Source organism: Enterobacter sp. P82, assembly GCF_037053385.1.
In the GTDB taxonomy this organism is placed as follows: Bacteria; Pseudomonadota; Gammaproteobacteria; order Enterobacterales; family Enterobacteriaceae; genus Enterobacter.
On the sequence record NZ_JBALHX010000006.1, the window covers coordinates 113,475 to 168,304 of the forward strand.

Annotated in this window: 49 protein-coding genes and 5 tRNA genes (1 of these 54 only partly in view); 29 read left to right on the forward strand and 25 right to left on the reverse strand. The window is 53.9% G+C overall.

The window, feature by feature from the left end:
* On the forward strand, positions 1-643 hold the 3' portion of the coding sequence (locus WB237_RS20455; RefSeq protein WP_128348595.1) for an AraC family transcriptional regulator. It extends 167 nt beyond the left edge of the window; the window shows 643 of its 810 coding nt (coding positions 168-810); its start codon lies beyond the left edge, outside the window; its stop codon occupies positions 641-643.
* Here the strand turns inward: WB237_RS20455 and araD are convergent, their stop codons facing one another.
* From araD to yiaK, 8 genes are read right to left on the reverse strand one after another with little or no spacing between them, the layout of a single operon-like run.
* The gene (gene araD, locus WB237_RS20460; RefSeq protein WP_336215910.1) at positions 644-1,339 is read right to left on the reverse strand and encodes an L-ribulose-5-phosphate 4-epimerase; all 696 of its coding nucleotides are present in this window, start codon (positions 1,337-1,339) and stop codon (positions 644-646) included.
* Positions 1,333-2,193 carry an L-ribulose-5-phosphate 3-epimerase gene (locus WB237_RS20465; RefSeq protein WP_108089344.1) on the reverse strand — a complete coding sequence of 287 codons (861 nt, stop codon included), beginning with the start codon at positions 2,191-2,193 and terminating at the stop codon, positions 1,333-1,335. The genes araD and WB237_RS20465 overlap by 7 nt, the downstream gene beginning before the upstream one ends.
* A gap of 2 nt (positions 2,194-2,195) precedes the next feature.
* Positions 2,196-2,849 (reverse strand): 3-keto-L-gulonate-6-phosphate decarboxylase UlaD, encoded by a 654-nt coding sequence (ulaD, locus tag WB237_RS20470; protein WP_336215913.1) that lies wholly within the window; start codon positions 2,847-2,849, stop codon positions 2,196-2,198.
* On the reverse strand, positions 2,846-4,351 hold the full coding sequence (locus tag WB237_RS20475) for an FGGY-family carbohydrate kinase (protein WP_336215915.1): 1,506 nt from the start codon (positions 4,349-4,351) through the stop codon (positions 2,846-2,848). Before WB237_RS20475 ends, ulaD begins: the two co-directional genes overlap by 4 nt.
* 56 nt (positions 4,352-4,407) lie before the next feature.
* Positions 4,408-5,727 (reverse strand): MFS transporter, encoded by a 1,320-nt coding sequence (locus tag WB237_RS20480; protein ID WP_336215918.1) that lies wholly within the window; start codon positions 5,725-5,727, stop codon positions 4,408-4,410.
* A 43-nt stretch (positions 5,728-5,770) separates the two neighbouring features.
* A complete protein-coding gene (locus WB237_RS20485) occupies positions 5,771-6,697 on the reverse strand; it encodes a DUF4862 family protein (protein ID WP_336215921.1) in 927 nt (308 codons plus the stop codon).
* Positions 6,698-6,723: 26 nt separating this feature from the next.
* Entirely contained in the window at positions 6,724-7,191 is a 468-nt protein-coding gene (locus tag WB237_RS20490) for a YhcH/YjgK/YiaL family protein (RefSeq protein WP_028018242.1), read from the reverse strand.
* A gap of 10 nt (positions 7,192-7,201) precedes the next feature.
* The gene (yiaK, locus tag WB237_RS20495) at positions 7,202-8,200 is read right to left on the reverse strand and encodes a 3-dehydro-L-gulonate 2-dehydrogenase (RefSeq protein ID WP_336215924.1); all 999 of its coding nucleotides are present in this window, start codon (positions 8,198-8,200) and stop codon (positions 7,202-7,204) included.
* A 226-nt stretch (positions 8,201-8,426) separates the two neighbouring features.
* Between yiaK and yiaJ the strand changes: the two genes are divergently transcribed.
* Both yiaJ and WB237_RS20505 read left to right on the forward strand, forming a co-directional pair.
* Positions 8,427-9,245 carry an IclR family transcriptional regulator YiaJ gene (gene yiaJ, locus WB237_RS20500; protein ID WP_021242452.1) on the forward strand — a complete coding sequence of 273 codons (819 nt, stop codon included), beginning with the start codon at positions 8,427-8,429 and terminating at the stop codon, positions 9,243-9,245.
* Positions 9,246-9,248: 3 nt separating this feature from the next.
* Positions 9,249-9,704, forward strand: a complete 456-nt coding sequence (locus WB237_RS20505; RefSeq protein WP_336215928.1) for a 4Fe-4S dicluster domain-containing protein — start codon at positions 9,249-9,251, stop codon at positions 9,702-9,704.
* A gap of 4 nt (positions 9,705-9,708) precedes the next feature.
* On the opposite strand, the gene avtA is transcribed toward WB237_RS20505, so the two are convergent.
* Together avtA and WB237_RS20515 are read right to left on the reverse strand one after the other, a co-directional pair.
* Positions 9,709-10,962, reverse strand: coding sequence for a valine--pyruvate transaminase (avtA, locus tag WB237_RS20510; protein ID WP_256068157.1), 1,254 nt, complete (start codon positions 10,960-10,962; stop codon positions 9,709-9,711).
* Positions 10,963-11,155: 193 nt separating this feature from the next.
* Positions 11,156-13,183, reverse strand: coding sequence for an alpha-amylase (locus tag WB237_RS20515; protein WP_336215933.1), 2,028 nt, complete (start codon positions 13,181-13,183; stop codon positions 11,156-11,158).
* A 314-nt stretch (positions 13,184-13,497) separates the two neighbouring features.
* Here WB237_RS20515 and WB237_RS20520 point away from each other — a divergent pair, with 314 nt between their 5' ends.
* Positions 13,498-14,322, forward strand: a complete 825-nt coding sequence (locus WB237_RS20520) for a protein bax (RefSeq protein WP_032666887.1) — start codon at positions 13,498-13,500, stop codon at positions 14,320-14,322.
* Between the two features lie 39 nt (positions 14,323-14,361).
* Here the strand turns inward: WB237_RS20520 and xylR are convergent, their stop codons facing one another.
* The 4 genes from xylR to xylF form a co-directional block, all read right to left on the reverse strand.
* Complete coding sequence (gene xylR / locus WB237_RS20525) at positions 14,362-15,540, reverse strand: D-xylose utilization transcriptional activator XylR (protein ID WP_256068154.1); 1,179 nt, start codon at positions 15,538-15,540, stop codon at positions 14,362-14,364.
* A gap of 33 nt (positions 15,541-15,573) precedes the next feature.
* Positions 15,574-16,755 carry a xylose ABC transporter permease XylH gene (xylH, locus tag WB237_RS20530; protein WP_336215938.1) on the reverse strand — a complete coding sequence of 394 codons (1,182 nt, stop codon included), beginning with the start codon at positions 16,753-16,755 and terminating at the stop codon, positions 15,574-15,576.
* Positions 16,733-18,274: a xylose ABC transporter ATP-binding protein gene (locus WB237_RS20535; protein WP_336215940.1), complete on the reverse strand. Its 1,542-nt coding sequence runs from the start codon at positions 18,272-18,274 to the stop codon at positions 16,733-16,735. The genes xylH and WB237_RS20535 overlap by 23 nt, the downstream gene beginning before the upstream one ends.
* Positions 18,275-18,346: 72 nt before the next feature.
* The gene (gene xylF, locus WB237_RS20540) at positions 18,347-19,339 is read right to left on the reverse strand and encodes a D-xylose ABC transporter substrate-binding protein (protein ID WP_336215942.1); all 993 of its coding nucleotides are present in this window, start codon (positions 19,337-19,339) and stop codon (positions 18,347-18,349) included.
* Positions 19,340-19,711: 372 nt separating this feature from the next.
* Here xylF and xylA point away from each other — a divergent pair, with 372 nt between their 5' ends.
* The 4 genes from xylA (at position 19,712) to WB237_RS20560 (ending at position 24,111) form a co-directional block, all read left to right on the forward strand.
* The gene (gene xylA, locus WB237_RS20545; RefSeq protein WP_014830210.1) at positions 19,712-21,034 is read left to right on the forward strand and encodes a xylose isomerase; all 1,323 of its coding nucleotides are present in this window, start codon (positions 19,712-19,714) and stop codon (positions 21,032-21,034) included.
* A 59-nt stretch (positions 21,035-21,093) separates the two neighbouring features.
* A complete protein-coding gene (gene xylB / locus WB237_RS20550) occupies positions 21,094-22,548 on the forward strand; it encodes a xylulokinase (RefSeq protein WP_336215946.1) in 1,455 nt (484 codons plus the stop codon).
* Between the two features lie 103 nt (positions 22,549-22,651).
* Complete coding sequence (locus WB237_RS20555; RefSeq protein ID WP_336215948.1) at positions 22,652-23,191, forward strand: isochorismatase family protein; 540 nt, start codon at positions 22,652-22,654, stop codon at positions 23,189-23,191.
* The gene (locus WB237_RS20560) at positions 23,191-24,111 is read left to right on the forward strand and encodes a GlxA family transcriptional regulator (RefSeq protein ID WP_336215950.1); all 921 of its coding nucleotides are present in this window, start codon (positions 23,191-23,193) and stop codon (positions 24,109-24,111) included. Before WB237_RS20555 ends, WB237_RS20560 begins: the two co-directional genes overlap by 1 nt.
* On the opposite strand, the gene WB237_RS20565 is transcribed toward WB237_RS20560, so the two are convergent.
* Positions 24,104-25,099 carry an acyltransferase gene (locus tag WB237_RS20565; RefSeq protein WP_336215952.1) on the reverse strand — a complete coding sequence of 332 codons (996 nt, stop codon included), beginning with the start codon at positions 25,097-25,099 and terminating at the stop codon, positions 24,104-24,106. The genes WB237_RS20560 and WB237_RS20565 overlap by 8 nt on opposite strands.
* Before the next feature lie 183 nt (positions 25,100-25,282).
* Between WB237_RS20565 and WB237_RS20570 the strand changes: the two genes are divergently transcribed.
* The 4 genes from WB237_RS20570 (at position 25,283) to WB237_RS20585 (ending at position 30,587) form a co-directional block, all read left to right on the forward strand.
* The gene (locus WB237_RS20570; protein WP_028018256.1) at positions 25,283-25,588 is read left to right on the forward strand and encodes a YsaB family lipoprotein; all 306 of its coding nucleotides are present in this window, start codon (positions 25,283-25,285) and stop codon (positions 25,586-25,588) included.
* A 160-nt stretch (positions 25,589-25,748) separates the two neighbouring features.
* Positions 25,749-26,660, forward strand: a complete 912-nt coding sequence (gene glyQ, locus WB237_RS20575; protein ID WP_003860141.1) for a glycine--tRNA ligase subunit alpha — start codon at positions 25,749-25,751, stop codon at positions 26,658-26,660.
* Positions 26,661-26,669: 9 nt separating this feature from the next.
* Entirely contained in the window at positions 26,670-28,739 is a 2,070-nt protein-coding gene (glyS, locus tag WB237_RS20580; protein ID WP_336215954.1) for a glycine--tRNA ligase subunit beta, read from the forward strand.
* Positions 28,740-28,967: 228 nt separating this feature from the next.
* On the forward strand, positions 28,968-30,587 hold the full coding sequence (locus WB237_RS20585; RefSeq protein WP_336215957.1) for an ABC-F family ATP-binding cassette domain-containing protein: 1,620 nt from the start codon (positions 28,968-28,970) through the stop codon (positions 30,585-30,587).
* Positions 30,588-30,625: 38 nt separating this feature from the next.
* Here the strand turns inward: WB237_RS20585 and WB237_RS20590 are convergent, their stop codons facing one another.
* Complete coding sequence (locus WB237_RS20590; RefSeq protein WP_028018260.1) at positions 30,626-30,913, reverse strand: HTH-type transcriptional regulator; 288 nt, start codon at positions 30,911-30,913, stop codon at positions 30,626-30,628.
* A 330-nt stretch (positions 30,914-31,243) separates the two neighbouring features.
* Between WB237_RS20590 and WB237_RS20595 the strand changes: the two genes are divergently transcribed.
* Positions 31,244-31,954, forward strand: coding sequence for a DUF3053 domain-containing protein (locus tag WB237_RS20595; RefSeq protein ID WP_114978921.1), 711 nt, complete (start codon positions 31,244-31,246; stop codon positions 31,952-31,954).
* A 247-nt stretch (positions 31,955-32,201) separates the two neighbouring features.
* Positions 32,202-32,414, forward strand: a complete 213-nt coding sequence (cspE, locus tag WB237_RS20600) for a transcription antiterminator/RNA stability regulator CspE (protein ID WP_003860775.1) — start codon at positions 32,202-32,204, stop codon at positions 32,412-32,414.
* A gap of 59 nt (positions 32,415-32,473) precedes the next feature.
* Here the strand turns inward: cspE and ghrB are convergent, their stop codons facing one another.
* The 6 genes from ghrB to WB237_RS20630 all read right to left on the reverse strand — a co-directional run bounded on the left by ghrB (position 32,474) and on the right by WB237_RS20630 (position 38,420).
* Positions 32,474-33,448: a glyoxylate/hydroxypyruvate reductase GhrB gene (gene ghrB, locus WB237_RS20605; protein ID WP_336215962.1), complete on the reverse strand. Its 975-nt coding sequence runs from the start codon at positions 33,446-33,448 to the stop codon at positions 32,474-32,476.
* Between the two features lie 26 nt (positions 33,449-33,474).
* A complete protein-coding gene (locus tag WB237_RS20610) occupies positions 33,475-34,755 on the reverse strand; it encodes an MFS transporter (RefSeq protein WP_336215964.1) in 1,281 nt (426 codons plus the stop codon).
* A gap of 81 nt (positions 34,756-34,836) precedes the next feature.
* Positions 34,837-35,775: a sugar kinase gene (locus tag WB237_RS20615; RefSeq protein WP_128348611.1), complete on the reverse strand. Its 939-nt coding sequence runs from the start codon at positions 35,773-35,775 to the stop codon at positions 34,837-34,839.
* Positions 35,776-35,778: 3 nt separating this feature from the next.
* Positions 35,779-36,528, reverse strand: a complete 750-nt coding sequence (locus WB237_RS20620) for a sugar phosphate isomerase/epimerase family protein (protein ID WP_236921393.1) — start codon at positions 36,526-36,528, stop codon at positions 35,779-35,781.
* Between the two features lie 103 nt (positions 36,529-36,631).
* On the reverse strand, positions 36,632-37,648 hold the full coding sequence (locus tag WB237_RS20625; protein WP_208595182.1) for a LacI family DNA-binding transcriptional regulator: 1,017 nt from the start codon (positions 37,646-37,648) through the stop codon (positions 36,632-36,634).
* A 109-nt stretch (positions 37,649-37,757) separates the two neighbouring features.
* Positions 37,758-38,420 carry an OmpA family lipoprotein gene (locus WB237_RS20630; RefSeq protein WP_028018267.1) on the reverse strand — a complete coding sequence of 221 codons (663 nt, stop codon included), beginning with the start codon at positions 38,418-38,420 and terminating at the stop codon, positions 37,758-37,760.
* A 211-nt stretch (positions 38,421-38,631) separates the two neighbouring features.
* On the opposite strand from WB237_RS20630, the gene WB237_RS20635 reads away from it, so the two are divergent.
* Entirely contained in the window at positions 38,632-40,911 is a 2,280-nt protein-coding gene (locus WB237_RS20635; RefSeq protein ID WP_336215993.1) for a molybdopterin guanine dinucleotide-containing S/N-oxide reductase, read from the forward strand.
* On the opposite strand, the gene WB237_RS20640 is transcribed toward WB237_RS20635, so the two are convergent.
* Together WB237_RS20640 and tag are read right to left on the reverse strand one after the other, a co-directional pair.
* Positions 40,874-41,320 carry an N-acetyltransferase gene (locus WB237_RS20640; protein ID WP_336215972.1) on the reverse strand — a complete coding sequence of 149 codons (447 nt, stop codon included), beginning with the start codon at positions 41,318-41,320 and terminating at the stop codon, positions 40,874-40,876. The genes WB237_RS20635 and WB237_RS20640 overlap by 38 nt on opposite strands.
* On the reverse strand, positions 41,298-41,879 hold the full coding sequence (gene tag, locus WB237_RS20645) for a DNA-3-methyladenine glycosylase I (protein WP_049006069.1): 582 nt from the start codon (positions 41,877-41,879) through the stop codon (positions 41,298-41,300). The genes WB237_RS20640 and tag overlap by 23 nt, the downstream gene beginning before the upstream one ends.
* 162 nt (positions 41,880-42,041) lie before the next feature.
* Between tag and WB237_RS20650 the strand changes: the two genes are divergently transcribed.
* The 9 genes from WB237_RS20650 to dppF all read left to right on the forward strand — a co-directional run bounded on the left by WB237_RS20650 (position 42,042) and on the right by dppF (position 52,624).
* Complete coding sequence (locus WB237_RS20650; protein WP_336215975.1) at positions 42,042-42,740, forward strand: autotransporter domain-containing protein; 699 nt, start codon at positions 42,042-42,044, stop codon at positions 42,738-42,740.
* 238 nt (positions 42,741-42,978) lie between these two features.
* Positions 42,979-44,181, forward strand: coding sequence for an L-lactate MFS transporter (locus tag WB237_RS20655; RefSeq protein WP_114978908.1), 1,203 nt, complete (start codon positions 42,979-42,981; stop codon positions 44,179-44,181).
* A gap of 258 nt (positions 44,182-44,439) precedes the next feature.
* Positions 44,440-46,131 (forward strand): kdo(2)-lipid A phosphoethanolamine 7''-transferase, encoded by a 1,692-nt coding sequence (gene eptB / locus WB237_RS20660; protein ID WP_336215977.1) that lies wholly within the window; start codon positions 44,440-44,442, stop codon positions 46,129-46,131.
* A 91-nt stretch (positions 46,132-46,222) separates the two neighbouring features.
* Positions 46,223-46,299: transfer RNA gene (locus WB237_RS20665), tRNA-Pro, on the forward strand.
* 620 nt (positions 46,300-46,919) lie between these two features.
* Entirely contained in the window at positions 46,920-48,527 is a 1,608-nt protein-coding gene (gene dppA / locus WB237_RS20670; protein ID WP_336215979.1) for a dipeptide ABC transporter periplasmic-binding protein DppA, read from the forward strand.
* A 161-nt stretch (positions 48,528-48,688) separates the two neighbouring features.
* Positions 48,689-49,708 (forward strand): dipeptide ABC transporter permease DppB, encoded by a 1,020-nt coding sequence (dppB, locus tag WB237_RS20675; RefSeq protein ID WP_028018275.1) that lies wholly within the window; start codon positions 48,689-48,691, stop codon positions 49,706-49,708.
* Positions 49,709-49,717: 9 nt separating this feature from the next.
* The gene (gene dppC / locus WB237_RS20680) at positions 49,718-50,620 is read left to right on the forward strand and encodes a dipeptide ABC transporter permease DppC (protein ID WP_336215982.1); all 903 of its coding nucleotides are present in this window, start codon (positions 49,718-49,720) and stop codon (positions 50,618-50,620) included.
* Positions 50,621-50,630: 10 nt separating this feature from the next.
* The gene (gene dppD / locus WB237_RS20685; RefSeq protein WP_013094994.1) at positions 50,631-51,614 is read left to right on the forward strand and encodes a dipeptide ABC transporter ATP-binding protein; all 984 of its coding nucleotides are present in this window, start codon (positions 50,631-50,633) and stop codon (positions 51,612-51,614) included.
* Positions 51,611-52,624 carry a dipeptide ABC transporter ATP-binding subunit DppF gene (dppF, locus tag WB237_RS20690; protein ID WP_114978901.1) on the forward strand — a complete coding sequence of 338 codons (1,014 nt, stop codon included), beginning with the start codon at positions 51,611-51,613 and terminating at the stop codon, positions 52,622-52,624. The genes dppD and dppF overlap by 4 nt, the downstream gene beginning before the upstream one ends.
* A gap of 43 nt (positions 52,625-52,667) precedes the next feature.
* Here dppF and coaA read toward each other — a convergent pair whose 3' ends face one another.
* The gene (gene coaA, locus WB237_RS20695) at positions 52,668-53,618 is read right to left on the reverse strand and encodes a type I pantothenate kinase (protein WP_028018278.1); all 951 of its coding nucleotides are present in this window, start codon (positions 53,616-53,618) and stop codon (positions 52,668-52,670) included.
* 317 nt (positions 53,619-53,935) lie between these two features.
* Between coaA and WB237_RS20700 the strand changes: the two genes are divergently transcribed.
* The 5 genes from WB237_RS20700 to WB237_RS20720 all read left to right on the forward strand — a co-directional run.
* A tRNA-Thr gene (locus tag WB237_RS20700) sits at positions 53,936-54,011 on the forward strand.
* 8 nt (positions 54,012-54,019) lie between these two features.
* Positions 54,020-54,104: transfer RNA gene (locus WB237_RS20705), tRNA-Tyr, on the forward strand.
* Positions 54,105-54,221: 117 nt separating this feature from the next.
* Positions 54,222-54,296 (forward strand) — tRNA-Gly (locus tag WB237_RS20710).
* Between the two features lie 6 nt (positions 54,297-54,302).
* Positions 54,303-54,378: transfer RNA gene (locus tag WB237_RS20715), tRNA-Thr, on the forward strand.
* Positions 54,379-54,496: 118 nt separating this feature from the next.
* On the forward strand, positions 54,497-54,830 hold a 334-nt coding region (locus WB237_RS20720), incomplete at its 3' end, for a GTP-binding protein (protein ID WP_227647127.1).

Sequence of the window (54,830 nt, forward strand, 5' to 3'; positions counted from 1 at the left end):
GGCTGGAGAGAGTTTATTGCTTTGGCCGGATCGGCGGCACGTTGGTGTGGAGGATTTCCCGGCAGATCTCAAATTCTACTGGCTGCACTTCGAAGTGGAAAACACAGGGCAGGGCTCCCCCTCTCTGGCAATAGAACAGCATTGCAGCGTCAGGGATGCGCAATATGTCATTTCTCTGTTCCGTCAGTTTCTGAGTGAGCAGGAAAAATTACAGCGTAGTATGGCGCTGGAGCTCCTTTTACTCCTGATTTTGCAGCAAGTTTCGCTCTCTTCGGGGTATGAAGACAAAATGGATGAGGCTGGAGCCGCAATGGCGTGGAAGGCGAAACAGCTTATTCGCACACAATTTCATTTACCCCTCTCTACTTCGAAGCTCGCCAGAGAGTTGCACTGTAATGCCGATTATCTGGGGCGCGTGTTTCGTCGCACTTTTCATTTAACCCTGACGGAGGCGATACATCGCCAGCGCGTCAGGGCGGCGGAAAAGCTGTTGCTGGATGGCTCTGCATCGCTCACCGAAGTGGCAACCCGCTGCGGGTTTAATGACGTGGGCTATTTCCGGCAGATATTTACCAAACACACGGGCTTAACACCCGCCGTCTGGAAACGGCGGTACTGTAAGGAGCACATCAATTCCGGGTGATTACTGCCCGTAATAGGCATTCGCCCCGTGCTTGCGCAGATAGTGCTTATCCAGTAACTCCTGTTGCATCACCGGTAGCTGCGGTGCCAGCTGACGTGAAAACAGGCCCATACAGGCGCACTCTTCCAGCACCACCGCGTTGTGTACTGCATCGGCCGCATTTTTTCCCCAGGCAAACGGACCGTGAGAATGGACCAGCACTGCCGGAATTTGCATCGGGTTTAAGTCGCGCTCCTCGAAGGTTTTGATGATCACTTCACCCGTCTGATATTCGTATTCCCCGGCTATTTCAGCCGTGGTCATCAGCCGTGTGCAGGGGATCGCACCATAAAAGTAGTCGGCATGCGTGGTGCCCCAGGCAGGTAAATCCAAACCCGCCTGCGACCAGATAGTGGCGTGGCGGGAATGCGTATGGACGATGCCGCCAATCTCAGGGTAACGGCGATACAATGCAAGATGCGTTGGCGTGTCGGATGACGGTTTTTTGCTGCCTTCGACTACCGCACCCGTGGCAATATCAACCACCACCATATCGTTTGCGGTCATCACGTCATACTCTACGCCGGAAGGTTTGATCACCATTAGCCCGCTTTCGCGATCGACCGCGCTGACGTTGCCCCAGGTAAATGTCACCAGCTGGTGGGCGGGAAGCGCCAGGTTTGCTGCCAGCACTTCAGCTTTGAGTTGTTCTAACATGTCATGCCTCCTTCCTGCATACGGGCTTCAATCCAGCGACGTGCCTGGATGATTTCCAGTACGGGCTCTTTTGCTTTTTCAGTCCACATTTCAATCAGAAACGCGCCGCGATAGTTCAGTTGGTTCAGCGTGTTAAACACACCGACAAAATCAACACAGCCTTCGCCAAACGGCACATCGCGGAACTGTCCCGGGCTGTTTTCAGTGACGGGCTGGGTATCTTTCAGGTGGATTGCGGCAATACGGTCAATGCCCAACGTCAGCTCGGCGGTGACATCGTTGCCCCACGCGCTCAGGTTGCCGACATCCGGGTAAACGCTAAACCACGGTGAAGCGAGCATGTCGTCCCACTTTTTCCATTTGCTGATCGAGTTCATAAAAGCGGTGTCCATGATCTCCACTGCCAGCATCACCTGTGCCGCAGCGGCTTGTTCCACCGCCCACGCCAGCCCTTCTGCGAAGCGTTGTTGAGTACCTTCATCATGTTCTTCGTAATAGACGTCATAACCTGCAAGCTGAATGGTGCGGATACCTAAATCACGCGCCAGCCTGATGGCTTTGGTCATGATCTCTCGGGCACGCTCACGCACGGCTTCATCGCGGCTGCCAAACGGGAAACGACGGTGGGCAGATAAGCACATGGATGGAATCGACACGCCGGTTTCCAGCATGGCTTCAACCAGCGATGCACGCTGCGTTGTGCTCCACTCAAGACGTGACAGACGTTCGTCAGTTTCATCAACCGACATTTCGACAAAATCAAACCCGCAGCTTTTCGCCAGCACCAGACGTTCCGGCCAGGTGAGATCTTTCGACAGCGCTTTTTCGTAAATACCTAACGGATGCTGACGCATGGTTACTCTCCCCAGATGTCGCGGATTTGTGAATGGAATGCCTGTGCCACCTGCGGTGGCTTTTCAGCACCAGCCAGCGCGCGGCCAGCAATAAAGGCTTTGACGTTGATCTGCTTAAACAGCGGCAGGTCGGCAGGAGTGATCCCACCGGTAATCGAAAGCTGCAACCCGATGTCAGAGAGCGCTTTCATTTTCGCGAGATCCGCTTCGCCCCACTGCTGACCACTCGCCTGCGCGTCGCGCCCGCGGTGATAGATGGCCTGCTTCACGCCAACGCGATGCCACGCGCGCGCGTCGTCCAGCGTCCAGTTGCCAAACAGCTCCATCTGGATTTCTCCCCCGCAGCGCAGTGCGACCTCGTGGCCTCGCTCAACGGTTGCCAGCGGGGCGGCGCATATGATGGTCATCCAGTTCGCGCCCGCGCCAAACGCCTGCTCAGCCAGCGTTTCTCCGGCATCGGCGACTTTCCAGTCCGCCACGATGATTTTGTCCGGGCACTGCTCGCGCAGGGCGCGAACGGCGCTCAGCCCTTCGGTCAGACACAAAATGGTGCCCGCTTCGACGATATCGACGTGATCTGAAAGCGTCGCGACGTCGCGCTGGGCGGCCTGAAGTGAGGTATGGTCGAGCGCCAGCTGCAGTAATGGTCGGCTCATAGGTCGTACTCCTTAATACGGGCGTGATAGTCCTGAAGTGCTGAAATCAGTAACTGGTAGCGGTGATATTTGCGCTGGTAGGCAGCATGGGCACGCATGTCGGGTTCAATGACCCTGGTGTCGTGTCGCAGGGCACGCTGAGCGGCGTGGAAATCGGTATAGATGCCCGTACCGACAAGTGCTGCCAGCGCCGCACCGGAGCAACCGGTCTCTTCCACCTGCGGTAGTTCTATTGCCAGACCGCTGACATCTGCCAGCATTTGCATCCACACGTCTGAATGAGTGGGGCCACCCGTGACGCGCAGCGACGTCACGTGTGTAAAGCGTTCCAGCATGCGGTTCAGGTGGGTCATGTGGCTGAACACCACGCCCTCGTAAACGGCCTGTAGGAGATGCGCGCGGGTATGTAGCGCCTGCATGCCGTAAAAACCACTGGTCATCTCCAGCCCGGCGTTGCTGCCGTAGAGGAACGGCAAGAAGAACAGATCGCTTTCCGCTTTCGGCAGGCTGGCGACGGCATGGTTGATTTCATCGAATGACATATCGCCCCATTGGGCAGTGAGCCACTCAAGATTGCCGGATGAAGTCGGGCTGGCTTCATGAACGATGTACTGCTGCGGGTGGACGTAACGGCCATACACATAGGGGAACGGCTCGTTGTCGCGAAGCGCATTGGCAATCCCGCTGGTCACGGCCCAGGTACCCATGACGGCATTCAGCGTATGTTCGTCGTGCAGCCCGGCGCAGATCGCGGTGGAAACCACATCAAACAGTCCACCAACGACGGGCGTGCCCGCCGCGAGACCGGTAAGCGAGGCTGTCTGAGCGGTGATTTCCCCGCAAATTTCTGCGGAGCCGACAATCGGCGGTAGTGCACAGTCAATTTCGCTGATATCAAGCCAGCGTGTGAGCCGTGGATCGTACTGAGCAGTGCTCATGTTGTAGAGATTGGACTCCGAGATATTGCTCTCTTCGCAGCCTTTTTCCCCCGTCAGACACCAGCGCAGGTAGTCGTGTGCCATCATCACGCAGCCAATCTGCTGATACCGCTGTGGTTCGTTCTCTTTGACCCAGCGCAGGAGAGAAGTCGGATGCCCGGTCCATAGCGTCTGGCGAGTATGCGGGTAGAGTTTCTCGGGAATGCCGTCCTGCTGCCAGCGCTGCACAATCTCCAGTGCCCGACGGTCAGAAGAGAGCATGGCGTTTCCCAGCGGTTGATCCTGTTTATCAAGCAGAAACAGCCCTTTGCCCTGAGCCGAAATACCGACACCTTTGATCTGCTCGCCATCGACCCTGGCATTTTTGAGCAGCAGTGCGACGGTCGTGTGGCAGTGCTGCCAGAGCTGGTGCATATCCCGCTCAGCATAGCCAGGACGTGGGCTGAGAGTGGCAACCGAACGGCGCTCAATACAGACCTCTTTTCCCTGACGGGTGTATAAACCGGCTTTCAGATAAGTACCGCCACAATCGATACCCAGCCAGAAGGGCTCTTTTTCACTCATCTTTGATTCTCTTGTGTTGCTCCCTCTCCCGGTGGGAGAGGGTTGGGGTGAGGACATCAGGCCGCACGTTTATGTGGATTCACCGTGGGATTCGGCTCAGAGCCGGCATCGCATTTCGCCGGTAACAGCAGGGCCAACAGCGATGCCAGCGCCAGAGAGACCGCCAGGCAGTAAACCCCTGCGTCTTTGCTGTACAGCGTGATAAGCACGCCAACCGCATAAGGGCCGCAGAAGCCACCGAGGTTACCCAGGGCGTTAATCACGCCGCGCGCACCGCCCGCCATTTCGGCGCTAAACAGACGCGCCGGAATAGTCCAGAACACACCCGCAGCGGATTGCAGGAAGAAGCCGCAGCCCACCAGCGCGGCATAGGCCAGCCAGGTGTTCTCTTTTAGCGCCACAGAAAGGAACATGCAGAGCGCGAAACCTATCAAGGGCAGGGAGACAAACAACTTGCGCTTGCCGGTACGGTCAGAAAGAGACGAGAACAGGAACATGCCCGCAATCGCGCCGATGTAAGGCAGAATGGCGAGCATCCCTACCTGGCCAATACTGGTATGCGTCAGCTCTTTCAGGATGGTTGGCAGCCAGAGGGTGTAACCGTAAATTCCGGTCTGGTAGAAGAAGTTCAGGGCGATCAGCTGCCACATGGTTTTGTCGGACAGCACTGCGCTGAGCGAGGCATTTTTCACCTCTTTACCGGCAATCGCCAGCTGTTCCGCCGCCAGCGTTTTCACCAGGTAGTTTTTTTCGGCTTCCGATATCCAGCGGGCTTCTTGTGGACGGTCATACACGGTGAATGCCCAGAGCACCAGCACCACAACGGACATCAGCCCTTCAATAATGAACAGCCAGCGCCAGTCGAGCGCGGTGATGATCCAACCCGACAACGGTGCTGTGATGATCCCGGCAATGGGCACGAACATAATCACAATCGCGTTGGCACGGCCACGTTCGGCATCCGGGAACCAGTTACTGATCATCGTCAGCACAACGGGTAGCATCCCGCCTTCCGCCACACCCAGTAAGAAGCGCAACACCAACAGCTGATACTGATGGGTAACAAGGCCGGTCAGGACTGAAATCACCGCCCAGGCGACCAAAGACCAGCCGATAAACTTCTTACCACTGCCATGAACAGCAATCTTGCCGCCGGGAACTTGCAGGAACAGATAGCCGATAAAGAAGATACCGCCCGCCAGACCAGCCATTGTGGCGGATATACCTAATTCTTCATCCATACCACCTGGCATAGCAAACGCAATATTCACTCGGTCCATATAAGAAATAATGCAGGCGATAAGAATAGGGGGAATGATTCTTAACCAGCGCTGGCGCGGAATATCCGCATGTAGAGCATGAGAGGTCGTGTTCATATTTAATGTCTCAGTAAATGTAACCGGAATAAGATTTTTATTTTTATTGTGTCGCTTTATTCATGGCGCTAATGCCGTCGCGCAAAATGGCAATGCGATGGCTGACGTCAGCATTAACATTTATTTCCAGTAATTTAATACCGGAGAATTTCAATGTTGCGGCGCTCGCCGCAGTAAAGAGTGTTTTTGCGTGTTCAGTGGTCATTAAACTGTCGGCGCAGAATGAAGAAAATGGTGCATGGAGATCCTGCCAGTCACCGTATTCACCGGTTGCTGTTGTCCCGGAGAACATCAGCGCGCCAAGCTTTCCGGCGTTGAGTGCGGTCTGAACATGCTCAAGCGGAAGGGCGGTGTTACGACCTTCGATGGCCGAGCGCGCCCAGTTAATGCACACGCTGATATCCGTTTCTTTCACCACCTCCAGTACCTGTTCCAGGGGTAAAAAACCCTTACGCGGTGCGGGTCCGGTCATGGCATCGCAGTGCTCAAGAACCAGATCGCATGACCAGTTCCAACCTGCTATTTCACGAATGGAGCGAGAGAATGCCTCCGTGGCTTGTTCGACAGAGGCATTACCCGCCTGCGGTGCTGCCTGCATCTCCAGGGCGATCACTTTCCCGGGATAACGGGCATTCACGGCGTCAATTTTCTGGTGCAGATGGCGATAGAATTCGACGCAGGCCTTACGCTGTTGCTCGTCGGCGGAGGCCAGACCGAACGCGCCGTTGGTACCACGGCGGCGCATGGTTTCCATCACTGCCGTCGCCACGATTTGCCAGTCCCCTGGCGTATGACGGAACAGCCATTCATCACCAAACGGATGCAGGTTTTCAAGGCAAGGCTGTTCCAGCCCGCGGATGTTGGGTGTGTCGGAAAGTTCCCGCCAGAAGGTTTGTTCTTCCTGTTCACCTTTCTGGTGAAACGAAGGTGCGCAGGGGTACGCACCAATAATAAAACCGGTGTTGGTCATTTCGCATTCCTGTATTTATCAGAAAATTAATTCAATTCACTGATTGCCACTTTCACCACAATTTTACGAATTGTGGATTCTTTGCTCTTAATACAGGCAGGACGATGAACGTCCTGCGGGAAAAATATGGCATAACTGCCAGGTATCATTTCAATAAATGATTCATTTTCGCTGGCGTGATAAAAAATAATATCCCGCTGTTCCAGTAATGATTCGCTTATTTTGTTGGTGCCGGTGTCTATAGCGATACCAATTTTCTCTTCACCCCATGCCAGAAACTGTATATCCAGATAACGTCGGTGTACTTCCGGGCGATTCTCATGCCACGCTTTGGTGGTGAGATCGAGTACCTGGGCAAAGATGTTGCGCCCCTCAATTTCAACAACGCCCGGCTCCAGTGCCGTGAAGTCAGTAGTGCGCAGAAAATCGAGCGCCTTTTCAATCGCCTGTGGGAGACGGCACGGATTTGGCTGTGAAATATGTCCGAATATCATCGTCCACTCCTTACAGGGCCTGGATTTTCGCCCACACGCTGTCATCGACCGTGATGCCATTACGGCGGTTCTCTTCCTGCAGGCGGGTGAATTCATGCCCCGGCAGACGGATGGCGACGTTTTCGTCTGAGCGCTCAGCGTTGGTGATGAAATCCATAATGCGCTGAAGTTTGGCATCGCGGGTTGGGCCGTCGATCAGTTTATCGACCTCAATGGCGATAAAGATCTGCGATACACCGTACTCGTCGCTGTTGTCCTGAGTGACTTCCGCCACGGATGAACCGTTGGAAAGCAGTGTCGCGATCATATCCAGTACGATAGACAGGCCGGACCCTTTCCAGTAGCCCATTGGCAAAATGCGACGGTTTTTCTCAATGACGCCGGGTTCACGGGTGAGATTACCCTCGTCGTCAAACCCGCCATCAACCGGCAACTCGCGCCCGGCCAGGCGATTTACTTCCAGCATGCCGTAGGAGAACATCGACATCGACATGTCGACCATAGTGATTGGGTTGGATGGAATCGCAACGATTAGCGGGTTGGTGCCGATGCAGCATTCTTTTGATCCCCACGCGGGCATCACGGCAATGGAGTTGGTCCAGCAAATTCCAATATAACCCTTCTCTGCCGCCTGCCAGCCGTAGCTGCCGCCGCGCATCCAATGATTCGCGTTACGTAGTGCCACCAGTCCGATCCCATGATCGGATGCCAGCTCCGTGGCGCGATCCATCATTTTCTTCGCTGTCAGGTTGCCGATGGAGCGCTGAGCATCCCACTGCTCAATGGCGCCTAATGATGTTACCCGTTTTGGCAGAGCGTCAGGAATGATGTCACCAGCTTCAAGTTGCTGAATAAAACGCGGGAAACGGTTCACGCCGTGTGAATAGACGCCGGATTCTGTGGTGCGGGCAAACATCTCCGCACAGGCATCTGCGGCGTCAGCTTTTACACCGCGGTCGATCAGGACCCGATTAAACGCCGCTTTCAACTCTTCAAAGGTCACTTTCATCCCTGTTCTCCTGTTTATTTTAGTGGGCGGTGCGAGTGCTTTTTTATCGCTAAATTTCACTATGCGAAATCTGATTTCAAATATAGCGATCAAAATTTGTCAGATCAACGACATTTATGTTTTTCAAAAATCATTAAAATCAATTGGTTGTGTTTTTTCTGTTGAGATCGTGAACTAAACCACACTTTGCGCTACCATCAGGAGCGCGATAAAAAGGAGCCATTTAATGAGCATGAAAGAGAGCGAAATGACGCAAGAAAAAGAGAGGCCAGCAGGTAGCCAGAGCTTATTTCGCGGCCTGATGCTGATTGAGATCCTCAGCAACTATCCGAACGGGTGTCCGCTTGCGCATTTATCGGAACTGGCTGGTTTGAATAAGAGCACTGTGCACCGGTTACTCCAGGGATTACAGTCGTGCGGGTACGTTACCCCAGCGCCTGCGGCGGGCAGTTACCGTCTTACCACCAAATTTATCGCCGTCGGGCAAAAGGCGCTGTCGTCGCTCAATATCATCCACGTGGCGGCGCCACACCTTGAAGCGTTGAATATTGCTACCGGTGAAACGGTGAACTTTTCCAGCCGGGAAGACGACCATGCGATCCTGATTTATAAACTCGAGCCGACAACCGGTATGCTGCGCACGCGTGCTTATATCGGTCAGCATATGCCGCTTTACTGCTCAGCGATGGGCAAGATCTACATGGCGTTTGGTCACCAGGACTATGTGGCGAGCTACTGGGAAAGCCATCAGGAACAGATCCAACCTTTGACCCGCAACACCATCACAGAATTGAGTGCCATGTATGATGAGCTGGCGGAAATTCGCGATCGCAGCATGGCGATGGACAAAGAAGAGAACGAACTGGGTGTCTCCTGTATCGCCGTGCCGGTGTTTGATATTCATGGTCGCGTGCCGTATGCGATCTCCATATCGCTATCGACATCACGCATGAAGCAGGTGGGCGAGAAAAACTTGCTTAAACCACTGCGTGAAACGGCAGAGGCTATTTCAAAAGAACTGGGTTTTAACGTACGCGAGGCGTAACAGATGAACCAATTTATCATGGCGGATGCGGAAAAATGCATCGGGTGCCGCACCTGCGAAGCGGCCTGCGCGGTGTCGCATCAGGATTCCGTATCCGCACATGCCTTTACGCCACGCATTCGTGTGGTTAAAGGGGGGTCATATACCACGGCGGTTGGCTGTCACCAGTGCGAAGACGCCCCCTGCGCCAATGTCTGCCCAACCCATGCCATTCGCCGCACGGCGGGAGCCTGGCTCGTTGAGCAGACGCGCTGCATTGGTTGCAAAAGCTGTATGCTGGCGTGCCCGTTTGGGGCGATGCAGGTTCGGCTGGAGGGAAATAAGGCGCACGCGCTGAAGTGTGATTTGTGCATGCACCGCGAAGGCGGACCGGCCTGTGTGGAGGCCTGTCCTACCCACGCGTTGCGCTGTGTTGATACCGCCAGATTACGTACGGAACGACAGCATCATCTGGCGTAAAACCTTAACCCTCTTCGCGCCAGGCTTTTTCGATTTCTTCGGCCAGAATTTTGACACCCGCTTCGATTTTTTCCGGATCGGGCACGTAGTTCATGCGCATGCACTGGTGCGTATGCGGCCACGGTTTATCCAGGCCTGGGAAGAAGTAATCGCCCGGTACCATCAACACGCCGCGCTTCTTCAGGCGTTGATAGAGCAGTTCGGTGGTGATGGGTAGATCCTTAAACCACAGCCACAGGAAAATCGCCCCTTCAGGTTTGTGGATCAGGCAGCGTTCTTCCGGTAAATAGCGGCGAAGTGTCGCAATTGTCTCCTGAACACGCTGGTAATAGAACGGCTTAATCACCTCATTGGACAGACGCAGCAGGTCGTTGCGCTTAATCATTTCGCACATCATCGCCGGGCCGATACCGCCCGGCGAAAGGCTGATAATGCCGTTCATGTTGGTAATGGCGGTGATGATTTTTTCATTCGCGATGATAATGCCGCAGCGGCTACCCGGCAGGCCCAGCTTAGAGAGGCTCATGCACAGGACAATGTTCGGGTTCCACAGCGGACGTGCTTCGCTGAAGATAATGCCCGGGAACGGTACGCCATAGGCGTTATCGATCACCAGCGGAATGCCGTGCTGATTCGCCAGCGCATCCAGCTTCATCAGTTCGTCATCGGTGATCACGTTGCCCGTTGGGTTCGTCGGACGTGATACGCAGATCATGCCCGTCTCTTCACCAATATGCAGGTGTTCAAAATCGACGTGATATTTGAACTGGCCTTCCGGCAACAGCTCGATATTCGGGCGCGCGGAGACGAACAGATCCTCTTCCAGGCCGGAATCGGCGTAGCCGATATACTCCGGTGCCAGCGGGAACAACACCTTTTTGGTGGTGCCGTCGGCGCGACGCCCTGCGAACAGGTTAAACAAGTAGAAAAACGCGCTCTGGCTGCCGTTTGTCAGTGCAATATTCTGTGGTTCGATATCCCAGCCCAGCTCGTCACGCAGCATTTCGGCGAGGAGTGCCAGCAGTTCGGTTTTACCCTGCGGGCCGTCGTAGTTGCAAAGCGCATCGGTTGCTTTGCCGCTTTCCAGCATCTGAGCGAGCAGCGTCTGGAAATAGGTATTCATCTCCGGTATTTGAGCCGGGTTTCCCCCGCCGAGCATGATTGCGCCCGGTGTGCGCAGCCCGTCGTTGAGGTCCTCCATCAGGCGAGTAATGCCTGAATGGCGGGTGAATTTGTCGCCGAAAAGTGAAAACGTCATAGCAGGTGATCTATCGAGCTTATTTTGAAAGTGGGTAACCATAACGCTAGCACCGTGCTGGTGCAAATCAGGGGATGTGGTCGGATTTGTTGTTTTATGTGGCAGGAATGGATTTGTGTAGTGAATAGTTCTGTTGATTTTTCCCTCACCCTAACCCTCTCCCACAGGGAGAGGGAACTGGAGTGAGCCGTTATTAATTACCTGCCCATACTACCATCACCTTATCGCCATTATGCTCGCGCACGAAGCCATATCCCTCTCTCAACGACAGCGTGGTTTGTTTGCCTTCACCAATCGCCGGATGGCGCGCGCGGAACTGACCCAACGTTTGCCAGTGGGTGACGGTTAAGGACTGTTTGCCCGTGACGTCCTGCCAGTTCATATCCGAACGGGTACCTTGTAACGGGTCTGAACCTGTTGGCCCAAATGGACGTTCAGATTCATCTCCGTAATAGATTTGTACGCTACCCGGTGCTAACAAGAGCAGTTCAGCTGCGCGTTGACCCCCTTCACGGAACAGGCGCGTGTCATGCGAAGAGAGATAGCTCAGGACGTTGAAACTTTGCAGTTTTTCCGCCATCTGCTGCCAGGTGAGGTCGATATCCGCCAGACAGTTTACCGCTTTTGCCGCCTGCTCCTGATAATCAAAGTTAATCATCGCATCGAAGCCGTGGTGGTAATAATCGCTCTGCATGACGCCGTGGCCCCAGGATTCCCCGGTCATCCAGAATGGTGCATTGTCGAGCTTTTTGTCCGGGTGAGCACCTTTCCAGGCAGCCAGCGCCTGGCTGGCCTGGTCTTTCAGCTGTTGCCAGGCCGCAAGCTCAACGTGTTTGGCCGTATCAACCCGGAAACCATCAATACCGTAGTCACGTACCCACTGGCTGAGCCAGTGGGTCAGGTAATCGCGCGGGGTATACCCGGAGATGGCTTTCGCATGGGTATCAGGCTTGTGTTGATAGAAGTTTGGCAACCCGGAAGGTGTGGTGGATTCCGTTTTCAGGTCGGGTAAAAATGCCAGCGACATGGTTAAATCATCAAAGCCGGGGTTGTCGTAATCACCGATATCAGTGCGGATCCACTTTTTCCCCCACCATTTTTCCCACGCGGCTTTGTCGCTAAAGTTGATGTAGTCGTTAAAGCTGTGCCAGCTTTGGCCTGCGCCCGGCTTCCAGTCCGTCCAGCGTTCTCCCAACGTCTTTTTCAGCTCATCACCCTGCAGATACAGGGCGCCAAACTGATATTCCTGCATGTCCGCAAGCGTCGCGTAACCCGTGTGGTTCATGACGATATCGAACAGGATACGAATGCCACGTTTATGCGCTTCATCGACCAGATGACGCAAATCATCTTCGGTGCCCATGTTAGCGTCGAGCTTCGTCCAGTCCTGAGTGTAATAACCGTGATAGGCGTAGTGTGGGAAGTCACCTTTGGTGCCACCGCCGACCCAGCCGTGGATCTGCTCCAGCGGCGAGCTAATCCACAGCGCGTTCACCCCCAGCTGTTGTAAATAGTCGAGCTTGCTGGCGAGCCCCTTGAGATCTCCACCGTGGAAGGTACCAATCTCCTGCATGCCGTCTTTGTGACGGCCATAGCTGTTGTCGTTGCTCGGGTCACCATTCACGAAACGGTCAGTGAGCACGAAATAGACGGTGGCATTTTGCCAGCTAAACGGCGCAGGCTTGTCGGTTTCGGCGCGCTCAAGCAGCAGCAGACCGTTGCTGTTGGCGGCCGGTTGCAGAGTGATTTTTCCATTTTGCACCGTCGCTGTCTGTTTACTGTAGTAGTCGCGCACAACGGAGCCTTCCGGGAAGGTATGGTTGACCTCGAGCGTCAGCGGTTTACCGTCCCACTTCGGGCACTGGCGGATAACGTTGGTAACTGGCTGTTCTGCGGCACTCTGGATGGTTAGTAGCAGGGTGGGTGTACCGGATCGAGTATCAATCCGCATCTGGTATTCACCGTCGCGGAAAAGACGCCACTGTGGCGGCGTGCCGTCACAGGGTTTGAGCGACAGCATCTCGTTGAGTTTTATCGCATCTGTTGGCTGCCAGCACGTCTTGTCAAAACTTAGTGTAAGAGGACGCGTACCCTTCGCGAGCTTTGTCTGGCTGGTGAAAATCCCGGTGCCTTCGGTGTTAAATGCAGTAAACCCCGGTGATGACCAGCCTGCATGTGCCAGTGCGGGTAACATCAGAAAGGCTATTGCGGTGCGTTTCATTCCATTTTCCTGTCGCGGCATTTTTGACCAGTGTGCCATCAGGTTGTGGGTAAAAACTCATCCCTTATCGCTTTCTGCCAGGAGGACGCGAGAGGATGAGTGATCTCGCGCAAAATTAAGCAGTTATCTGCGATACCGCACACATTTTTTCGGGAATGGTGTTTTTGTGAGCAAGTTTTAGATGACATAGTTTCGGAATTGGACTATTTCTATACGTGCTCTTGAAGTCTATTTTTGATATGATTTGAGATTCCGCTCTCAAATTTGTGAAAAAAATAAGGTGTTAGGATGATTACATCCGACCAGGAGACCTAATGATATCGACTCCCATTCGACGATATGGGGCTGCGATACTCATGTTACTCACCACGGCATTTTCGGGTGAGGTGCTTGCGAAGACGCACACGGATACAACGAGTAAGAAAGCCCACGTTATAAAGACGACAAGTAGTAAGGTTAGCAGTAAACAAGAGTATTCTCGCAATAGTGCAAAGAGTAGTTCACTTCCTGATTTGCGAAAATACCCTTCCGGAACACCAAGGAAAAAAGCGTTTCTCCGGACGGTAATGCCTTACATCACGAGTCAAAATGCCGCGATTACTGCGGATCGTAACTGGCTGATTTCCAAACAGTACGATAGCCGCTGGTCGCCGTCAGAACGCGCGCGTCTGAAAGATATCACGAAGCGCTACAAGCTGAGCTGGAACGGTAACACGCGTCGTGTGCCGTGGAATTCTCTGCTGGAGCGTGTGGATATCATCCCGAATAGCATGGTTGCGACCATGGCGGCAGCCGAAAGCGGCTGGGGCACGTCAAAGCTGGCGCGTAGCAACAACAACCTTTTCGGCATGAAATGTGTGAAAGGTCGTTGTAACAATGCGCCTGGTAAGGTGAAAGGCTATTCGCAGTTTGAATCCGTGAAGGATTCCGTGAGTGCCTACGTGGTGAATCTGAACACGCATCCGGCCTATTCATCGTTCCGTAAATCACGCGCACAGCTGCGTAAAGCGGATCAGGAAGTGACGGCCACCACGATGATCCACAAGCTGAAAGGTTATTCGACGAAGGGACAGAGCTATAACAACTATCTGTTCGCCATGTACCAGGATAACCAGCGCTTAATCGCCGCCCATATGTAATCTCAAAAAAACGCCTTCCACTGGAAGGCGTTTTCTTTTCTATATCAGCACCTCACTGTAGCGATCCCGGTACTCTTTTGGCGTGGTGTCGTACTCTTTGCGAAACACCGAATAGAAATATTGCAGAGACGGGTAGCCGCACATCTGCGAGATTTCGTTAATCGACAGTGATGTGGAGATGAGCAAGCTGCGCGCTTTCTCCAGCTTTTCAGCATGGATGACGGCATGAATGGTTTCGCCCACTTCTTCTTTGAAGCGTTTCTCCAGATTCGAACGCGAAATACCCACCGAATCCAGCACCTGATCGACCTTAATTCCCTTGCAGGCGTGGTTGCGAATAAAGTGCATGGCCTGAATGACGGCCGGGTCGCTTAAGGAGCGATAGTCGGTTGAGCGACGTTCAACGACGCGGACAGGAGGCACAAGCAACCGCTGAAGCGACAGGGATTCTTTATCCAGCAGACGATGCAGCAGCTTCGCTGCCTGATAACCCATCTGACGCGTCCCTTGTGCAACGGAGGAGAGCGCCACGCGAGACAGATAGCGGGTGAGTTCTTCGTTATCAATGCCAATCACGCACAGTTTTTCCGGTACCGGGATGTGCAAATGTTCGCATACCTGCAAAACGTGGCGTGCGCGGGCGTCCGTGACGGCAATAATCCCGGTTTGCGGTGGCAGCGTTTGCAGCCAGTCAGCCAGACGGTTTTGCGCGTGCTGCCAGTTTTCAGGGGCGGTTTCCAGCCCCTGATACACTACGCCACGATACTTCTCCTGCGCGACTAACTGGCAAAACGCGTGTTCACGCTCAGCGGCCCAGCGCTTGCCGCTGGTGGCGGGTAAGCCATAAAACGCGAAGCGATGGACACCTTTCTCTTTTAAATGGAGAAACGCTGCCTCGACCAGGGCATGGTTATCGGTGGCAATATAGTGAACCGGCGGATAGTGTTCGGGGGAATGGTAAGAGCCGCCGACGCCCACTATCGGGACGTCGACGTCTGTCAGCAGTTGCTCAATGACGGGATCGTCATAGTCAGCGATAACGCCATCACCCAGCCAGTCTTTGATGTTCTCCAGACGAGTACGAAAATCTTCCTCAATAAAGATATCCCATTCGGATTGCGACGCCTGCAAATATTCACCAACCCCTTCAACAACCTGACGGTCGTAGGCTTTGTTGGCATTGAATAACAACGTAATGCGGTGACGCTTTTCGAACATGGCTCTCTTCCCAATTAAGTCATCATACTGTTATCAGGCCCGTCGTTTGGTGGCCGAGTCCATCCAGACGGCGAGTAAAAGAATGGCCCCCTTGACGATATACTGCCAAAACGTCGGGACGTCCATCATACTCATCCCGTTATCCAGCGAAGCCATAATAAATGCGCCCATCACGGCCCCCGCCACGCTACCGATACCACCTGCGAGGCTGGTACCACCAATGACGCAGGCGGCGATGGCATCCAGTTCTGCGATGTTACCGGCGGAGGGTGAACCAGCCCCCAGACGTGAGCTGAGAATCAACCCGGCGATAGCCACCATCAGACCGTTAATGGCAAAGACCGCGAGTTTGGTACGCTCGACATTGATCCCGGAGAGGCGAGCGGCTTCCAGATTGCCGCCGATGGCGTAAATGCGGCGGCCAAACGCGGTACGCGTGGCCATAAACATGCCACCCAGCAGTAACAGTGCCAGCAGCAATACAGGTGTCGGGACACCGCGATAGTCATTCAGCAGCCAGATTGCACCCAGCACAATAACCGCCGTAAGGGCCTGACGCCCCACCACGGACGTTGATGCAGGAGAAGCCAGCCCCAGCGCCTGACGGCGCATGCGCCCACGCCACTGCCACGCGACAAAAGCCAGCAAACCTAACACGCCAATCGTAAAGCCCACGCTATCGGAGAGGTAACTCTGACCAATCTGCGACATCGCCGCGCTGGTGGGAGAGACGGTGGTGCCGTTGGTAATGCCGATTAAGATCCCGCGGAAAGCCAGCATCCCTGCCAGAGTGACAATGAACGACGGGACTTTACGGTAGGCAACCCACCAGCCGTTCCAGGCACCGAGCACAAGTCCCAGCACCAGCGTCACCGCAACGGTCAATGGCAGCGGCCAGCCAAGCCAGACGTCAAAAATGGCCGCCACACCACCGAGTAAACCCATCATCGAACCGACTGACAGGTCGATCTCCGCTGAGATAATCACGAATACCATGCCCACAGCCAGAATGCCGGTGATGGCCGTCTGACGCAGCAGGTTAGAGACGTTACGCGCACTTAAGTACGACCCATCCGTCATCCACGTGAAGAACAACATGATGACGATAATCGCCGCGATCATCACGAAAACTTGCAGATTCAGCGCTTTTAGCCCCGCGAATGATCCGGGCGTCGGAACCGCGACTTTGATATCAGACGGATTGCTTTTCGACATGACGTTCGCTCCTTAAAGCGGCTTCCATCACCTGCTCCTGCGTCAGGTTCTGGTTAATCAGGTTGGCTTTCAGTTTTCCCTCGTGCATCACCAGCACGCGGTCACTCAAACCGAGCACTTCGGGTAATTCAGACGAGATGACAATGACGGCAATCCCTTGCTGTACAAGCTGATTAATCAGTTTGTAGATTTCATATTTGGCACCGATATCAATCCCGCGCGTTGGCTCATCAAGGATTAATATGCGTGGATTGAGAAGCAGGCAGCGCGCCAGAATCGCTTTCTGCTGGTTGCCCCCACTCAGACGACCAATGGCCAGTTCCGGAGAGGATGTTTTTACCTTCAGTCGGGCGAGCGACTGGAGAATACACTGCTGCTCAGCGGCATCATCCAGGCTGCTCAGGGCGCCAGAGAACTGATCAAGAGCTGCAAGGGTGATGTTTTTACCCACAGCCATGACCGGTACGATACCGTCTTTTTTGCGGTCTTCCGGCACCATGGCAATGCCGCGGGCAATCGCCTGTTGGCAGTTGTCGATTTTCACTGGCTGACCGTCGATATAAATAGTGCCCTCCCAGCGCCCCGGCCACACGCCAAACAGGCACTGTACGGCTTCGGTCCGCCCGGCACCGACGAGACCCGCAATACCGAGGATTTCGCCGCTATGAAGTGAAAACGAGATGTTATTCACCCGCTTGATGTGGCGGTTAACGGGGTGCCACGCGGTCAGGTTCTCCACCCGTAACACTTCATCACCTCTTGTGTGAGGCTCACTCGGATAGAGCGCCGTCAGCTCGCGTCCCACCATCATGGTGATGATGTCATCTTCACTCATGCCAGCCGCTTCGCGCGTGCCGATGTGTTGCCCGTCGCGGATCACGCAGATGGTGTCAGAAATGGCTTTGACCTCATTCAGCTTGTGCGAAATGTAGATACAGGCGATGCCGTGGTTTTGCAGATCGCGGATGATATTGAGCAGTACCGCGGTTTCCTGTTCGGTGAGCGACGCCGTTGGTTCATCAAGGATCAGCAGCCTGACCTGTTTATTAAGCGCTTTCGCAATTTCGACCAGCTGCTGCTGCCCCAGACCAAGATCGCCCACGCGGGTATCCGGTGAAATGCTGAGACTCACCTGCGCCAGCAGTTTTTCACAGCGCAGCGTCATGGTGTCGTAGTCCAGCACGCCGTGGCGGGAAATCTCAGCCCCAAGGAAAATGTTCTCCAGCACGGTGAGATGCTTCACCAGTGCCAGCTCCTGATGGATGATGGCGATGCCTTTACGTTCGGTATCGCGAATGTGTGTCGCCTGGATGACTTCACCGGCAAAGACGATTTCGCCTTCGTAGCTGCCGTACGGGTAGATCCCGCACAGCACTTTCATCAATGTTGATTTGCCCGAACCGTTTTCACCACACAGCGAAACTACTTCGCCGGGGTTCAGCCGGAGACTGACGTTGTCGACGGCTTTCACCGTACCGAAGCGCTTAGTGATGCTTTTCATTTCAAGTAAATAAGACATAACTGCTCCACGTAACCCGAGGGAAGAACAGTACAACGTGATGCGCCCCTGCAGAGCAGGGGCTGCGTAAGGTTACAGTTCGCTCTTCTTGTGGAAACCGTCTTTAATGACAGTGGCGTCAATGTTCTCTTTATTGACTTCAATTGGTGTGAGCAGGCGAGCCGGAACATCTTTCAGCCCGTTATTCAGCGTCGCATCTGCTTTAGGTTGCTTACCATTACCCAGTTCTACGGCGATTTCCGCAGCCGTATTGGCAAGCTGGGTAATGGGTTTGTAGACCGTCATGGTTTGGGTGCCTGCGATAATGCGTTTTACACCGGCCAGATCGGCATCCTGACCCGATATCGCGACTTTACCGGCCAGCCCCTGGGCGCTCAGGGCCTGGATAGCACCGCCTGCGGTGGCATCGTTGGAGGCCACAACCGCATCAATTTTGTTATTGTTGGCGGTCAGTGCGTTTTCCATAATTTTCAGCGCGTTTTCTGGTAGCCAGCCGTCGGCCCATTGATCGCCAACCACTTTAATTTTTCCGTCGTCGATGTACGGTTTAAGGACTTTCATTTGCCCTTCGCGGAACAGTTTGGCGTTGTTATCCACCGGAGAACCGCCCATCAGGAAATAATTACCCTGAGGCACCTTGTCGATCAGGCTTTGCGCTTGTAATTCACCGACTTTTTCATTGTCGAACGAAATATAATAATCAATGTCCGCATTATTAATCATACGGTCATAAGCCAGGACTTTTATGCCTTCTTGTTTAGCTTCTTTCACCACGTTACTTAATACCTGGCCGTTATAGGGGATAATGACCAGAACATCGACACCACGGTTGATCATATTCTCAATTTGCGACATTTGCGTTTCTTCATTGCCGTTAGCCGACTGAACAAACACGCTTGCGCCGAGTGATTCTGCTTTTTTAACAAAAATATCGCGATCTTTTTGCCAGCGCTCCAGACGCAGATCGTCAATCGCCATACCGATTTTCACCTCCTTCGCATGTCCGGTAAAACTGGCCAGGAGGAGCGTTGTGCATAGAGTAAGGGTCAGGTTCTTTATCTTCATAATTATTAGGCCTTTTTGTAGGGGTATGTGTTGCTGAGATAAAAGAAACATTCACTACTGAGACGCAGCAAATTCTTAACGGGGAAAGGCGGGCTGGCAATTACAGATTTTTATCTTCTCATTATGATATTTGGTTTATTTCTGAATTTATGACCGCGATCGGATTTTAAAATACGTAACGTCTTAATTGCATTTGATTCTGGAATGCACACCGAAAAATAGTTTGCTTGCACATTATTTTGCGAGCCAGTGCACAGTTGTGCATTCTCTCAATAGCAGTGTGAAATAACGTAATTGAGCAACCCAAAATGTCTATTCACTATTATTCCTGTATCTATGACTCACCGCATCCCCCTGATTATGGAGCTCAATATGCAAGCTTATTTCGACCAACTCGATCGTGTTCGTTACGAAGGCCCAAAAACGACCAATCCTTTAGCATTTCGTCACTACAACCCGGATGAGCTGGTGCTGGGTAAGCGCATGGAAGATCATCTGCGCTTTGCCGCCTGTTACTGGCATACCTTCTGCTGGAATGGCGCCGATATGTTCGGTGTGGGTTCCTTTGATCGCCCGTGGCAGCAACCTGGTGAGGCCATCGAGCTGGCGAAGCGTAAAGCCGATGTGGCGTTTGAGTTCTTCCACAAGCTGAACGTGCCGTACTACTGCTTCCATGATGTGGATGTGTCACCGGAAGGCGCGTCGCTGAAAGAGTACCTGAACAATTTTGCGCAGATGGTGGATGTGCTGGCGGCGAAACAGCAGCAAAGCGGTGTGAAGCTGCTGTGGGGCACGGCAAACTGCTTCACCAACCCACGTTACGGTGCGGGCGCGGCAACCAATCCGGATCCGGAAGTGTTTAGCTGGGCGGCTACGCAGGTTGTGACGGCAATGAACGCCACGCATCAGTTGGGTGGTGAGAACTATGTTCTGTGGGGCGGTCGTGAAGGCTATGAAACCCTGCTCAACACCGATCTGCGCCAGGAACGCGAGCAGATTGGCCGCTTTATGCAAATGGTTGTCGAGCATAAGCACAAAATCGGTTTCCGCGGGACGCTGCTGATTGAACCGAAACCGCAGGAACCGACGAAGCATCAGTATGACTACGATGTGGCGACCGTGTACGGCTTCCTGAAGCAGTTCGGCCTGGAAAAAGAGATTAAAGTTAACATTGAAGCCAACCATGCCACCCTGGCGGGTCACTCTTTCCATCACGAGATTGCCTCTGCTATTGCGCTGGGCATCTTCGGCTCTGTTGATGCTAACCGGGGCGATGCACAGCTGGGCTGGGATACAGACCAGTTCCCGAACAGCGTGGAAGAGAATGCGCTGGTGATGTATGAAATCATCAAAGCGGGTGGTTTCACCACGGGTGGCCTGAACTTTGACGCCAAAGTGCGTCGTCAGAGTACCGATAAATACGATCTGTTCTATGGCCACATTGGCGCGATGGACACGATGGCGCTGGCGCTGAAAGTGGCCGCGCGTATGATTGAAGACGGTGAACTGGATAAACGCGTGGCGAAGCGTTACAGCGGCTGGAACAGTGAGCTGGGACAGCAAATTTTGAAAGGTCAGTTATCACTTGCGGAAATCGCGAAGTACGCTGAACAACATCAACTGGCACCGCAGCACCAGAGCGGGCACCAGGAGTTGCTGGAAAATCTGGTCAATCACTATCTGTTCGATAAATAACAGCATCCAGCCCGGTCGGCGCAGCGCCACCGGGCATTTCTGTTAAAGGAGTCACCGGAATGTATATCGGGATCGATCTTGGCACATCGGGTGTGAAAGCCATCCTGTTAAGCGAGCAAGGCGATGTGGTAGCAACACAGACAGAAAAGCTGCAGGTTTCACGTCCGCACCCGCTGTGGTCGGAACAGGATCCGGAGCAGTGGTGGCAGGCGACGGATCGTGCAATACAGGCCTTAAGTGAACAACACAGTCTGCGTGACGTGAAAGCACTGGGGATTGCCGGACAAATGCACGGCGCTACGCTGCTCGATAGCCAGCATCGTGTGCTTCGTCCAGCGATCCTCTGGAACGATGGCCGCTGTGCAGAAGAGTGTGCGCTTCTTGAGGCGAGTGTTCCTGACTCTCGTGAGATTACCGGCAACCTGATGATGCCTGGTTTTACTGCACCCAAATTACTGTGGGTACAGCGCCATGAACCTGAGATTTTCCGTCAGGTGGCGAAAGTCCTGCTGCCGAAAGACTATCTGCGTTTTCGCATGACGGGCGATTTCGCCAGCGATATGTCCGATGCCGCCGGCACCATGTGGCTCGACGTGGCGAAACGCGACTGGAGCGAGACGATGCTGGATGCCTGCCATCTGACCCGTGAACATATGCCTGCGCTGTATGAAGGTTGTGAGGTGACAGGCACACTGCTGCCCACCGTTGCTGAACGCTGGAATATGCCTGCCGTACCGGTGGTGGCTGGTGGCGGTGACAACGCGGCGGGTGCTGTGGGCGTCGGCATGGTTGAGGCGGGACAGGCGATGCTTTCTCTGGGAACGTCTGGCGTCTATTTTGCCGTCAGCGACGGGTATCGCAGCAATCCTGAAAGTGCGGTACACAGCTTCTGCCATGCCCTTCCGGGGAAATGGCATTTGATGTCGGTCATGCTCAGTGCGGCATCCTGTCTTGACTGGGCGGCAAAACTCACCGGCATGTCCGATGTTCCGGCGCTCATTTCTGCGGCGCAGCAGGCGGATGACGCTGCGGGTACCGTCTGGTTTTTACCGTATCTTTCCGGCGAGCGTACGCCGCACAACAACCCGGAAGCGAAAGGGGTGTTCTTTGGCTTAACCCATCAGCATGGCCCGGCAGAACTGGCGCGTGCGGTGCTGGAAGGTGTGGGCTATGCGCTGGCCGACGGAATGGACGTGGTGCATGACTGCGGTCTGAAACCGGCAAGCGTCACCCTGATCGGCGGTGGTGCGCGAAGCCCTTACTGGCGACAGATGCTGGCGGATATCAGTGGATTGCAGCTGGATTTTCGCACCGGTGGAGATGTCGGGCCAGCACTTGGTGCCGCGCGTCTGGCACAGATAGCCATCAACCCTGAAAAACCGCTTTCGCAGCTGTTGCCGCAGCTTACGCTTGAACAGGCGCATTTACCTGACGCGTCACGCCATGCGCGGTACGCGGAAAGACGCGACGTGTTCCGCAAAATCTATCAGCAGTTGCTGCCGCTGATGTCGTAAATACGCTTGTCCTGGATAGGCACGAGGATGTCCTTTTTTGGTCTGTGCGTGCCTTCCTTTCCTTGCCAGTATGGTGTCACACCCACTGGCGAGGAGATCTCTCATGTCACGCATTGCATTAATCAATATTGATACTCAGCAGTCGTTCCATCACCGCCATTACTGGCGGGAGGACGACATTCCTGCCTTTCAGCAGGCGATGCTGGGACTGATAGAAGGCTGCCAGGCGCGCGGTATTCCGGTCGTGGATATTTTCCATGTCGATGAAGACGGCCCTTTCACCCTACAGAGCGGCTATGTCAAACCAATGGCCTTTTTACGTCATCAACCTGATGTGGTTTTCCAGAAACATGTCCATAATGCTTTCACGGATACCGGGTTGGACCGCTGGTTGCGCGAGCGTGATATCAACCAGCTTATTATCTGCGGCATTCGCACTGAACAATGCTGTGAAACCACTGCACGCGTGGCATCCGATCTGGGTTATGCTGTGACTTTTGTTAGCGAGGCAACGCTTACATTTCCAATGACCTACAAGGGAATTACCCTTAGCTCAGCGGAAATTCGTCATCGTACTGAGACGGTGCTGTCCGGGCGTTTTGCCGAGATTAAAACAGTAGCGGAGACGCTGGAGTCATTGTAATGCGCATCGACGTCTGGTTCGTGATGTTGCCCGGGGTGCTGTCATTAGATATGACGGGACCGGCGGAGACCTTTGTGCTGGCTGGCGACGTGTTTCGTCTGCATTACATTGGCCCGCAACCGGACGTTCCGACGTCGATAGGCCTGACGATGAGCGGCATTAAGCCGCTGCCCGAAAGCCTGCCTCCAGGCAGCCTGTTGGTTCTGCCGGGGGTGAGCGACTCCCGCTGTCAATTCTCAACGCCACAGGCGCAGCAGATCCAGCACTGGTTGATGCGCCTGCAGCCGCAGATCCAACGCCAGGATATAACCGTGATGTGCGTCTGTTCAGGGGCGTTGCTGGCAGCAAAATCAGGCCTGCTGAATCACCGTCAGTGTACAACCCATCATGATGTTATTAACCGTTTACGCACTGCGGCTCCCACGGCGACGATTAAAGAAAACCGGATATTTGTGCAGGATGAGAATATCTGGACCAGCGCAGGGATCACCTCTGGCATCGATCTGGCACTGCATATGATTAACCGCCTGTGCGGCCCGGAAAAGGCGCTGGCCGTGGCACGTGAGATGGTGGTCTGGTTCCGCCGCTCTGGAGATGACCCCCAGTTATCCCCGTGGTTGCGCTACCGCAATCATCTTCATCCGGCTATCCATCGGGCGCAGGATGCGCTCACCGCCGAGCCGCAAAAAACATGGAATTTGCCTGAGATCGCCGCCGTGGCGCATGTCAGCCCACGTCATCTAACCCGGCTTTTTCAGTCGCATTTAGGGATTAGCGTTCGCGATTATCTGGAGCAGTTGCGTCTGGCGGTCGCGGAGCAGTGGTTGTTGCAGGGGCGCGGTGTGGAGCAGGCTTCACTGGCGGCAGGGTTTTCCTCCCCGCGCCAGTATCATCGCGCCCGGCAGCGAAGCGTTAACTGATGAAGCGGCGCGTGTCTATTTTTTGCAGCAGCATCGACAGCAGCAGGCTGACAACCAGTGTGGCGACAAAAATCCAGATAATATCCAGCACCGGCCAGCTTTTCAGCTCAACGCCCCTCGTTCGTAGCGCGTGGATGATCAGCGCGTGAAATCCATAAATCCCCAGAGAATGCCGCGAGATAACGCTCAGCATGGGCAAGGGACGCGTATTCAGGGTATTTTTGGCAAGCGTGAGGAGTGATACGGCACAGATAAAGACCATTGGTCCGCAATACAGATACCAGGTGTCGGCAAAATTTCCACGCCACTGCAACTCGTGCAGCGTCCCGCGTGAAATCACCGCCACGCCAGCGATAAACAACGCCCCACACAGCCAGTTCATACCGCGTTTTTGGGTATCCATCATCCCGATGGCGCGCCCCAGCATGCCATATAGCACGTAGTAAAAAGTATCGCCGCTGATATAGAGGTTGACCGGTAACCATTCAAAACCGTCGAGTTTCTGCGAGACAGCATTCGGGTTGGCAATGACGCCAATGACGACCATCAGAGCCAGGAGCATTTTGCCGCTGACGTTTTTCACCTGAATGAGCGGAGAGACCAGATAGATAACAATAATGGCGAAGAAGAACCACAGGTGGTAGAACACCGGTTTTTGCAGCACGTATTTCAGCGATAACCCGGCATTAATGGAAGTGAACAGGGTGATATAGAGCAAGGCAACGGCGCTGTAAAATCCCAGGCAGGCAGCGATGCGGATGAAGTGCTTCGGTTGCGCGCTGCGCTCGCCAAAAAAGAGAAAGCCGGAAATCATAAAGAATAGCGGCACGCTGACGCGCGAAGCCGCGTTGAGAATATTGGCAATATCCCAGTTAACAGGAGTGATGCTGTGCGGATTGGTGACATACCAGGTCGTCGTGTGGATCATGACGACCATCAGACACGCGATTCCTCTCAGGTTATCAATCCAGTTAATTTTTGACTGCATCAGTTCCTCGTTTTCCCTGTAAATTGAGTGTGACTACCATTGTCCAAAAGTCTTCGTCTGGAAAATTCTGAGTTTTATTCATCAGACTTGTAGGGAGGCCGCGAGATTCGCAGAATGCCCGACCATAATCTATAAAAGCTTTGATACTAAAAATAACAGCCACTGACCAGGGCGGTGATAAAAATGATGATGAAGCGTGTGGCGTCACTCTTTCTGCTGTTCATGCTGGCAGGGTGCAGTGCCCCACAAGAAGCCCCCGTGCAAAAAGCGCAGCAGGGGAAAATAAGCCCGGAACGTTCGCTGAATATGGAACAGCTCTGTAAGGGGCAGGCGGCCCGACGCTATAACTCGGACGTGCAGAAAATTGATGTCACCGGGTTTGAGCGCTTTCAGGGAAGTTATGAGCTGAGGGGTTATACATCCCGTAAAGAAGGCTTTATCTGCTCGTTTGATGCGGACGGCCAGTTTTTACACCTCTCCATGCGTTAGCCTGCTCGTATAATCTACAGCCAGACGCCATCAGCGCTCTGGCTCGACGGCTTATTTCCCAATTTTCCCTAAACAAACCCGTTTCATACTGTATATCTTGCAGCCAGCGGGTATACTGGTCCCTTCCATTTAAAACCACACGTATCCAGCACGAAATACTATGCAAAAGTTTGATACCAAGACCTTCCAGGGCCTGATCCTGACCTTACAGGATTACTGGGCTCGTCAGGGCTGTACCATTGTTCAACCTTTGGACATGGAAGTCGGCGCAGGCACTTCACACCCGATGACCAGCTTACGCGCGTTGGGGCCAGAGCCAATGGCGACCGCGTATGTGCAGCCTTCCCGTCGTCCGACCGATGGTCGCTACGGTGAGAACCCGAACCGTCTGCAGCATTACTATCAGTTCCAGGTGGTGATTAAGCCATCACCAGACAATATTCAGGAACTGTACCTCGGGTCACTGAAAGAGCTGGGTATGGATCCAACCATTCACGACATTCGTTTCGTGGAAGACAACTGGGAAAACCCAACGCTGGGTGCCTGGGGTCTGGGTTGGGAAGTGTGGCTGAACGGCATGGAAGTGACCCAGTTCACTTACTTCCAGCAGGTTGGTGGTCTGGAATGTAAACCGATTACCGGTGAAATCACTTACGGTCTGGAACGTCTGGCCATGTATATTCAGGGCGTAGACAGCGTTTACGACCTGGTCTGGAGCGACGGCCCGCTGGGTAAAACCACCTACGGCGACGTGTTCCATCAGAACGAAGTGGAGCAATCCACCTATAACTTCGAATACGCGGACGTGGACTTCCTGTTCACCTGCTTCGAGCAGTACGAGAAAGAAGCGCAGCAGTTGCTGGCGCTGGAGACTCCGCTGCCGCTGCCTGCTTACGAGCGTATTCTGAAGGCCGCCCACAGCTTCAACCTGCTGGACGCCCGCAAAGCCATCTCCGTGACTGAACGTCAGCGCTACATTCTGCGTATTCGTACCCTGACCAAAGCCGTTGCAGAAGCTTACTATGCGTCCCGTGAAGCCCTTGGCTTCCCGATGTGCAATCGAAACAAATAAGAGGCGGCCATGTCTGAGAAAACTTTCCTGGTGGAAATCGGCACTGAAGAGCTGCCACCAAAAGCCCTGCGCAGCCTGGCTGAATCTTTTGCTGCGAACGTGACCGCCGAGCTGGATAACGCTGGCCTGGCACACGGTAAAATTGAATGGTTTGCTGCACCGCGTCGTCTGGCGCTGAAAGTGGCAAATCTGGCGGCGTCTCAGCCGGATCGCGAAGTCGAAAAACGTGGCCCGGCAATTGCCCAGGCGTTTGACGCCGAAGGTAAACCGAGTAAAGCGGCTGAAGGCTGGGCACGTGGTTGCGGTATTACCGTTGATCAGGCTGAGCGTCTGACCACCGATAAAGGCGAGTGGCTGCTGTACCGTGCACATGTGAAAGGCGAAAGCGCGGAAGCGCTGCTGCCGGACATGATCGCGACCTCACTGGCTAAGCTGCCAATTCCTAAGCTGATGCGCTGGGGCGCGTCTGACGTACACTTCGTGCGTCCGGTGCACACAGTGACCCTGCTGCTGGGCGATACTGTTATTCCTGCCACCATTCTGGGTGTAGCGTCCGACCGTGTGATCCGTGGCCACCGCTTTATGGGCGAGCCTGAATTCACCATCGACAACGCCGATCAGTACCCAGAGATCCTGCTGGAACGCGGTAAAGTCATTGCTGACTACGAACAGCGTAAAGCAAAAATCAAAGCGGACGCAGAAGAGGCGGCACGCAAGATTGGCGGTAATGCCGATCTGAGCGACAGTCTGCTGGAAGAAGTGACCTCACTGGTAGAATGGCCGGTTGTACTGACCGCGAAGTTTGAAGAAAAATTCCTGGCTGTTCCGGCTGAAGCACTGGTGTACACCATGAAGGGTGACCAGAAGTACTTCCCGGTTTATGCCAACGACGGCAAACTGCTGCCAAACTTCATCTTCGTTGCCAATATCGAATCCAAAGATCCGATCCAGATTATCTCTGGTAACGAAAAAGTGGTTCGTCCACGTCTGGCGGATGCGGAGTTCTTCTTCAACACCGACCGTAAAAAGCGTCTGGAAGACAACCTGCCGCGCCTGCAAACCGTGCTGTTCCAGCAACAGTTGGGTACGCTGCGTGACAAAACTGACCGTATCGCGGAGCTTTCTGGCTGGATCGCACGTGAAATTGCTGCGGACGTAAACCACGCCACTCGTGCTGGCCTGCTGTCCAAGTGTGACCTGATGACCAACATGGTGTTCGAATTTACCGACACCCAGGGTGTGATGGGGATGCACTACGCGCGTCACGATGGCGAAGCGGAAGATGTGGCAGTTGCCCTGAACGAGCAGTATCAACCGCGCTTTGCGGGCGACGAACTGCCGTCTAACCCGGTAGCTTGCGCCGTCGCGATTGCCGATAAGATGGACACTCTGGCGGGTATCTTTGGCATTGGTCAGCATCCGAAAGGTGATAAAGACCCGTTCGCGCTGCGTCGTGCTGCACTGGGCGTACTGCGTATCATCGTTGAGAAGAACCTGAACCTGGATCTGCAGACCCTGACTGAAGAAGCGGTGCGTCTGTATGGCGACAAGCTGACCAACGCGAAAGTCGTGGATGATGTGATCGACTTTATGCTCGGTCGTTTCCGCGCGTGGTATCAGGACGAAGGTTACACCGTCGATACCATTCAGGCGGTACTGGCGCGTCGTCCAACCCGTCCGGCCGATTTCGATGCACGTATGAAGGCGGTGTCCCACTTCCGTACGCTGGAAGCGGCATCAGCCCTGGCTGCGGCCAACAAGCGTGTATCCAACATTCTGGCGAAGTCTGATGAAACCCTGAACGAGCGCGTGAACGCCGCGACCCTGAAAGAGCCGGAAGAGATCGCTCTGGCAATGCAGGTTGTAGTGCTGCGTGACAAGCTCGAGCCGTTCTTCGCTGAAGGTCGCTACCAGGAAGCGCTGGTAGAACTGGCGGAACTGCGTGACGTTATCGACGCCTTCTTCGAAAAAGTGATGGTGAACGTAGAAGATAAAGAACTGCGTATTAACCGTCTCTCTATGCTCGAGAAACTGCGTGAGCTGTTCCTGCGAGTGGCGGATATTTCGCTGCTGCAGTAATGTGCCCGTTGCTACAAATGCTAAAAACCCGCTTCGGCGGGTTTTTTTATGGTGTGTTGTTGAAAATTTAACCTTGAAATGGTCAACACATTACCGCTATCCTTATCTCGTTAACTTTCTCGCGCTGGAGCGCCCCCCAAAAATGAACAAACACGACTGATGAATTTCGATCCTTGCTAAACGCCACCGCGTCGGCAGGGGATGTTTTGATTTCATTCAGGAGTGCTTATGGCTCATTTTGCGCAGTCCCCTTCTTTTATTTTGCATCAGGTCACCTGTCAATTTGCGACGGGCGATATCCTTTTTGGTCCGCTGAATTTTTCTCTGGAACCGTCTTTGTGCGCACTGGTTGGCCGCAACGGCAGCGGTAAAACGCGTCTGCTGCGCTTGCTTGCAGGGCTTGATGAGCCCGCAAGCGGGCATATCGAACGTACAGGAACACACGTCTATGTGGCTCAACAGCAGGATATTTTGCCGCACACTACGCTGGCTGAGCTGCTCGGATACGAGGCAATCTTCGCGGCGCGATCGCGTATCGACAGCGGGGACTATCAGCCTGAAGATCTGGAAATGCTCGACGGGAACTGGGATTTAGCAGAACGCCTGAGCGAGGCGTTTATCCATGCGAAATTGCCACCGTTTGACCCCGATAAAATAGCCAGCGAATTCAGCGGCGGTGAGCGCATTCGCGCCCTGCTGTGCGGCGCATTTACAGCACAAGCAGATTATCTGTTGCTGGACGAACCCACCAACCATCTTGATCGACAAGGCCGGACGTGGCTTTACGACCAGCTTGCCTGCTATCAGGGTGGTGTGCTGGTGGCCTCCCACGATCGCGAACTGCTGGAGAAGGTGCCACGTATTCTTGAACTGAGCGCCTCGGGTCTGCGCAGCTACGGCGGGAATTACGCGGACTATACCCATCAGCGCGATTCCGAACAGCAGGCGGCTCGTGCGGCTCTGGAACATGCGGCGACGGAGCGAAAACGCACCCGAGCGCGAATGCAAAAAGAGCATGACGACAGCCAGCGGCGTTCGGCAAAGACATTGCGCACCGTCGATACCCTGAATATCGCGTCGTTCGAGCGGGTTAAATATAAAGGCGCGGCAAAGGAGCGGATCGGCTCCTGGAAAAAACAGCACAGCGATCAAAATGAAGCACTGAACGCCGCGGTGAACAAGGCTCGCGAGCGGGTTGAAGCGGATAATCCGGTGATGTTTACCTTGCCGGGAAGTCAGATCCCCGAAGGGAAACAGGTGCTGGTTCTGGAGGATCTGGTGTTGCCGCATGTGAATATCCCGCCGCTCAACTGGCGAATGTCCGGGCCGATGCGCGTGGCGTTGAAGGGACCGAACGGCTGCGGAAAATCGACATTGTTGAAAGCGATCCTCGGTGAGAATACCCCTCGTTCCGGTGCCTGTAAGGTATCTGTAAGCTGTGCTTATCTCGACCAGCATCTGTCTCAGCTTGATCTTTCACAGTCGGTCATGACGCATCTCAATCTGGGGAATACACCGCTGGATGAGGGCGTGATACGAACCCGTTTAGCCCAGCTTCAACTGGGGGCCGACAAGGTCACGCTCCCGCTGGTGGAGTTGAGCGGCGGCGAGCGTCTGAAGGCTGCCCTGGCCTGCGTACTTTGGCGCGCGGAGGCTACGCAGCTCCTGCTGCTGGATGAACCGACCAACCATCTGGATCTGGCATCAGTCCAGGCGATTGAATCGGCACTGGCTGGTTTCCCCGGTGCGCTGCTGGTGGTGTCACACGATGAGGCATTTTTAAAAGGGTTAATGTTGACGCATGAGCTGGCGTGGGAAGAGGAGGGGTGGCGCTGTGAAAGTCTTTAAACACAAGCCCCCGCACAGGCGGGGGCATTCGAACGTTATTACGCTATCTGTTTGCTGAATGCAGGGCTGGCCTGAATCAGGCGCATCAGCTTTAGCTCGGTTGGTGTGGGTTTTTCACGTTTTGACTCCCACTCCTGAACCATAGCCACGCTGACACCCATTGCTCTGGCGAATTCTTCGGTTTTCAGCCCTGTCCCTTTGCGCAATTGCTCATATTCTGTAAAGGGATTGGACTTTTGTTGCAGGGTAATCGTCTGCGGTACATCTTTAAAAATAATCTGTTCCAGACTGCTCAGCAGCTCAAACTCAGGATCTTTATATTCCATTGAGAACTCCTCTTAAATCACACATCGGGATCAAGAACATCAGAGAGCCAATTAAGAATAGTCCCTAATACAAACGAGGGATCGTCAGGGTTGTGATTAATCGTGCGGAAAAGATCGCTTTACCCGTAACAGCGATATGGGTAGTTATGCTAATTACCTGATTACTCATATGTCGGCTTCGTCATGAATTTTTTGTAAAGGGTAAGAAATAAATCGGCAATAGCCGTTTTGATTGAAAAGAGTATCTTGCAAGGCTGACCTGGACTATCCTTGTCAGCGTCGGGCACGCGTGTGCCGGTGTGCGCTTTTTTGGGTGAAAGGAGTAATAAAATGGCGACAGGAAAGTCCTGCTCTCGCTGGTTTGCGCCTATTGCGGCGTTGTTGATGGTTGTTAGCCTGAGTGGGTGTTTTGATAAAGAAGGCGATCAGCGCAAAGCGTTTATCGATTTTCTGCAGAATACAGTGATGCGCAGCGGTGAGCGGTTGCCGACGCTGACTGCGGATCAGAAAAAACAGTTTGGCCCCTTCGTGTCCGATTACGCCATTCTTTATGGCTATTCACAGCAGGTGAGCCAGGCGATGGATTCCGGTATTCGTCCGGTGGTGGATAGCGTGAACGCTATCCGCGTGCCACAGGATTATATGACCCAGCGTGAACCGCTGCGCCAGTCCAACGGTGCTCTCGGCGTGCTGAGCCAGCAACTGCAGAATGCGAAAATGCAGGCTGATGCGTCACGTTCAGCGCTGAAGCAGGGCGACGATCTCAAACCTGTCTTCGACAAAGTGTATGAGAAAGTGGTGACGAAACCTTCTGAAGCGCTGCAGCCGTTGATTCCGGCCGCACAAATTTTCACGCAGCAGTTGGTTCAGGTGGGTGACTTCATCTCCCAGCAGGATACTCAGGTGAGCTTTGTTGCCAACGGTATTCAGTTCCCGACCTCGCAGCAGGCAAGTCAGTACAATACGCTGATTGGGCCGCTGGCCTCCCAGCATCAGGCCTTTAGTCAGGCGTGGACTGCAGCGGTCACCGCCACAGAATAAACTAAAAAAACCCCGCTTCAGGCGGGGTTTTTTTATTCCTGATTAAAATAACGCTTGTCATTCCTCTGGCACATCGGTATAACTGTTCGCGTCGGTTTGTTACACAGACCTAAAGCAGTTTAGTAAAGCAGTCCAGATTGTTATCCATAGATACCCTTCGTAGTGACCCTTCCTTCATCGCTTAAAAATCTGTAACGCAATCCATCAAGCCGGAAGGCACAATATATTTGTTAATAAGGTAATTTCTATGTCTGCTAAAATGACTGGTCTGGTAAAATGGTTCAACGCTGATAAAGGTTTCGGCTTCATCACTCCTGACGATGGCTCTAAAGACGTGTTCGTACACTTCTCTGCTATCCAGAACGATGGCTACAAATCTCTGGACGAAGGTCAGAAAGTTTCCTTCACCATCGAAAGCGGCGCTAAAGGCCCAGCAGCTGGTAACGTTGTAAGCCTGTAAGCTTCCAACCCAGTAGCAAAGAATTTAAAAACCCGCCTTCTGGCGGGTTTTTTTCGTTTCTACTGTTGTATCTGCGGGTTGACGCAGTTTAGCTCCACTTTTCCTCTGAGTGCGGCGATCAGGTTATCTACCGCCGTGGCCGCCATATTGTAGCGCGTTTCATGAGTGGCTGAGCCGATATGGGGCAGGGCAACCACGTTAGGCAGCGAAAGCAGGGGAGAATCCACCGGCAGCGGCTCCTGCTCAAATACGTCCAGACCTGCGGCATGGATCTCGCCGTTTTGCAGGGCTTCAATCAGCGCCTTCTCATCCACCACCGGGCCACGACCCGCGTTGATGAAAATGGCTGATTTCTTCATTTTCGCGAATTCCTCTTTGCCAATCAGATGATGCGTTTCTTCCGACAGCGGCAGGATCAGGCAAACATAATCGGCTTCCTGCAACAGCATATCCAGCTCGCAATAGCGCGCGTTAAAGCGCTCTTCAGCTTCACTGTGATGGCGGCGCGCGTTATACAGAATCGGCATGTTAAAACCAAAATGTGCGCGCTGCGCCAATGCCAGCCCGATACGTCCCATGCCAACAATGCCCAGCGTTTTGCCGTGAACATCCACACCGAACCAATCCGGACCAATGCTCTTTGTCCATTCGCCCGCTTTGACGCGTTCAGCCACTTCCACCACGCGACGGGCCGTGGTGAGTACCAGCGCCATCAGCGTGTCGGCCACGGTTTCCGTCAGGGCATGTGGCGTGTGCATCAGCAGGATCTTGCGGGCATTAAGGGCATCCACATCGAAGTTGTCATAACCCACTGAAACGGTAGAGGTAGCACGAAGCTTCGGCATTTTTTCCAGCAGGGTGACATCCACTTTTTCGCTTGAACCCAGCAGACCTTCAGCGCTGGCGAACGCTTCGGCGTGCTGTGCCACGGTCTCCGGGCTCAGGTTCTTCACCTGCGTGACGGTGAAGTGTTCTTCAAGACGTTTCTGCAGATCTTCCGGCAGGGCTTTATACAAAATGACGGACGGCTTCATGCTAATCTCCGTTGATTTTTAAGGATTCAGGCGTGACGTGCGCCGACGGGGTGTTGTTGATTGTTAGCAGGCTTAACAATCAGAGTAAGCCACACGGAGGTGAAAAGCGCTACCCCCATAAAGATGTACGACGCTGACGGACTGCCGGTGACACCGTTCAGGTATCCGACAAACCAGGAGCCGCAGAACGAACCCAGCGCGCCCATACTGTTAATCAGCGCCATTGCGCCACCCGCCACATTACGCGGTAGCATTTCCGGGATGATGGCAAAGAACGGACCGTACGGGGCGTACATGGCGGCACCGGCAATGACCAACAGGGCGTAAGAGGCCCAGAAGTGATTCGCACCTACAGCCCAGGAGCCAATGAAAGCAAAGGCAGCGATCAGCAGCAGTGGCCAGACAAACAGCTTGCGGTTCTGCAGCTTGTCCGAGGCCCAGGAGGCGATAATCATGGCAATGGTCGCCGCCAGATACGGTACAGAAGCGAGCCAGCCCACTTCTACCATGCCGAGGTTCTCGCCTCCGCTGCGGATAATCGACGGCAGCCACAGCACAAAACCGTACACGCCGATGCTCCAGGTAAAATACTGTGCACAAAGCAGGATCACGTTACGGGAGCGGAAGGCTTCACCATAGTTACGTACAGCCTTCAGACCTTGTTGTTCTTTATCCAGCTGTGCCTGCAGCGCCGCTTTTTCGTCTTCGGAAAGCCATTTCGCCTGCGCAGGTTTATCTTTCACCAGCACCCACCAACAGAAGGCCCAGATAACCGCGGGTACCCCTTCGATGATAAACATTTCACGCCAGCCGAAGGATTGGATCAGGTAACCGGAAACCACCGACATCCACAGTACCGTGACCGGGTTACCGAGGATCAGGAACGTGTTCGCCCGCGAGCGCTCTGATTTGGTAAACCAGTTGCTGATGTAGATCAGCATCGCTGGCATGACGGCTGCCTCAACGACACCGAGGATAAAGCGAATAGCGGCCAGGGCTGGAATATTGTTCACCACGCCGGTCAGTGACGCGCAGGCACCCCACAGGATCAGGCAGATAAAGATCAGCTTACGCACGCTGCGGCGTTCGGCGTAGATAGCGCCGGGGATCTGGAAGAAGAAATAACCCAGGAAGAAAAGGGCACCCAGCAGGGAGGAGATACCTTTGGTGATCCCGAGGTCTTCGGTGATCCCCGCCGCGGACGCGAAACTGAAGTTGGCACGATCAAGGTACGCCAGGCTGTACGTGATAAACACGATTGGCATGATGTACCACCAGCGTTTTACTGCATTGGTTGAACTGTTCATAGGCTTGCCTCTGTTGTTGAGGTTGTTACCGCCGTTGTCTGTAGGGTACACGGTGGTTTGTTTTGTTGGGTGAAGGTATGTTTATTCGTTAAGCTCTGCTCGGGTTGGTAATCCTTCACTGTCGCCTTGCACCTGAATAGCCAGCGAACCTATCCTGTTGCCCCGCGCGACGGCTTGCTGCAGTGGTTTACCTTCCAGCAGAGCGCTAATGACTCCCACGGCAAAGCCATCGCCCGCGCCGACGGTGTCGACCACGTTTTCAACTTTTACCGCAGCGACCGCGCCTTGTTCACCTTCGGCGGTTTTAAACCATGCGCCATCGGCACCGGTCTTCAACACCACTGCTTTTACGCCTTTATTCAGGTAGAAGTCGGCGATGCCTTCTGGTGTGCTTTCACCGGTGAGGATCATCCCCTCTTTCACTCCCGGCAGAACCCAGTCCGCCTGGAATGCCAGATGGTTAAGTTTCTCCACCATTTCCGCTTCACTTTTCCACAGCACCGGCCGCAGGTTAGGATCGAAAGATATCGTTTTGCCCTGGGCCTTCATGGTCGATGCTGCATGATCCAGCAATGCGTATGAGCTGGCTGAGAGCGCTGCCGCCACACCACTCAGGTGCAGATGGCGTGCAGAGGCAAAATAGTCAGCGTGGTAATCTTCCACTGAGAGATGGCTTGCCGCCGACCCTTTACGGAAATACTCCACAATGGGATCGGTTCCATTTTCGACCTTAGATTTAAGCTGAAAGCCGGTCGCGAAGCGTCCGTCGAGCGTCACACCTGCCGAATCAATCCCTTCTTTTTTCAACGAGTCGAGAACGAAATGACCAAAGCTATCGTCCCCTACGCGGCTGACCCAGCCCACGTTCAGGCCGAGACGCGCCAGGCCGGTCGCGACGTTCAGCTCTGCGCCAGCCACGCGTTTGATGAAATGCTCTACCGCGCTCAGCTCGCCGGTTTCGGTAGCGACAAACATCGCCATGGCCTCGCCGATCGTAATGACATCCAGCGTCTTGTGCATGGTTTACTCCTCGCGCAGCAGGTTGACGTAATGGCGGGTAACGGCGGTTAAATCCGTCCCTTCCAGCGGAAACTCGATACCTCGCGGGGCATCGGCGGGCAGCTGGCAGAGCAGATCCAGCCAGCGCGCATCAGCACGATCCGGTGCCACGGCGCGGAAATTATCCTTATGCGGAACGGCGGCTTTAACGTGGATATAGCTCACAGCAGGGGCCAGATGACGGGCGGCTTCTTCAGGGGAGTCGCCGACCCATAGCCAGTTACCCATATCGAAGGTCAGTGTCACGGGAAGTGCCATCTCCCGGCAGGCAGCTTTAAAGCGCTGCATTGGTGCAAGCTGGCCGCAGTCGGTCTGATCGTTTTCCACCACCAGCGCCATGCCGCTTTTATTCAGCAGGTTCCGCAGGGCTTCAAGCGGCTGGGTGTCGCTGAAATACCCGAGAGAAACTTTCAGCCACAGCGCATTCAGGGTGCTGGCCTCGGAGAGATAGCGGGGCAGGTCCGGGTTTAGGGTGCCGTCGGGCATAAACAGGGCGGCGGGGGCGGAATAACACGCCAGCAGGCCCAACAGTTCAATAGATTCACCCAGCGCAGGCAGGGCCAGTAACTCTTCGCTGTTGAACAGCTCGCGGCGGATCTCCACGCCGTCGGCACCTGCACCCGCAATCACGGGAAGCATTGCCCGTTGACCGCCTGCCTGTCGCACCTGTTCCGCGCCGTACGCGGCGGTGACCACCATGATTTTCCTGCCCATCTTCGGACTCCATCGCAACATATCAATGTTATTACGCTAGATGGAACCGGTTCCAAAGGAAAGTTCAGGATGTCGAAATTATGATCGGTATCACAAGGGAAAATTAACGCGCGGTGGAGCCGCGAACGATCAGCTCGCCAGAGAAGACCTGCTCGCGTACGGCATCACTGGTGCCTTCAATACGACGAACCACTTGTTCTACAGCAGCATAGCCAATCTGCCAGGTGGGTTGTTTGAGGGTGGTGATACCGACGCCCGCCAGTTCTGCCCACTCCAGTTCATCGAACCCCAGCAGACCAATATCGCTGCCCCAGTGCAGGCCAATCCGCTTGAGCGAGCGGGCGACTTGCAGCGTCAGTGCCCCGTTGGCGGAAATGACGGCTTTGCGCATCCCACGATGTCGGGTGTGGAACTGACGCAGGGTGTTGTCGAGTCGATCGGCTTCGTGCAGTGGGGTTTCGGCATTTTCGGCGATCACGCCGGGATAACGTTCCAAAGTGGCGCGAAATGCGCTCAAACGCTCGCGACGCGTGTTAACCATCCCCAGTGGTTCACTCAGAAATAGAATGGCTTCGAAACCCTGTTCGATCAGATGCTCGGTGGCGGTAGTGGCGGCCTGGGTGTTATCCAGTCCGACGACATCGCAGGCGAATTCAGGAATTTTACGGTCAATCAGGACCATAGGCAGGGACGATTGTTGAAGGCGGTTTAGACCTTCTTCACGCATACCCACGGCGTTAACCACAATCCCTTCCACCTGGTAGCTACGCAGCAGATCGAGATAATGCAGCTCCTGGTCGACTTCGTTGTTGGTGTTACAGACCAGTGGCGTAAAACCTTTCTCGCGACAGGCGGCTTCAATACCGCTCAGCACGTTTACGGAGTAAGGGTTGGTGATATCGGCGATGATAAGCCCGATAAGACGGGTACGTCCCCGTTTGAGCCCGCGTGCCATGATACTGGGGCGGTAGTCGAGATCGGCAATGGCCTGTTCAATACGAGCCAGCAGCGCATCGGACAACAGGTGTTTTTCGCCGTTGAGATAACGCGAAATGCTGGTTTTACCGGTTTTGGCGGCTTTCGCCACGTCGCTGATGGTGGCCCGGGCTGGTTTGCTCATCGCTGATTTCCCTGAATTTAGTGAGAATACCTTAGCGGGAAAATCAACGATGGCAAGTGGTTCATGCCCTCACTTCGACCCTCTCCCACGGGGAGAGGGGGAAATGCGATTACTGCACAGGGCTTAACGTAATCTCAACGCGGCGGTTTTGCGCTTTGCCTTCCGCCGTGCTGTTGCTGGCGATAGGGTTGGCAGGACCCATTCCGCTGGTGCGGATGCGGTTCGCTTCAACGCCCTGAGTGATCAGCGAACTGGCCACGGAATCGGCGCGCTGTTGAGACAGACGCATGTTCAGATCCTGGCTACCGGTGCTGTCGGTGTAGCCAATCACGTTCACAGCGGTCTTGTTATACTCTTTCAGCACCATCGCCACACCGGTCAGGGTGTTCGCACCCGCAGGTTTCAGCGTTGCGCTGCTGCTGTCGAAGGTAACATTGTTCGGCATGTTCAGAATGATGTTGTCGCCACTACGCGTCACACTCACGCCGGTTCCCTTCATTTTGTCGCGCAGTTTCGCTTCCTGCACGTCCATGTAATAGCCGACGCCACCGCCCAATGCTGCCCCCGCCGCTGCACCAATCAGTGCGCCTTTACCACGGTCTTTCTTGGAGGAGGAGAGGGCGCCAACGCCAGCCCCTACCAGCGAGCCGATACCCGCGCCGATGCCGGATTTACCCGCCTGGCTTTCACCGGTGTAAGGGTTAGTTGTGCAGCCAGAAACAGCCAGTGCACCGCTCACCAGAGCGGCAATAACGAGTACGCGTTTTTTCATCTTCTTTCCTTAATCCTTTTTATTCTTTGCCACGGCGAGCGTGGCAGTTGATTATGACGTCCAGATACGGAGAAAATTCCGGGTATTACTCTGAAATTTGTGACAAACCATAAACTGCCTCAACCAGAAGGCGGTAAACCTGCACGCAACCAGGAGCGCACGCTTGAGCACCTCAACGAAAACCATTCTGACCGCCGCCCACTGGGGGCCGATGCTGGTCGAAACCGATGGCGAAAATGTTCTGTCCTCCCGCGGGGCACTGCCAACCCAACATCCCAACTCGTTACAGACCGCCGTTCGCGATCAGGTGCATAGCAAAACGCGCGTGCGCTGGCCGATGGTGCGTAAAGGTTTTCTGGCCTCGCCGGAAAAACCGCAGGGAATCCGTGGTCAGGATGAGTTTGTTCGCGTGAGCTGGGATGAGGCGCTGGCGTTGATTCACGCCCAGCATAAGCGCATCCGTGATACCTGGGGACCGTCGTCCATTTTCGCCGGGTCTTACGGCTGGCGTTCTAACGGTGTGTTACACAAGGCCTCGACGTTGCTGCAGCGTTATATGAGCCTGGCGGGGGGCTATACCGGTCATCTTGGCGACTATTCCACCGGTGCGGCGCAGGCGATCATGCCGTACGTGGTGGGGGGAAACGAAGTTTATCAGCAACAGACCAGCTGGCCGCTGGTGCTGGAGCATACCGACGTGGTGGTGCTGTGGAGCGCTAACCCCCTAAATACGCTGAAAATTGCCTGGAATGCCAGCGACGAACAGGGTATTGGGTATTTCGACGCGCTGCGCAAAAGCGGTAAGCGCATCATCTGTATTGACCCGATGCGCTCTGAAACCATGGATTTCTTCGGTGACAGTGCCGAGTGGATTGCCCCGCATATGGGCACCGACGTGGCAATGATGCTGGGTATCGCCCATACGCTGGTCGAAAACGGCTGGCACGATGGCGAATTCCTGAGGCGTTGTACCACTGGCTTCGATAAATTTGCCGACTACCTGACGGGCCAATCCGATGGGGTAGCGAAAACGGCAGAGTGGGCGGCAAATATTTGCGGCGTTACTGCGGATAAAATCCGCGAACTGGCGGCGTTGTTCCATAAAAATACCACGATGTTAATGTCTGGCTGGGGAATGCAGCGCCAGCAGTTTGGAGAGCAGAAACACTGGATGCTGGTGACGCTTGCCGCAATGCTTGGGCAGATCGGCACGCCGGGCGGGGGTTTTGGTCTCTCCTATCACTTTGCGAACGGCGGTAACCCAACGCGTAAAGCGGCGGTGCTGGCGTCTCTGCAAGGCTCGGTGCAGGGCGGCGTGGATGCCGTGGATAAAATCCCGGTGGCGCGTATTGTTGAAGCCCTGGAAAACCCGGGTGGGTTTTATCAGCACAATGGTCTGGACCGTCACTTCCCGGATATTAAATTTGTCTGGTGGGCGGGCGGGTCGAACTTCACGCACCATCAGGATACCAATCGCCTGATCCGTGCCTGGCAGAAACCGGAACTGGTGGTGATCTCAGAGTGCTTCTGGACAGGTTCGGCTAAGCATGCCGACATCGTGCTGCCAGCGACAACCTCGTTTGAGCGTAACGATCTCACCATGACCGGTGACTACAGCAACCAGCATATGGTCCCAATGAAGCGCGTTGTGGCCCCACGCGATGAAGCGCGGGATGATTTTGACGTGTTTGCTGAACTGAGCGAGCTGTGGGAAGCAGGTGGCCGCGAGCGTTTTACCGAAGGTAAAACGGATCTGCAGTGGCTTGAGACGTTCTACCAGATAGCCAGTCAGCGCGGTGCCGCCCAGGGTGTGACACTCCCACCGTTTACTGAATTCTGGGAAGCGAACCAGATATTCGAGATGCCAGAGAGCGAACAGAACGCACAGTTTGTCCGTTTCGGGGACTTCCGCCGCGACCCGGAGAACCACCCGCTGAAAACCGAGAGCGGAAAGATTGTCATCTACAGCGAGCGCATTGCCAGCTTTGGGTATGCCGACTGCCCGCCGCACCCTACGTGGCTCGAGCCGGACGAATGGCACGGCAATGCCCAGCCGGAGCAGCTCCAGGTGTTGTCTGCTCATCCAGCGCACCGCCTGCACAGCCAGCTTAACTATACCTCGCTGCGCGAACAGTATGCGGTTGCCGGGCGAGAACCGATCACGTTGAATATCCTCGATGCCAAAGCCCGTGGGATTGTAGACGGTGACGTGGTGCGCGTCTGGAACCAGCGGGGACAGGTCCTGGCCGGTGCAGTGGTGAGTGACGGGATTAAACCGGGTGTGCTGTGCATTCACCAGGGGGCATGGCCAGATCTTGAGCCGGCCGAAGGCGGTATCTGTAAAAACGGGGCGGTCAACGTGCTGACCAAAGATCTCCCCAGCTCGAAGCTGGGGAATGGTTGTGCAGGGAATACGGCACTGGCATGGGTCGAAAAGTATGAGGGACCCGAGCTTACCTTAACGGCGTTTGATCCGCCTGCCAGCTCATGATCCAGGTCGGATGTTGGGTGTCATCCTGCCAGGCGCTGTCTTCAATGCGAAAGCCCTGAGCATGGTAGAAATTCACCGCCCGGACATTTTTCTGGTACACCTCCAGGCTTAAATACGGGAAGCGCTGTTGAACATGGTTCAGCAGCGCTTGCCCGATGCCTTTCCCGATGTATGGCGGCGCGACAAACAGTGCCCCGACAAACTTAGACTGCATCACGCTGATAAATCCGCAAGGTTCGCCATCCTGTTCCCAGACCCAGGTTTCAGCCGAAGGCAGGTAAACGTCCCGCACCATCGCCTCGTTCTCTTTCCAGTAACTTGCCTCGATAAACGGATGCGCTTCTGTGGTGCTTTCAAGCCATAGGCTCAGAAGTGGCGCGGTATTCTCATTTTGCCATTTGCGGATCATGATGGCCTCCCGGATGACAGAAGCAGCCGGTAACGTGGTCGTTGACCAGGCCACAGGCCTGCATAAAGGCGTAGCAGATGGTGGAGCCGACAAATTTAAAACCGCGTTTTTTCAGGGCCTTAGAGAGTGCATCTGATTCAGGCGTCGATGCCGGGATCTCTGCCAGCGTGGCGGCGTGGGTGATTTGCGGAGCGTTATTCACAAACGACCAGACAAAGTCTGAGAATGATTCGCCGTTTTGTTCCATCGCCAGCCAGGCGCGTGCATTGCCGATGATGGCCTGAATTTTACCGCGATGGCGGATGATGCCGGCATCCAGCACCAGTCTTTCGACGTCCTCATCGGTCATGGCGGCGACGGCGACAGGATCAAACTGGTGGAAGGCATTGCGGTAGTTTTCGCGTTTCTTGAGCACCGTAATCCACGATAACCCCGCCTGCTGGCCCTCAAGGCAGATCATCTCAAAGAGTTTTTTACCATCCTTCTCCGGCACGCCCCATTCCTGGTCGTGATAGTCGATATAAAGCTGATCCTGGCTTACCCAACCACAACGTTCCATCTGTCATCTCCCTTAATGATACTGATTTCGCAAAATTTTCATCCAGACTGGCTTGACGTGTTTACTATAAAGACAATAGTTAATACAGGGCCATATGCTCTATAAGCTCTTCCTGAATAACGACAAATATCGCCGAATTCGGCTCTCTCTGGGGTCGCGTTGATGATGATAAAAAAAATCAGTGGTCGCCATGCTGCTTCTGGCCTGGTGGGAATTTCAGCCTGCCTGTTTTTTTGTAATACAGCGTCTGCCTGGCAACAGGAATATATCGTTTCAGACGCCCAAAATCATACGGCGGAACGCTATACATGGGATGCGGATCACCAACCGCGTTACGAGGATATTCTTGCTGAGCGTATTCAGACTTCACAAAATGCGCCAGGCCTTGCCCTGAATGTACCGTCTGGCAGTACGACTGAGGGGGCAATGAGCGTGGGCTGGAATTTTCCCATTTCAGCGCATATCACCACCGGCCCGGTCGTGGCGTGGCGGTACGACGGCACGGCTCCCATGATGATCAATGAATTTGGTGATAGCGCGTCGACACAGTCAATCACTGACCCACTCTGGCATGCCAGTGTTAGCACGCTGGGCTGGCGCGTGAATACCCAATATGGCGACCTTCGTCCCTGGGCGCAGATCAGCTATAACCAGCAGTATGGTGAAAACCAGTGGAAATCTCAGTTTGGCATGCCACAAACGCCAGCCCCGGCGCAAAACGGGAACTGGATGGATGTCACCGTCGGTACGGATATTCCGTTTAACACGCATGTAGCGGCCTATGCGTCGCTCGCTCAGGGGGAACGTACCTCCACAGGTGAGGAATTTATGTACACTCTGGGTGTGAACGCGAATTTTTAGAGTTGTTACTTTTTTAAACGTTACGATAACATCTCAAATACAACAACCACAGGGGTTGTAGCGATAGCAGGTACTAACACGCTATCGCTTCATTCCCCCACAAGGTCATTCATTCCTGATTCCAGGCATTTCATTCCATTCTTCCTGCATTTCATGCCGTTTTACCCCAGGTCTTTTAAGGTTTTGTTTATCGTTGTCCTCAGCGAACTTCCTTAATTTCTCTTGCAGGACAACTGCCATGAACACATCAACTTATAACCGTACGCGCTGGCTAACGCTCTTTGGCACCATCGTCACCCAGTTTGCGCTGGGTTCGGTCTATACCTGGAGCCTGTTTAACAGTGCGCTTTCCGATAAACTCGGCGCCCCTGTCAGCCAGGTTGCGTTCTCTTTTGGCCTGCTGAGTCTCGGGTTGGCGCTCTCATCTTCAGTTGCGGGCAAGCTGCAGGAGCGTTTTGGCGTGAAGCGTGTGACCATGGCCTCCGGCATTCTGCTGGGCGTGGGCTTTTTCCTGACCGCGCATTCCAATAACCTGATGATGCTGTGGCTGAGTGCTGGCGTGCTGGTGGGCCTGGCAGATGGTGCAGGCTACCTGTTGACCCTCTCGAACTGCGTAAAGTGGTTCCCGGAACGTAAAGGCCTTATCTCTGCGTTTGCCATCGGTTCTTATGGCCTGGGCAGCCTCGGTTTTAAATTTATCGATTCTCATCTGCTGGCTTCCGTTGGTCTCGAAAAAACCTTCATGATCTGGGGGGTTATCGTTCTGGTCATGATCCTCTTTGGTGCTACGCTGATGAAAGATGCGCCTCAGCAGGAGGTTAAATCCGTGAATGGTGTGGTGGAGAATGATTTCACCCTGGCGCAATCTATGCGTAAACCGCAGTACTGGATGCTGGCGGTGATGTTCCTGACGGCCTGCATGAGTGGTCTGTACGTCATCGGTGTGGCGAAAGATATCGCTCAGGGAATGGTGAAACTGGATGCGGCAACGGCTGCGAATGCGGTGACTGTGATCTCCATTGCCAACCTTTCCGGGCGTCTGGTGCTGGGTATTCTGTCTGACAAAATCGCCCGTATCCGTGTGATTACGATTGGCCAGGTTGTTTCGCTGGTGGGCATGGCGGCGCTCCTGTTCGCGCCTCTGAATGAAACAACCTTCTTCGCGGCGATTGCCTGCGTTGCGTTCAACTTCGGTGGCACCATTACGGTCTTCCCGTCGCTGGTGAGCGAATTCTTTGGTCTTAACAATCTCGCGAAAAACTACGGTGTTATCTATCTTGGCTTCGGGATCGGCAGTATCTGCGGTTCGCTGATAGCCTCACTGTTCGGCGGGTTCTATGTGACCTTCTGCGTGATCTTCGCCTTGCTGATCATTTCGCTGGCGTTGTCTACGACGATTCGTCAGCCGCAGCGGGAAGTCTTTAAAGAAGCGCATGCCTGACAACGAAGAAAAAGGCCGGTCATCCGGCCTTTTTTATCGCACAATATTGCCTTTAGACGCATTTGTCGGATTCTGGGTCTGCTTTTTTGTAAATAACTGTACCGATCACACACTCTGCTGCCACTTTTTCCCTTCCCTGTGGTCTACTTACCACGCTTGTAGTCGTTTCATTGAACGATCCCCTGAGCGTATGTCTAATCTGTCCACTTTTTATATTGAAGTGGGCGGCGGTACTGTCCCTTTTTCCGGGTAGATTGCATGAAATACATTAAATCGATGGCGCAACAAAAGCTGTGCTTTTTGCTGGCGTTGTACATCGGCCTGTTTATGAATGGCGCAGTGTTTTTCCGTCGGTTCGACGGATACGCGCAAGATTTTACCGTCTGGAAAGGAATTGCAGCGGTTGTCGAATTGGTCGCTGCTGTACTGGTTACCTTCTTTTTATTCCGTATTCTTACGCTATTTGGCCGTCGTGTCTGGCGAGTGCTGGCGACGTTTATCGTGCTGTGCTCGGCAGGGGCCAGCTATTACATGACCTTTATGAACGTTGTCATCGGCTACGGTATTATCGCCTCGGTGATGACCACGGACATCGATCTCTCTAAAGAAGTGGTTGGGCTGCATTTTGTACTCTGGCTGGTGGCCGTGAGTGCCTTGCCGCTGCTCCTTATCTGGAGCAACCGTTGCCGGTATACGCTGGTTCACCAGATCCGCACACCTGGAAAACGTTTCAGAAGCGTTGCGATAGTTCTGCTGGCCGGTCTGATGGTCTGGGGTCCCATTCGTCTGCTGGAAGTGAAGCAGAAATATGATGAGCGTACCTCTGGCGTGGATCTGCCAAGCTACGGCGGTGTGGTCGCTAACTCTTATTTGCCGTCTAACTGGATCTCCGCGCTGGGGCTGTACGCATGGGCGCAGGTGGATGAGTCTTCTGATAATAAATCGTTGATTAACCCGGCGAAGAAATTCACTTATGTCGCGCCAAAAGATATCGACGATACCTATGTCGTCTTTATTATCGGGGAAACCACGCGCTGGGATCATATGGGTATTCTTGGCTATGACCGCGATACCACACCTAAAATGGCGCAGGAGAAAAACCTGATTGCCTATCGTGGTTATTCCTGTGACACCGCCACCAAGCTCTCCTTGCGCTGCATGTTTGTACGCGAGGGTGGGGCGAGCGATAACCCACAACGTACCCTGAAAGAGCAAAATGTCTTCTCGGTGCTGCATCAGCTTGGGTTTACGTCAGACCTCTATGCGATGCAGAGCGAAATGTGGTTCTACAGCAACACCATGGCGCAGAACATTTCTTATCGCGAGCAGATTGGTGCGGAGGCGCGTAACCGTGGTAAGCCTGTCGATGACATGCTGCTGATTGATGAGATGAAACTGTCTCTGAACGGAAATCCCGATGGTAAACATATGATCATCTTGCACACCAAAGGGTCGCACTTTAACTACACCCAGCGCTACCCGCGTAACTTTGCCAAATGGACGCCGGAGTGCGTCGGTGTGGATAAAGACTGTTCTAAAGCGCAGCTGATAAACTCTTACGACAACTCAGTGACGTATGTGGATCACTTTATTGATTCGGTGATTGACCAGGTCCGTGATAAGAAAGCGATTGTCTTCTATGCCGCGGACCACGGTGAATCCATCAATGAATTCGAGCACCTGCACGGTACGCCACGTAAGATGGCTCCGCCGGAGCAGTTCCGCGTGCCAATGATTGTGTGGATGTCTGACAAGTATCTGGAAGATCCGGAGAAAGCGAAGATGTTTGCTCAACTGAAGAAAGAGGCTGATATGAAGGTGCCGCGTCGTCATGTTGAGCTGTATGACACCATTTTAGGTTGCCTGGGTTACATCTCACCAGATGGCGGTATTAACGAAAATAACAACTGGTGCAAACTCCCTGACCGCACCTCCAAAGCCGCGCAGTAGCTCGCCTGGCGAGAATATCGCCAGTTGAATGGCTTTTTGAAAATAAGGGATTGACGGGGGCGCACCTCAGCAGTAAGATGCGCTCCGCATTCGGCGAGTAGCGCAGCTTGGTAGCGCAACTGGTTTGGGACCAGTGGGTCGGAGGTTCGAATCCTCTCTCGCCGACCACATTCTAAAAAGGGCTAACCGCAAGGTTAGCCCTTTTTGCATTATGGCCTTAACCAGTCAGATTCCCCAAAACGCCTCTTATCCCTGCTTCTCCCTGTCTGTTAACGATTTTGTGACATAATCCATTGTATTTTTTTATATATAGATTGATCTTTTTTCGCGTTGCTTATGGATAACATCAGCATTTTTCGCTGTGCGTTTTAACGTTCGTGGAATTTAGTGCTCAGATAATCACCATTTTGTAAGAAAATTTACCCAATCTGAATAAAAGTTAATCACTGGTTGTTGCAAAATATGAAGATATTTGTGCTGCAAGATAGCGAGTAGCATAAATTTCCCTGCTGAAAACTGGCATGCATAGTTTTTTTAATCTTTGTTTGCGGTTTCTCACACTCAGCGTAAATCCCCGCCACCTGTATTGACGTTTTCACATTCTGTTGACAGATTGTAGGGCATGAGGGGCATTTCAGGGACGATCTGCGCTGCAACTCAAACGCTCTTCTGAAAGGATTCTCCATCCCTTTAACGCCTTAGGGCATCACCGACCGGACCGGGTAAAAAATAAATAAAGGTCAGGCGGCGTAACACAACAAAGCAAAACATCACATTGGAGCAGAATAATGAGTATTTCCTTGAAGAAGTCAGGGATGCTGAAGCTTGGTTTGAGCCTGGTGGCGATGACCGTGGCAGCAAGCGTACAGGCAAAAACCCTGGTTTACTGTTCTGAAGGCTCGCCGGAAGGCTTTAACCCACAGCTCTTTACCTCTGGTACGACGTACGACGCAAGCTCTGTACCGATCTATAACCGTCTGGTTGAATTCAAAACCGGTACCACGGAAGTTATTCCTGGTCTGGCTGAGAAGTGGGACGTCAGCGAAGACGGTAAAACCTATACCTTCCACCTGCGCCAGGGCGTGAAGTGGCAGGACAGCAAAGAATTCAAACCCACGCGCGACTTCAACGCCGATGACGTGGTGTTCTCCTTTGACCGTCAGAAAAACGCTCAGAACCCGTACCACAAAGTGTCTGGCGGCAGCTATGAATACTTCGAAGGGATGGGTCTGCCAGATCTGATCTCTGAAGTGAAAAAAGTTGACGATAAAACCGTGCAGTTTGTGCTGACTCGCCCGGAAGCGCCATTCCTGGCTGACCTGGCGATGGACTTCGCGTCTATTCTGTCTAAAGAATATGCAGATAACATGCTGAAAGCCGGTACGCCGGAAAAAGTGGACCTGGATCCAATCGGTACCGGCCCATTCCAGCTGCTTCAGTACCAGAAAGATTCTCGCATTCTGTACAAAGCGTTCCCGGGCTACTGGGGTACGAAACCTCAGATCGACCGTCTGGTGTTCTCCATCACGCCTGATGCGTCTGTGCGTTATGCAAAACTGCAGAAAAACGAATGTCAGGTTATGCCATACCCGAACCCGGCTGATATCGCTCGCATGAAGCAGGATAAGAATATCAACCTGCTGGAGCAGGCTGGGCTGAACGTAGGCTATCTCTCCTTTAACACCGAGAAGAAACCGTTTGATGACGTGAAAGTGCGTCAGGCGTTGACTTACGCGGTAAACAAAGAAGCGATCATCAAAGCGGTTTATCAGGGCGCGGGCGTTGCAGCCAAGAACCTGATCCCACCAACCATGTGGGGCTATAACGACGACGTTAAAGACTACACCTACGATCCTGAGAAAGCGAAAGCGCTGCTGAAAGAAGCAGGCCAGGATAAAGGTTTTACCGTTGAACTATGGGCGATGCCAGTACAGCGTCCGTACAACCCGAACGCACGCCGTATGGCGGAAATGGTTCAGGCTGACTGGGCTAAGATTGGCGTACAGGCCAAGATTGTGACCTACGAGTGGGGCGAGTATCTGAAGCGCGCCAAAGCGGGTGAGCACCAGGCGGTAATGATGGGCTGGACCGGTGACAACGGGGATCCGGACAACTTCTTCGCCACCCTGTTCAGCTGTGCGGCGGCAAAAGATGGCTCCAACTACTCTCGCTGGTGCTACAAGCCGTTTGAAGATCTGATTCAGCCGGCGCGTGCGACCGACGATCACAACAAACGTATCGAACTGTACAAGCAAGCTCAGGTTGTTATGCACGATCAGGCTCCGGCGCTGATTGTTGCTCACTCCACCGTGTATGAGCCAGTGCGTAAAGAAGTGAAGGGTTACGTGGTTGATCCACTGGGCAAACACCACTTCGAAAACGTATCGGTTGAATAATAAGTAGGGTGTTCTCCCTCTCCCACAGGGAGAGGGCAGGGGTGAGGGACGTGCATGCATCCCCTCACCCTAACCCTCTCCTGAAGGGAGAGGGTATTTACATTTGTGAGCAATACAGACGTCACGCCATTGGTCGTGCGTCATCAGAGAGAATCCGGGTTATGTTGCAGTTCATCCTCCGACGTCTGGGACTTGTTATCCCCACGTTTATCGGTATCACCCTTCTCACTTTTGCCTTCGTCCATATGATCCCCGGTGACCCGGTGATGATTATGGCGGGCGAGCGTGGTATTTCCCCTGAGCGCCATGCACAGTTGCTGGCTGAGCTTGGTCTGAACAAGCCGCTGTGGCAGCAGTACCTCAACTATATCTGGGGCGTGTTGCACGGTGATTTGGGTATTTCGCTGAAAAGCCGCCTTCCGGTGTGGGACGAGTTCGTGCCACGTTTCAAAGCGACACTCGAACTTGGTGTCTGCGCCATGATTTTCGCCACTGCGGTGGGTATTCCTGTTGGGGTCCTGGCTGCGGTTAAACGTGGCTCCATTTTTGACCATACTGCCGTAGGCCTGGCGCTGACCGGCTACTCCATGCCTATCTTCTGGTGGGGCATGATGCTGATTATGCTGGTATCGGTGCAGCTTAACCTGACGCCGGTCTCCGGGCGCGTCAGCGATATGGTCTTCCTCGATGATTCCAACCCGTTGACCGGCTTTATGCTGATTGATACGGCTATCTGGGGCGAAGAGGGCAACTTCATTGATGCTGTCGCGCACATGATCCTGCCTGCAATGGTGCTCGGTACTATTCCTCTGGCGGTGATTGTGCGTATGACCCGTTCATCCATGCTGGAAGTACTGGGTGAGGATTATATCCGTACCGCGCGTGCCAAAGGCCTGACGCGTATGCGTGTCATCATCGTTCATGCGCTGCGTAACGCCATGCTGCCGGTGGTGACTGTTATCGGCCTGCAGGTGGGTACGCTGCTGGCAGGTGCGATCCTGACCGAAACCATCTTCTCCTGGCCGGGCCTGGGGCGTTGGCTGATTGACGCGCTGCAACGCCGTGACTATCCGGTCGTGCAGGGCGGTGTGCTGCTGGTTGCGACGATGATTATCCTCGTTAACCTGCTGGTCGATTTGCTGTACGGCGTGGTGAACCCGCGTATTCGTCATAAGAAGTAAGGGGCCATCATGTCACACGTTTCTGAAAATAAAGTAGTTGCTGCACCGGTTCCAATGACGCCGCTGCAGGAATTCTGGCACTACTTCAAGCGCAACAAAGGCGCGGTGGTGGGGCTGGTCTATGTCTCTATCATGATCCTGATTGCGGTGTTTGCGAACGTCCTGGCACCGTATAACCCGGCGGATCAGTTCCGTGATGCCCTGCTGGCACCTCCTGCGTGGCAGGACGGTGGTAGCCTGGCGCACCTGTTAGGTACTGATGATGTGGGTCGCGACGTGTTGTCGCGTCTGATGTACGGTGCACGTTTGTCGCTGCTGGTTGGCTGCCTGGTGGTGGTGCTGTCCCTGATCATGGGGATAGTACTGGGTCTGGTTGCCGGTTACTTTGGTGGTATCGTTGATAACATCATCATGCGTATCGTCGATATTATGCTGGCTCTGCCAAGCCTGCTGCTGGCACTGGTGCTGGTGGCGATCTTCGGTCCGTCGATTGGTAACGCTGCGCTTGCATTGACCTTCGTGGCGCTTCCTCACTATGTGCGTTTAACGCGTGCGGCGGTGCTGGTGGAAGTGCATCGCGACTACGTTACCGCTTCTCGCGTGGCGGGTGCAGGCGCGATGCGTCAGATGTTCGTTAATATCTTCCCTAACTGCCTTGCGCCGCTGATTGTTCAGGCGTCGCTCGGTTTCTCTAACGCCATTCTTGATATGGCCGCTCTTGGCTTCCTGGGCATGGGTGCGCAGCCGCCAACACCGGAGTGGGGCACTATGCTCTCCGACGTGTTGCAGTTCGCACAAAGCGCCTGGTGGGTTGTCACCTTCCCGGGTCTGGCAATCCTGCTGACGGTGCTGGCATTTAACCTGATGGGTGATGGTCTGCGTGATGCACTTGATCCCAAACTGAAGCAGTAAGAGGCACGAGATGGCGTTATTAAATGTAGATAAATTATCGGTGCACTTCGGCGACGAAGGTACCCCGTTTCGCGCCGTGGACCGTATCAGCTACAGCGTAAATCAGGGCGAAGTGGTTGGCATCGTAGGGGAGTCAGGTTCTGGTAAGTCGGTAAGCTCGCTGGCAATTATGGGGCTGATTGATTACCCGGGCCGCGTAATGGCGGAAAACCTGCAGTTCAACGGTCAGGATCTGAAGCGCATTTCCGAAAAACAGCGCCGCCAGTTGGTGGGCGCGGAAGTGGCGATGATTTTCCAGGACCCAATGACCAGCCTGAACCCGTGCTATACCGTCGGTTTCCAGATTATGGAAGCGATTAAGGTGCATCAGGGTGGGAATAAGAAAACCCGTCGTCAGCGCGCAATCGATCTGCTGAATCAGGTCGGTATTCCTGACCCGGCATCGCGTCTGGACGTTTACCCGCACCAGCTTTCAGGCGGGATGAGCCAGCGCGTGATGATTGCGATGGCGATTGCCTGTCGGCCAAAACTGCTGATTGCGGATGAACCGACGACGGCGCTGGATGTAACCATTCAGGCGCAAATCATTGAGCTACTGCTGGAACTGCAGCAGAAAGAGAATATGGCACTGGTGCTGATTACGCACGACCTGGCGCTGGTGGCCGAAGCGGCGCACAAAATCATCGTGATGTATGCAGGCCAGGTGGTGGAGACCGGAAGTTCGCACGATATCTTCCGCGCGCCGCGTCATCCGTATACGCAGGCTCTGCTACGTGCACTGCCGGAATTTGCCCAGGACAAAGCGCGGCTGGCGTCACTGCCGGGCGTCGTGCCGGGTAAATACGACCGACCACAGGGCTGTCTGCTGAATCCGCGTTGTCCGTATGCGACGGATAAATGCCGGGCAGAAGAGCCAGAGCTGAATCAGCTTGCTGACGGTCGTCAGTCGAAATGCCACTACCCACTCGATGATGCCGGGAGGCCAACACTATGAGTACGCAACAGGCCACCACGCAACAACCGCTGTTGCAGGCTATCGACCTGAAAAAACACTACCCGGTGAAAAAGGGGTTGTTTGCCCCTGAGCGCCTGGTGAAAGCGCTGGATGGCGTCTCCTTTACCCTCGAACGCGGTAAAACGCTGGCGGTGGTCGGGGAGTCGGGCTGCGGTAAATCGACGCTGGGCCGTCTGCTGACGATGATTGAAACGCCAACCGGCGGTGAGCTTTACTATCAGGGGCAAGATCTGCTCAAGCATGATCCGCAGGCACAGAAACTGCGTCGCCAGAAAATCCAGATTGTGTTCCAGAACCCGTACGGTTCATTGAACCCGCGCAAGAAAGTAGGGCAGATTCTGGAAGAGCCACTGCTGATTAACAGTAATCTCAGCAAGGAGCAGCGTCGGGAAAAAGCGCTGGCGATGATGGCAAAAGTCGGCCTGAAAACCGAGCATTACGATCGCTACCCGCATATGTTCTCTGGCGGTCAGCGTCAGCGTATCGCTATCGCACGTGGTCTGATGCTCGACCCGGATGTGGTGATTGCCGATGAACCGGTTTCGGCACTCGATGTTTCCGTCCGCGCGCAGGTGCTGAACCTGATGATGGACTTGCAGCAGGAGCTTGGGCTCTCTTACGTGTTCATCTCGCACGACCTTTCAGTGGTGGAGCACATTGCTGATGAAGTGATGGTGATGTATCTGGGGCGTTGCGTGGAGAAGGGGACGAAAGATCAGATCTTTAATAATCCTCGTCACCCATATACCCAGGCGCTGCTGTCCGCGACGCCGCGTCTGAACCCGGATGAACGTCGTGAGCGCATTAAGCTGACGGGCGAGTTGCCAAGCCCGCTGAATCCGCCTCCGGGGTGTGCATTCAACGCCCGCTGCAGTCGTCGCTTCGGTCCTTGCACCCAGCTCCAGCCACAGCTGAAGGATTATGGTGGTCAACTGGTCGCCTGCTTTGCAGTCGATCAGGATGAAAATGGCGAAAAGCCACATGCTTAAAACAAAAAACCGGCTTTCAGCCGGTTTTTTTATCTCTGCTTTATTATTTCCGTAAGCGAATCTGGTCGACAGCGTGCTTCTCGCTCTTGGTGAGGATTAAGCTCGCGCGCTCACGCGTTGGCAAGATGTTCTCTTTCAGGTTCACGTAGTTGATCTCATTCCACAACCCTCTTGCCACATTAACCGCTTCTTCTTCAGAAAGCTGGGCGTAGTGATGGAAATAGGAGTCCGGATCAGTGAATGCCCCCTCACGGAACTTCAGGAAGCGGTTGATATACCAGTTCTGGAGTAAATCTTCCGGCGCATCAACATAAATAGAGAAATCGACAAAATCGGAGACAAACACATGATGCGGGTCGTGAGGATAGTCCATTCCACTTTGCAGAACGTTCAGCCCTTCCAGAATCAGGATATCCGGCTGGACCACCGTTTTATCTCCGTCCGGGATGCGATCGTAGATCAGGTGTGAATAGACCGGCGCAGTCACGTGAGGCACACCCGATTTCAGGTCAGAGACAAATTTCACCAGACGGTGCATATCATAAGAGAGCGGGAAGCCCTTCTTCTTCATCAGCCCGCGTTCTTTTAGTACTTCGTTCGGATGCAGGAAGCCATCGGTGGTAATCAACTCCACACTACGGTGTTCCGGCCAGCGGCTCAGCAGCGCCTGCAGGACACGCGCGGTGGTACTTTTACCCACGGCCACGCTGCCTGCAATACTAATGATATAAGGAATGCGTTGACCATTCGTCCCGAGGAACTGCTCCAGCACCGCCTGACGGCGCAGGTTGGAGCTTATATAGAAGTTAAGCAAGCGAGAGAGGGGGAGATAAATTTCCGCGACCTCTTCCAGGGACAGGTCTTCGTTTATCCCTTTTAACCGTGCGATTTCACCTTCCGTCAGCGTCATAGGGACGGAATCACGCAGGGCAGCCCATTGGCTGCGGTTAAAATGAAGATAAGGTGTCATTAACGATTGCTCTTTTTTGCTCATAAGCATGCTTCAGTGAGCCAGCACAATACTGCCGGATCATGGCTCATCACACAGTTAATTTTGGACAATGGGCAGGAGGTTAACACCAGATGACAGGAATAATAAGAAAAAAGATGGAAAGCGCTGCGTTACGCGTAAGCCGTCACGCTACGGTGTATACCGTGCAAATCAGCGTGATATGTTGAATATTTGACCTCGAATGACTACTTTTACAGCGTTCAGTGCGCTGTTCGCATAAAATGTGAGCGAAAGAACGTTTTATGCAAATTTTTAGTTGCATGACTGCGCAGGGATCCATAGAATGCGCGCTACTTGATGCCGACTTAGCTCAGTAGGTAGAGCAACTGACTTGTAATCAGTAGGTCACCAGTTCGATTCCGGTAGTCGGCACCATCAAGTCCGGTGGGGTTCCCGAGCGGCCAAAGGGAGCAGACTGTAAATCTGCCGTCACAGACTTCGAAGGTTCGAATCCTTCCCCCACCACCACTTTCTGGCAGCGTTAATGCCGCCGGAGCTGGTTGGAAAAATTAACCAGCTCAAACTTAAAAAGAGAGAAATCTCTTTTTTTGTTACAGAAAGAACTGGGTAGCCGAGTTTCAGGATGCGGGCATCGTATAATGGCTATTACCTCAGCCTTCCAAGCTGATGATGCGGGTTCGATTCCCGCTGCCCGCTCCAATACGTGCTGATATGGCTCAGTTGGTAGAGCGCACCCTTGGTAAGGGTGAGGTCCCCAGTTCGACTCTGGGTATCAGCACCACTTCACTTCTCCTTCCCGTTTCTCTCTGTTTCAATTTTACTGTATTCAACAATTCAGGCATTTCGCCTGGTTGATGTGGTGATATCACCGATTTATCCGTGTCTTAGAGGGACAATCGATGTCTAAAGAAAAGTTTGAACGTACAAAACCGCACGTTAACGTCGGTACTATCGGCCACGTTGACCATGGTAAAACAACGCTGACCGCTGCAATCACTACCGTTCTGGCAAAAACCTACGGTGGTTCTGCTCGTGCATTCGACCAGATCGATAACGCACCAGAAGAAAAAGCTCGTGGTATCACCATCAACACTTCTCACGTTGAATACGACACCCCGACTCGCCACTACGCACACGTAGACTGCCCAGGCCACGCCGACTATGTTAAAAACATGATCACCGGTGCTGCGCAGATGGACGGCGCGATCCTGGTTGTTGCTGCGACTGACGGCC

Bases quoted from the DNA above. Each gene is read 5' to 3' on its own strand.
- WB237_RS20565 (WP_336215952.1), bottom strand. From the start codon at position 25,099: ATGCAGTCAAAAATTAACTGGATTGATAACCTGAGAGGAATCGCGTGT.
- avtA (WP_256068157.1), bottom strand. From the start codon at position 10,962: ATGACGTTTTCACTTTTCGGCGACAAATTCACCCGCCATTCAGGCATT.
- xylF (WP_336215942.1), bottom strand. From the start codon at position 19,339: ATGAAGATAAAGAACCTGACCCTTACTCTATGCACAACGCTCCTCCTG.
- WB237_RS20505 (WP_336215928.1), top strand. From the start codon at position 9,249: ATGAACCAATTTATCATGGCGGATGCGGAAAAATGCATCGGGTGCCGC.
- WB237_RS20585 (WP_336215957.1), top strand. From the start codon at position 28,968: ATGGCTCATTTTGCGCAGTCCCCTTCTTTTATTTTGCATCAGGTCACC.
- WB237_RS20650 (WP_336215975.1), top strand. From the start codon at position 42,042: ATGATGATAAAAAAAATCAGTGGTCGCCATGCTGCTTCTGGCCTGGTG.
- WB237_RS20635 (WP_336215993.1), top strand. From the start codon at position 38,632: ATGCTGGTCGAAACCGATGGCGAAAATGTTCTGTCCTCCCGCGGGGCA.
- tag (WP_049006069.1), bottom strand. From the start codon at position 41,879: ATGGAACGTTGTGGTTGGGTAAGCCAGGATCAGCTTTATATCGACTAT.
- dppA (WP_336215979.1), top strand. From the start codon at position 46,920: ATGAGTATTTCCTTGAAGAAGTCAGGGATGCTGAAGCTTGGTTTGAGC.
- WB237_RS20515 (WP_336215933.1), bottom strand. From the start codon at position 13,183: ATGAAACGCACCGCAATAGCCTTTCTGATGTTACCCGCACTGGCACAT.
- WB237_RS20610 (WP_336215964.1), bottom strand. From the start codon at position 34,755: ATGAACAGTTCAACCAATGCAGTAAAACGCTGGTGGTACATCATGCCA.
- glyQ (WP_003860141.1), top strand. From the start codon at position 25,749: ATGCAAAAGTTTGATACCAAGACCTTCCAGGGCCTGATCCTGACCTTA.
- xylR (WP_256068154.1), bottom strand. From the start codon at position 15,540: ATGTTCGAAAAGCGTCACCGCATTACGTTGTTATTCAATGCCAACAAA.
- xylA (WP_014830210.1), top strand. From the start codon at position 19,712: ATGCAAGCTTATTTCGACCAACTCGATCGTGTTCGTTACGAAGGCCCA.
- eptB (WP_336215977.1), top strand. From the start codon at position 44,440: ATGAAATACATTAAATCGATGGCGCAACAAAAGCTGTGCTTTTTGCTG.
- WB237_RS20535 (WP_336215940.1), bottom strand. From the start codon at position 18,274: ATGTCTTATTTACTTGAAATGAAAAGCATCACTAAGCGCTTCGGTACG.
- cspE (WP_003860775.1), top strand. From the start codon at position 32,202: ATGTCTGCTAAAATGACTGGTCTGGTAAAATGGTTCAACGCTGATAAA.
- WB237_RS20480 (WP_336215918.1), bottom strand. From the start codon at position 5,727: ATGAACACGACCTCTCATGCTCTACATGCGGATATTCCGCGCCAGCGC.
- WB237_RS20595 (WP_114978921.1), top strand. From the start codon at position 31,244: ATGGCGACAGGAAAGTCCTGCTCTCGCTGGTTTGCGCCTATTGCGGCG.
- dppD (WP_013094994.1), top strand. From the start codon at position 50,631: ATGGCGTTATTAAATGTAGATAAATTATCGGTGCACTTCGGCGACGAA.
- WB237_RS20560 (WP_336215950.1), top strand. From the start codon at position 23,191: ATGCGCATCGACGTCTGGTTCGTGATGTTGCCCGGGGTGCTGTCATTA.
- xylB (WP_336215946.1), top strand. From the start codon at position 21,094: ATGTATATCGGGATCGATCTTGGCACATCGGGTGTGAAAGCCATCCTG.
- ulaD (WP_336215913.1), bottom strand. From the start codon at position 2,849: ATGAGCCGACCATTACTGCAGCTGGCGCTCGACCATACCTCACTTCAG.
- WB237_RS20590 (WP_028018260.1), bottom strand. From the start codon at position 30,913: ATGGAATATAAAGATCCTGAGTTTGAGCTGCTGAGCAGTCTGGAACAG.
- dppB (WP_028018275.1), top strand. From the start codon at position 48,689: ATGTTGCAGTTCATCCTCCGACGTCTGGGACTTGTTATCCCCACGTTT.
- yiaJ (WP_021242452.1), top strand. From the start codon at position 8,427: ATGAGCATGAAAGAGAGCGAAATGACGCAAGAAAAAGAGAGGCCAGCA.
- WB237_RS20630 (WP_028018267.1), bottom strand. From the start codon at position 38,420: ATGAAAAAACGCGTACTCGTTATTGCCGCTCTGGTGAGCGGTGCACTG.
- WB237_RS20655 (WP_114978908.1), top strand. From the start codon at position 42,979: ATGAACACATCAACTTATAACCGTACGCGCTGGCTAACGCTCTTTGGC.
- glyS (WP_336215954.1), top strand. From the start codon at position 26,670: ATGTCTGAGAAAACTTTCCTGGTGGAAATCGGCACTGAAGAGCTGCCA.
- WB237_RS20625 (WP_208595182.1), bottom strand. From the start codon at position 37,648: ATGAGCAAACCAGCCCGGGCCACCATCAGCGACGTGGCGAAAGCCGCC.
- yiaK (WP_336215924.1), bottom strand. From the start codon at position 8,200: ATGAAAGTGACCTTTGAAGAGTTGAAAGCGGCGTTTAATCGGGTCCTG.
- WB237_RS20490 (WP_028018242.1), bottom strand. From the start codon at position 7,191: ATGATATTCGGACATATTTCACAGCCAAATCCGTGCCGTCTCCCACAG.
- dppC (WP_336215982.1), top strand. From the start codon at position 49,718: ATGTCACACGTTTCTGAAAATAAAGTAGTTGCTGCACCGGTTCCAATG.
- WB237_RS20465 (WP_108089344.1), bottom strand. From the start codon at position 2,193: ATGCGTCAGCATCCGTTAGGTATTTACGAAAAAGCGCTGTCGAAAGAT.
- WB237_RS20620 (WP_236921393.1), bottom strand. From the start codon at position 36,528: ATGGGCAGGAAAATCATGGTGGTCACCGCCGCGTACGGCGCGGAACAG.
- dppF (WP_114978901.1), top strand. From the start codon at position 51,611: ATGAGTACGCAACAGGCCACCACGCAACAACCGCTGTTGCAGGCTATC.
- araD (WP_336215910.1), bottom strand. From the start codon at position 1,339: ATGTTAGAACAACTCAAAGCTGAAGTGCTGGCAGCAAACCTGGCGCTT.
- coaA (WP_028018278.1), bottom strand. From the start codon at position 53,618: ATGAGCAAAAAAGAGCAATCGTTAATGACACCTTATCTTCATTTTAAC.
- WB237_RS20520 (WP_032666887.1), top strand. From the start codon at position 13,498: ATGATATCGACTCCCATTCGACGATATGGGGCTGCGATACTCATGTTA.
- WB237_RS20570 (WP_028018256.1), top strand. From the start codon at position 25,283: ATGATGATGAAGCGTGTGGCGTCACTCTTTCTGCTGTTCATGCTGGCA.
- WB237_RS20640 (WP_336215972.1), bottom strand. From the start codon at position 41,320: ATGATCCGCAAATGGCAAAATGAGAATACCGCGCCACTTCTGAGCCTA.
- WB237_RS20555 (WP_336215948.1), top strand. From the start codon at position 22,652: ATGTCACGCATTGCATTAATCAATATTGATACTCAGCAGTCGTTCCAT.
- xylH (WP_336215938.1), bottom strand. From the start codon at position 16,755: ATGTCGAAAAGCAATCCGTCTGATATCAAAGTCGCGGTTCCGACGCCC.
- WB237_RS20485 (WP_336215921.1), bottom strand. From the start codon at position 6,697: ATGACCAACACCGGTTTTATTATTGGTGCGTACCCCTGCGCACCTTCG.
- ghrB (WP_336215962.1), bottom strand. From the start codon at position 33,448: ATGAAGCCGTCCGTCATTTTGTATAAAGCCCTGCCGGAAGATCTGCAG.
- WB237_RS20475 (WP_336215915.1), bottom strand. From the start codon at position 4,351: ATGAGTGAAAAAGAGCCCTTCTGGCTGGGTATCGATTGTGGCGGTACT.
- WB237_RS20615 (WP_128348611.1), bottom strand. From the start codon at position 35,775: ATGCACAAGACGCTGGATGTCATTACGATCGGCGAGGCCATGGCGATG.